Source organism: Anaeromonas gelatinilytica (assembly GCF_016820635.1).
GTDB lineage: Bacteria > Bacillota > Clostridia > Tissierellales > SIT17 > Anaeromonas > Anaeromonas gelatinilytica.
Map to the genome: position 1 here is coordinate 1 of NZ_WSFU01000099.1, position 46,958 is coordinate 46,958.

The 46,958-nt window shown below is 34.9% G+C and carries 49 protein-coding genes and 1 pseudogene; 30 read left to right on the forward strand and 20 right to left on the reverse strand.

Translation table 11 applies throughout. From position 1 onward, the window contains the following. The first annotated feature begins 340 nt into the window (after positions 1-340). From kduD to GOQ29_RS08420, 23 genes are all read left to right on the forward strand, one after another. Positions 341-1,096, forward strand: a complete 756-nt coding sequence (gene kduD / locus GOQ29_RS08310; protein ID WP_203372190.1) for a 2-dehydro-3-deoxy-D-gluconate 5-dehydrogenase KduD — start codon at positions 341-343, stop codon at positions 1,094-1,096. A gap of 24 nt (positions 1,097-1,120) precedes the next feature. After that, complete coding sequence (kduI, locus tag GOQ29_RS08315; protein ID WP_203372191.1) at positions 1,121-1,957, forward strand: 5-dehydro-4-deoxy-D-glucuronate isomerase; 837 nt, start codon at positions 1,121-1,123, stop codon at positions 1,955-1,957. Between the two features lie 33 nt (positions 1,958-1,990). Next, positions 1,991-2,695, forward strand: coding sequence for a GntR family transcriptional regulator (locus tag GOQ29_RS08320; protein ID WP_203372192.1), 705 nt, complete (start codon positions 1,991-1,993; stop codon positions 2,693-2,695). A 148-nt stretch (positions 2,696-2,843) separates the two neighbouring features. Next, positions 2,844-3,845: a 3-dehydro-L-gulonate 2-dehydrogenase gene (gene yiaK, locus GOQ29_RS08325; RefSeq protein ID WP_203372193.1), complete on the forward strand. Its 1,002-nt coding sequence runs from the start codon at positions 2,844-2,846 to the stop codon at positions 3,843-3,845. A 127-nt stretch (positions 3,846-3,972) separates the two neighbouring features. Next, positions 3,973-4,983 (forward strand): LacI family DNA-binding transcriptional regulator, encoded by a 1,011-nt coding sequence (locus GOQ29_RS08330; RefSeq protein WP_203372194.1) that lies wholly within the window; start codon positions 3,973-3,975, stop codon positions 4,981-4,983. A 90-nt stretch (positions 4,984-5,073) separates the two neighbouring features. Then, complete coding sequence (locus GOQ29_RS08335) at positions 5,074-6,519, forward strand: tagaturonate reductase (RefSeq protein ID WP_203372195.1); 1,446 nt, start codon at positions 5,074-5,076, stop codon at positions 6,517-6,519. Positions 6,520-6,597: 78 nt separating this feature from the next. Then, positions 6,598-8,007, forward strand: a complete 1,410-nt coding sequence (gene uxaC, locus GOQ29_RS08340) for a glucuronate isomerase (protein WP_203372196.1) — start codon at positions 6,598-6,600, stop codon at positions 8,005-8,007. A gap of 42 nt (positions 8,008-8,049) precedes the next feature. Then, positions 8,050-9,537 (forward strand): UxaA family hydrolase, encoded by a 1,488-nt coding sequence (locus tag GOQ29_RS08345; protein WP_203372197.1) that lies wholly within the window; start codon positions 8,050-8,052, stop codon positions 9,535-9,537. Positions 9,538-9,675: 138 nt separating this feature from the next. Continuing rightward, positions 9,676-10,365: a GntR family transcriptional regulator gene (locus GOQ29_RS08350; protein WP_203372198.1), complete on the forward strand. Its 690-nt coding sequence runs from the start codon at positions 9,676-9,678 to the stop codon at positions 10,363-10,365. Positions 10,366-10,670: 305 nt separating this feature from the next. Next, positions 10,671-11,729, forward strand: coding sequence for a TRAP transporter substrate-binding protein (locus GOQ29_RS08355; RefSeq protein ID WP_203372199.1), 1,059 nt, complete (start codon positions 10,671-10,673; stop codon positions 11,727-11,729). 76 nt (positions 11,730-11,805) lie between these two features. Further along, the gene (locus tag GOQ29_RS08360) at positions 11,806-12,330 is read left to right on the forward strand and encodes a TRAP transporter small permease (protein WP_203372200.1); all 525 of its coding nucleotides are present in this window, start codon (positions 11,806-11,808) and stop codon (positions 12,328-12,330) included. Beyond that, positions 12,330-13,622, forward strand: coding sequence for a TRAP transporter large permease (locus GOQ29_RS08365; RefSeq protein ID WP_203372201.1), 1,293 nt, complete (start codon positions 12,330-12,332; stop codon positions 13,620-13,622). The genes GOQ29_RS08360 and GOQ29_RS08365 overlap by 1 nt, the downstream gene beginning before the upstream one ends. Before the next feature lie 8 nt (positions 13,623-13,630). Further along, complete coding sequence (locus tag GOQ29_RS08370; protein ID WP_203372202.1) at positions 13,631-14,101, forward strand: YcxB family protein; 471 nt, start codon at positions 13,631-13,633, stop codon at positions 14,099-14,101. A gap of 170 nt (positions 14,102-14,271) precedes the next feature. Next, entirely contained in the window at positions 14,272-15,342 is a 1,071-nt protein-coding gene (uxuA, locus tag GOQ29_RS08375; RefSeq protein WP_203372203.1) for a mannonate dehydratase, read from the forward strand. Positions 15,343-15,399: 57 nt separating this feature from the next. Next, a complete protein-coding gene (locus GOQ29_RS08380) occupies positions 15,400-17,013 on the forward strand; it encodes a mannitol dehydrogenase family protein (RefSeq protein ID WP_203372204.1) in 1,614 nt (537 codons plus the stop codon). Between the two features lie 31 nt (positions 17,014-17,044). Next, positions 17,045-17,383 carry a cupin domain-containing protein gene (locus GOQ29_RS08385; RefSeq protein WP_203372205.1) on the forward strand — a complete coding sequence of 113 codons (339 nt, stop codon included), beginning with the start codon at positions 17,045-17,047 and terminating at the stop codon, positions 17,381-17,383. A 260-nt stretch (positions 17,384-17,643) separates the two neighbouring features. Beyond that, entirely contained in the window at positions 17,644-18,507 is an 864-nt protein-coding gene (locus GOQ29_RS08390; RefSeq protein WP_203372206.1) for an ROK family protein, read from the forward strand. Between the two features lie 233 nt (positions 18,508-18,740). Further along, positions 18,741-20,582 carry a BglG family transcription antiterminator gene (locus GOQ29_RS08395; RefSeq protein WP_203372207.1) on the forward strand — a complete coding sequence of 614 codons (1,842 nt, stop codon included), beginning with the start codon at positions 18,741-18,743 and terminating at the stop codon, positions 20,580-20,582. Between the two features lie 21 nt (positions 20,583-20,603). Then, on the forward strand, positions 20,604-21,077 hold the full coding sequence (locus GOQ29_RS08400) for a PTS sugar transporter subunit IIA (protein WP_203372208.1): 474 nt from the start codon (positions 20,604-20,606) through the stop codon (positions 21,075-21,077). Further along, complete coding sequence (locus GOQ29_RS08405) at positions 21,078-21,395, forward strand: PTS fructose transporter subunit IIB (protein ID WP_203372209.1); 318 nt, start codon at positions 21,078-21,080, stop codon at positions 21,393-21,395. Between the two features lie 11 nt (positions 21,396-21,406). Then, positions 21,407-22,489: a PTS fructose transporter subunit IIC gene (locus tag GOQ29_RS08410; protein ID WP_203372210.1), complete on the forward strand. Its 1,083-nt coding sequence runs from the start codon at positions 21,407-21,409 to the stop codon at positions 22,487-22,489. A gap of 54 nt (positions 22,490-22,543) precedes the next feature. Then, positions 22,544-23,395, forward strand: coding sequence for a class II fructose-bisphosphate aldolase (locus GOQ29_RS08415; RefSeq protein WP_203372211.1), 852 nt, complete (start codon positions 22,544-22,546; stop codon positions 23,393-23,395). Between the two features lie 25 nt (positions 23,396-23,420). Further along, positions 23,421-24,296: a ketose-bisphosphate aldolase gene (locus GOQ29_RS08420; protein WP_203372212.1), complete on the forward strand. Its 876-nt coding sequence runs from the start codon at positions 23,421-23,423 to the stop codon at positions 24,294-24,296. A gap of 96 nt (positions 24,297-24,392) precedes the next feature. Here the strand turns inward: GOQ29_RS08420 and GOQ29_RS08425 are convergent, their stop codons facing one another. From GOQ29_RS08425 to GOQ29_RS08435, 3 genes are read right to left on the reverse strand one after another with little or no spacing between them, the layout of a single operon-like run. Next, the gene (locus tag GOQ29_RS08425; RefSeq protein WP_203372213.1) at positions 24,393-24,977 is read right to left on the reverse strand and encodes a TetR/AcrR family transcriptional regulator; all 585 of its coding nucleotides are present in this window, start codon (positions 24,975-24,977) and stop codon (positions 24,393-24,395) included. 32 nt (positions 24,978-25,009) lie between these two features. After that, a complete protein-coding gene (locus GOQ29_RS08430; RefSeq protein ID WP_203372214.1) occupies positions 25,010-25,486 on the reverse strand; it encodes a flavodoxin domain-containing protein in 477 nt (158 codons plus the stop codon). Between the two features lie 2 nt (positions 25,487-25,488). Then, the gene (locus GOQ29_RS08435) at positions 25,489-26,376 is read right to left on the reverse strand and encodes a hypothetical protein (RefSeq protein WP_203372215.1); all 888 of its coding nucleotides are present in this window, start codon (positions 26,374-26,376) and stop codon (positions 25,489-25,491) included. Between the two features lie 299 nt (positions 26,377-26,675). On the opposite strand from GOQ29_RS08435, the gene GOQ29_RS08440 reads away from it, so the two are divergent. From GOQ29_RS08440 to tnpA, 6 genes and pseudogenes are all read left to right on the forward strand, one after another. Further along, positions 26,676-27,437, forward strand: coding sequence for a DeoR/GlpR family DNA-binding transcription regulator (locus tag GOQ29_RS08440; protein WP_203372216.1), 762 nt, complete (start codon positions 26,676-26,678; stop codon positions 27,435-27,437). A gap of 19 nt (positions 27,438-27,456) precedes the next feature. Further along, on the forward strand, positions 27,457-28,776 hold the full coding sequence (locus GOQ29_RS08445; RefSeq protein ID WP_203372217.1) for a four-carbon acid sugar kinase family protein: 1,320 nt from the start codon (positions 27,457-27,459) through the stop codon (positions 28,774-28,776). 14 nt (positions 28,777-28,790) lie between these two features. After that, positions 28,791-29,789, forward strand: coding sequence for a 4-hydroxythreonine-4-phosphate dehydrogenase PdxA (gene pdxA / locus GOQ29_RS08450; protein ID WP_203372218.1), 999 nt, complete (start codon positions 28,791-28,793; stop codon positions 29,787-29,789). Between the two features lie 135 nt (positions 29,790-29,924). After that, positions 29,925-31,304 (forward strand): GntP family permease, encoded by a 1,380-nt coding sequence (locus tag GOQ29_RS08455; protein ID WP_203372219.1) that lies wholly within the window; start codon positions 29,925-29,927, stop codon positions 31,302-31,304. 101 nt (positions 31,305-31,405) lie between these two features. Beyond that, complete coding sequence (locus GOQ29_RS08460) at positions 31,406-31,903, forward strand: GNAT family N-acetyltransferase (RefSeq protein ID WP_203372220.1); 498 nt, start codon at positions 31,406-31,408, stop codon at positions 31,901-31,903. A gap of 317 nt (positions 31,904-32,220) precedes the next feature. Further along, positions 32,221-32,537 (forward strand): annotated as a pseudogene (gene tnpA / locus GOQ29_RS08465) (IS200/IS605 family transposase); the annotation flags it as partial. Between the two features lie 50 nt (positions 32,538-32,587). Here the strand turns inward: tnpA and GOQ29_RS15210 are convergent. From GOQ29_RS15210 to GOQ29_RS08520, 13 genes are all read right to left on the reverse strand, one after another. Further along, on the reverse strand, positions 32,588-32,944 hold the full coding sequence (locus GOQ29_RS15210) for a DUF4368 domain-containing protein (protein ID WP_484477071.1): 357 nt from the start codon (positions 32,942-32,944) through the stop codon (positions 32,588-32,590). A 45-nt stretch (positions 32,945-32,989) separates the two neighbouring features. Then, on the reverse strand, positions 32,990-34,267 hold the full coding sequence (locus tag GOQ29_RS08470) for a recombinase family protein (RefSeq protein ID WP_484477072.1): 1,278 nt from the start codon (positions 34,265-34,267) through the stop codon (positions 32,990-32,992). A gap of 140 nt (positions 34,268-34,407) precedes the next feature. Further along, positions 34,408-34,671 carry a DUF6870 family protein gene (locus GOQ29_RS08475; protein ID WP_203372221.1) on the reverse strand — a complete coding sequence of 88 codons (264 nt, stop codon included), beginning with the start codon at positions 34,669-34,671 and terminating at the stop codon, positions 34,408-34,410. A gap of 593 nt (positions 34,672-35,264) precedes the next feature. Beyond that, a complete protein-coding gene (locus GOQ29_RS08480) occupies positions 35,265-35,690 on the reverse strand; it encodes an RNA polymerase sigma factor (RefSeq protein WP_203372222.1) in 426 nt (141 codons plus the stop codon). Positions 35,691-36,204: 514 nt separating this feature from the next. Then, entirely contained in the window at positions 36,205-36,750 is a 546-nt protein-coding gene (locus GOQ29_RS08485) for a class I SAM-dependent methyltransferase (RefSeq protein ID WP_203372223.1), read from the reverse strand. 233 nt (positions 36,751-36,983) lie between these two features. Then, a complete protein-coding gene (locus GOQ29_RS08490) occupies positions 36,984-37,616 on the reverse strand; it encodes a TetR/AcrR family transcriptional regulator (RefSeq protein ID WP_203372224.1) in 633 nt (210 codons plus the stop codon). Beyond that, positions 37,616-37,756, reverse strand: coding sequence for a hypothetical protein (locus GOQ29_RS08495; protein WP_203372225.1), 141 nt, complete (start codon positions 37,754-37,756; stop codon positions 37,616-37,618). The genes GOQ29_RS08490 and GOQ29_RS08495 overlap by 1 nt, the downstream gene beginning before the upstream one ends. Before the next feature lie 4 nt (positions 37,757-37,760). Continuing rightward, the gene (locus GOQ29_RS08500; RefSeq protein ID WP_203372226.1) at positions 37,761-38,750 is read right to left on the reverse strand and encodes an ABC transporter permease; all 990 of its coding nucleotides are present in this window, start codon (positions 38,748-38,750) and stop codon (positions 37,761-37,763) included. Positions 38,751-38,753: 3 nt separating this feature from the next. Beyond that, entirely contained in the window at positions 38,754-39,725 is a 972-nt protein-coding gene (locus GOQ29_RS08505; protein ID WP_203372227.1) for an ABC transporter permease, read from the reverse strand. Beyond that, complete coding sequence (locus GOQ29_RS08510; RefSeq protein WP_203372228.1) at positions 39,722-40,570, reverse strand: ABC transporter ATP-binding protein; 849 nt, start codon at positions 40,568-40,570, stop codon at positions 39,722-39,724. Before GOQ29_RS08510 ends, GOQ29_RS08505 begins: the two co-directional genes overlap by 4 nt. 364 nt (positions 40,571-40,934) lie before the next feature. After that, positions 40,935-41,480 carry a hypothetical protein gene (locus GOQ29_RS15215; protein WP_484477073.1) on the reverse strand — a complete coding sequence of 182 codons (546 nt, stop codon included), beginning with the start codon at positions 41,478-41,480 and terminating at the stop codon, positions 40,935-40,937. 20 nt (positions 41,481-41,500) lie between these two features. Further along, positions 41,501-42,337 (reverse strand): relaxase/mobilization nuclease domain-containing protein, encoded by an 837-nt coding sequence (locus tag GOQ29_RS15220; RefSeq protein ID WP_484477074.1) that lies wholly within the window; start codon positions 42,335-42,337, stop codon positions 41,501-41,503. An 80-nt stretch (positions 42,338-42,417) separates the two neighbouring features. Beyond that, positions 42,418-42,717 carry a CD1845 family protein gene (locus tag GOQ29_RS08520; protein ID WP_203372229.1) on the reverse strand — a complete coding sequence of 100 codons (300 nt, stop codon included), beginning with the start codon at positions 42,715-42,717 and terminating at the stop codon, positions 42,418-42,420. 175 nt (positions 42,718-42,892) lie between these two features. On the opposite strand from GOQ29_RS08520, the gene GOQ29_RS08525 reads away from it, so the two are divergent. Next, positions 42,893-45,010 (forward strand): AAA family ATPase, encoded by a 2,118-nt coding sequence (locus GOQ29_RS08525; RefSeq protein WP_203372230.1) that lies wholly within the window; start codon positions 42,893-42,895, stop codon positions 45,008-45,010. A 78-nt stretch (positions 45,011-45,088) separates the two neighbouring features. On the opposite strand, the gene GOQ29_RS08530 is transcribed toward GOQ29_RS08525, so the two are convergent. From GOQ29_RS08530 to GOQ29_RS15160, 4 genes are all read right to left on the reverse strand, one after another. Beyond that, positions 45,089-45,436, reverse strand: coding sequence for a plasmid mobilization protein (locus GOQ29_RS08530; RefSeq protein WP_203372231.1), 348 nt, complete (start codon positions 45,434-45,436; stop codon positions 45,089-45,091). Next, positions 45,433-45,615 (reverse strand): DUF4316 domain-containing protein, encoded by a 183-nt coding sequence (locus GOQ29_RS08535; protein WP_203372232.1) that lies wholly within the window; start codon positions 45,613-45,615, stop codon positions 45,433-45,435. The genes GOQ29_RS08530 and GOQ29_RS08535 overlap by 4 nt, the downstream gene beginning before the upstream one ends. A 50-nt stretch (positions 45,616-45,665) precedes the next feature. Continuing rightward, positions 45,666-46,286 carry a defense against restriction DarA-related protein gene (locus GOQ29_RS08540; RefSeq protein ID WP_350445998.1) on the reverse strand — a complete coding sequence of 207 codons (621 nt, stop codon included), beginning with the start codon at positions 46,284-46,286 and terminating at the stop codon, positions 45,666-45,668. 272 nt (positions 46,287-46,558) lie between these two features. Then, positions 46,559-46,958, reverse strand: a 400-nt coding sequence (locus GOQ29_RS15160) for a cysteine-rich VLP protein (protein ID WP_425475069.1), incomplete at its 5' end; no start/stop codon positions are given.

A 46,958-nucleotide genomic window follows, 5' to 3' on the forward strand; every position in this document is an offset into this window, starting at 1 on the left:
TTAGTTTTTCTATATTCATTCATATATACATTGTATTAGTTATACTGATAAACCGCAATAACTATTTAAAAAATATCCCTTTCATCTCACATCTGAAGAAGTGGGCTTTCTTGCTCATAAGTTCTGTAAAATTCGGAAAATAGATAATATCAAATAAAGGAAATAATGGAGAATCAGCTAAGTATTATATAAGCGGAAATGGTTTTGTAGTTTGGAGAAGAATTATAAAAGTTATATAGAATTGACAGAATTATAAAACTAATATATACTCATTGTATACCACGTATACAATATATATAATTATTAAAATTCAAAAAATAATATGAAAAGAGGGAGAAGCATGAATGATTTTTCACTAGAAGGAAAGGTAGCGATAGTTACTGGTTGTAGAACAGGTCTTGGCCAAGGAGTAGCATTGGCTTTTGCCGAAGCTGGAGCGGATATAGTAGGTGTAGGCTCTACTATTCTAGATGAAACTAAAAACCTTGTAGAAAAGATGGGAAGAAAATTCGTAGGGGTTCAAGCAGATTTAAAGAAAATGGACTCCATTCCAAAGGTTATTGATGCTGCCATTACTAATTTTGGAAAGATAGATATTTTAGTTAACAACGCAGGAATTATTAGACGAGAAGATGCTATTGACTTTTCAGAGAAAGATTGGGACGATGTTATGGACATCAATATCAAAATAGTGTTTTTTCTTAGTCAAGCTGTGGCAAGAGAGTTTATTGACAAAAAAACTGGAGGTAAGATTATAAATATTGCATCTATGCTTTCTTTTCAAGGAGGTATAAGAGTTCCTTCTTATACTGCTAGTAAATCAGGTGTTAAAGGAATTACTATGTCTATGGCAAATGAGTGGGCTAAATATAATATTAATGTAAATGCAATAGCTCCAGGCTATATGGCTACTGATAATACAACTCCTCTTAGAGCAGATAAAGAGAGAAGCACAGAAATATTAGCTAGGATACCTGCAAATAGATGGGGAACACCTGAAGATTTAGGAGGAACAGCAGTATTTTTAGCGTCTAAAGCTTCGGATTATGTTAATGGATTTACTATTGCAGTTGATGGTGGTTGGCTTGCAAGATAGTAATTAAAATAAGGAGGGTATTAAATGAATTTAGAAACGAGATATGCAAATCATCCAGGAGATTCAAAATATTATACAACGGAAGAATTAAGACAACATTATTTAATTGAGGAATTATTTATAGAAGATGAAGTAAATTTAGTATATTCTCACATTGACAGAATTATTGCTGGAGGGATTATGCCAGTCGAAAAGGAAGTGACACTAAGTGCTGGTAAAGAGTTAGGTGTCAGCTATTTCTTTCAAAGAAGAGAAGCCGGTATAATAAATATCGGGGGTAAAGGAAAAGTAATCTTAGATGGCAAAGAGCTTATTTTAAATAATGGTGATGGATTATATATTGGAAAAGGGTCAAAGGATGTTGTATTTGAATCAATAGACACTGATAATCCACCAAAGTTTTATTTTAATAGTAGTCCAGCCCATAAATCTTATTCTAGTAGGATAATTACCCTAGAGCAAGCGAGAAAATTAGAATTAGGTGAAAAAGAGAATCTTAATGTAAGAACAATAAATCAATATATTCATCCAGAGGTATGTGAGAGTTGCCAGCTAGTCATGGGAATGACCATTCTAGCACCAGGAAGTGTGTGGAATACAATGCCTTGTCATACCCATGAACGTCGCATGGAAGTTTATATGTATTTTAATATGGATGAGGATTCAAGGGTATTCCATCTGATGGGTCAGCCGGAAGAAACAAGACATGTTGTTATGGCTAATGAACAAGCAATTATTTCTCCTAGCTGGTCAATCCATAGTGGGGTAGGAACAAGTAACTATACTTTTATTTGGGGTATGTGTGGCGAAAATATAGAGTTTGATGATATGGACCATGTGGCAATTAAAGATTTAAAATAGTAAAATATAGTTTTACTATAAGGAGATTGAAATATGACAGATTATAATACTTATAAAGTGAATACAATTGCGGAAGATGTATATAGGAGTTTAAAGAAAGATATACTTAATTTAATAATAAAACCAGGACAAATTATAACAGAACAATATATATGTGAAAAATATAATATATCTAGAACCCCTAGCAGAGATGTACTTAAGAGACTTAAAAATGCTGGACTAGTATTTACCATTCCATATAAAGCTAATTATGTAACTCTGCTTAATATGGATAATATACGTCAGTTTATCTATATGAGAATAGCAATAGAAACAAAAATTATTAAAGATGTAATTGAGAATCTTGATGAGGAATTAATTTTAGAGCTTGATAATAATCTGAAATTGCAAGAGAATCTACTAAAATCAGATTTTACTGCAGAGGAATTTTATAAAATAGATGCTGAATTTCATAAAATATTGTTTGAGGCTAATAAGAAACTAATTATTTGGGAACAAATTCAGAAGTTACAAGTACATTATACAAGATTTAGGATGTTGGATATTGTTGCAATTAAAAACTTTCAAGCCATTTATGAGGACCATAAAAAATTAGTTGAAATTATTAAAAATAGAAAGATCGATGAAGTAGATGTTCTGGTTAGAGAGCATTTAAATAGTGGAATTAAAAGACTTGGAGATAAAATCTATACTGAGTTTTCACATTACTTTATAACTGAGAAGGAATCTGATGAATAAGCATTAAAATTCTAGTTACTCTTGAAGAGTAACTAGAATTTTTCAATATTTAAAGAAATTGTTTCATCTATTGAAATAATGATATATATGAAATATGATAAAGATAGTAGTGAATATTCTGAAAGCTACAAAAATAGGAGGGATATTAGTGCGTGTATCTTATGACAAACTTAAAAGTGAAGTAAAAAGAGTTCTTATAAGTAGAGGCTTTGAAGCGGAAGGTGCCGAGATAGGAGCCTCTATAATAGCAGATAATAGCCGGGATGGAGTGTATTCCCACGGCTTGAATAGGTTTCCTGTTATTGTAAAATTCATGGATGAAGGTAGAATTAAACTCAATAGATATCCAGTGAAGTTGAATAGTGCTGGAGCCCTTGAACAATGGGATGGCAAGCTAGGTTTTGGTCCGACAAATGCATCTATTGCCATGGATAGAGCTGTTGAATTGGCAGGAAAATATGGGATAGGATGTGTGGCTCTTAAAAATACTAATCACTGGCTTCGTGGAGGCACTTATGGATTGAAGGCTGCTAATGTAGGGTGTATAGGGATTTGCATGACAAATACATTTCCTAATATGCCACCATGGGGTGGTATCGAAAAACGTATAGGAAATAATCCTTTTATAATAGCTATTCCACAAAAAAATGGAGAACATGTGTTGTTGGATATGGCCCAGTCACAATTTTCTTTTGGAAAACTGCAAACATATTCTCTTGATAATAAAAAATTACCTATTATGGGAGGATATGATAAAAATGGAAATATTACTAATGACCCTGATGAAATATTAGATGACGGTGAAGCTATTCCTACAGGATATTGGAAGGGTTCTGGACTTTCCATAGCTATTGATATGGTAGTTGCAGCATTATCAGTTGGCAAATCCACATATGATATGAGGATGAATAAAGATGATGTAGGAATTTCACAGGTGTTTATTGCAATAAATCCTACAGTCTATGCCGGTGAGGATTATGCTGATGAGTATATAGAAAATATGTCTCAGTATATTAAAACTTCAGCAAGGAAAAAAGGTGTTGCTGATATTCTTTACCCAGGAGAAAGAGCTGCCAGAGAAAGAGGAGAAAATATGAAAGAAGGTATTCCTGTAAATGAGAAAATGTGGGAAACACTAGTGAAGTTATAATTAAGGTAGTTGGATAAAAAGTGTCTACTTAATAAATTACTTTTCAATAGATAATAGGAAAACAATTAGTTAATTAAGTTATTGTTAACGTATGCATAGTGTGATATGATAATATCGAGGTGGTAAGATGAGCGTTACAATAAAAGACATTGCAAAGATCGCAGGGTTTTCTCATACTACAGTTTCAAGAGCATTAAATGATAGCCACTTAATTAGCAAAGAGACAAAGGAAAAAATAAAAACTATTGCTGAAACATTAAATTATACACCTAATTATAATGCTAAGAGTTTAGTCTTAAATAGGTCTTATAACATCGGACTATTTTTTTCAACAATTAATGAAGGTACATCATCTAGCTTTTTTTATGAAGTAGTTAAAGGAGTAAATAGTGTTGTTTGTGGAGAATTTAATCTTATTGTAAGTGGAATCGATGAATATTCTAATCCAAATACAATAAACAAAAAACATTTTGATGGTATTATCATAATGAGCCAAAGCACAAAGGATGACTATTTTATTTATAATATACTAGAAAAAAAGATTCCTATTGTGGTGCTAAATAGAGAAGTACAAGATGTTCAGTTAGTTAATATTCTTTCTGATGATCGAAAAGGTGTTGAAAATGCAGTAGAATATCTTATAAATGAAGGACATAGAAATATTGCCATTATTGAAGGTAAAAAAGGTTTTAAATCTACCCAAGAAAGAAAAAAAGGGTTTATAAAGGCCTTAATAAATAATAATATTTCAATTTATAAAGATTATATAGTCAAAGGAAAATATGATTTAGAAAGTGGATATCAAGGAATGAAACAACTTTTAAATCTTTCGAATATTCCAACGGCAGTATTTTGTTCAAATGATGATATGGCTGTAGGCGCTATAAAGGCTATCGTAGAAGAGGGATTAAATGTGCCAGAAGACATTTCAATTATTGGTTTTGATGATAACGTTTTTGCATCTTACTTATCGCCAGCTCTTACTACCATTAAAAAATCTTTTGAAGAAATTAGCATAAGAGGAGCTAAAAAGCTTCTAAAGCTTATTGAGGATGAAACTTTGGAAAGAGAAAGGATTTATGTTTCTACAGAACTACAAATAAGAGAATCAGTAAAAAGAGTAGGAGGCATAAGTTAATAATGTCGAGGTATATCCTAACTATTAAGATACTAGATAATTTTTTATTCAAAATGCACACGTGAACAAACGAGAAGGAGGTTAAAGGGAATGAAAAAAATTAATGAATGTTTTGAAAAAAAATCCTATCCGGAAAAAGTATTACAATTTGGTGAAGGTAATTTTATACGGGCCTTTGTTGACTGGATGATAGCTGATATGAATAAAACGGATAATTTTAATGGGAGTGTAGTAGTTATACAACCAAGAAAAAATAATAGAGTAAAAATATTGAATGAACAAGATGGATTATTTACCTTATATTTAAATGGAATTAAAAAAGGAGAAGTTATTAGTGAATATTCAGTTGTAGATTCTATAAGTAGAGGAATAAATACCTATAGTAATTATGATGAGTTTTTAAAGATAGCAGAAAATCCAGAATTAAGATTTATTACTTCTAATACAACAGAAGCAGGAATAGTTTATGAAGAAAAAGATAGACTTGAAGATAGACCCCAAAGTAGTTTTCCAGGGAAGTTAACAGCTTTCTTATATCATAGATACCAAACTTTTAATGGGAACGTGGATAAAGGATTTATTTTCTTACCTTGTGAGCTCATAGATACGAATGGTGCAAAGCTTAAAGAAATTATTCTGAAATTAGCAAAGCTCTGGGATTTAGAAGAAAAATTTATAGAATGGATTAATGAAGCAAATACATTCTGTAATACTCTAGTTGATAGGATAGTACCTGGATATCCAAAAGATAAGATAGAAGAGATTACTAAGAAGCTAGGATATAAAGATAAATTAGTAGTAGAAGGAGAACAATTTCACCTTTGGGTAATTCAAGGACCTGAATGGATAAAGGAGGAGTTCCCAGCTGATAAAGCGGGATTAAATGTATTATTTACAGATGATATTACACCTTATAGAACAAGAAAGGTAAGGATATTAAATGGTGTCCATACTTCTATGGTAGCGATTTCCTATTTATATGGAAAGAATACTGTGAGGGAAGCTGTAGAAGATCCAGTAGTTGGTAAGTTTATTCAAGATATAGTTTTTGAGGAAATTATTCCTACGCTAGAACTACCAGAAAAAGAATTAGAGGATTTTGCACAAGATGTTCTAGATAGATTTAAAAATCCATTTATAAAACATTACCTTATGAGTATATCTCTAAACTCTATGTCTAAATTTAAAACAAGAGTTTTACCATCTATTTTACAATATCAAAAGATAAACAATAGATTACCTAAAAGGTTGGTATTTTCTCTTTCTGCATTAATCACATTTTATAAAGGTAAGAGAGATAATGTGAAGATTGATTTACAAGATAGTTCAGATATTCTATCACTATATCAAAATCTATGGGATAACTATGATGGTACCAGAGAAGGACTAGAAAAGGTTGTTGAAAGAGTATTAGGATATGAGAAAAATTGGGAAATGAATTTAAATGATATAGACGGACTTCATAGGCAGACGACAGATTATTTAGAAATGATATTAGAGAAAGGCATGAAAGAAGCAGTACAAAGCTTTCAATAATAATATTGAACTAAATTCAAATTAAGAATTTATTATTAATAATAAAGAGTAAATCAAAGATTAATGAGGAGGATAATAATGAAGAAATTTATGGATGACAATTTTTTATTAGAGAATGAAACGGCTATTAAGCTTTATCACGATTTTGCAAAGGAAATGCCAATTATTGATTATCACTGCCATTTAAATCCTAGGGAGATCGCAGAAGATAAGCGTTATAGAAATATCACTGAAATTTGGCTTGGTGGAGATCATTATAAGTGGAAAGCTATGAGAAGTAATGGTATCGATGAAAAGTATATTACTGGTGATGCTGATGATAAAGATAAATTCTTAAAATGGGCAGAGGCAGTTCCCTATACAATTGGAAATCCGCTATATCATTGGACTCATTTAGAATTACAAAGATATTTTGGTATAGATAAATTATTAAATTCAGAATCAGCGGAGGAAATTTGGGATGAATGTAATGAGTTACTTCAAAAGGAAGAATTTACAGCTCGAAAATTAATTGAGAAATCAAATGTAAAGGTAATTTGTACTACAGATGATCCAATAGATACATTAGGATATCATAAGATAATTGCAGAAGATTCTAATTTTGATGTAAAAGTATTGCCAACTCTTCGACCTGATAAGGCAATAAATATTGATAAAGAGGAATTTACTACTTGGGTTAAGAGGTTAGAAGAAGTAGTTGGAAGAGAAGTACAATCCATTGATGTTTTATTGGAGGCATTAAAAGAACGTATTTTATATTTTGACTCATTAGGCTGTAAAGTGTCTGACCATGCTTTGGATCCAGTTGTATTCGAAAATGCAGATAAGGAAGAAATCAACGATATTTTTACAAAGGCCTTAAATCAAGATGAATTAACAGAGTCAGATATATGTAAATACAAAACATATATATTATTATTCTTAGGAAGAGAATATGCTAAATTAGGATGGGCAATGCAGCTTCACATTGGCACCATACGAAATGTAAATACTAGAATGATGAGAACACTAGGTCCAGATACAGGCTTTGATACTATAGGAGATTATGTTTTTGCGAAGGATTTAGCTAAGTTCCTAGATGCATTAGATACAACAAATGAGTTGCCAAAAACAATTTTATATTGTCTAAATCCAAGGGATAATGAAGTCTTAGCTACTATGATTGGATCTTTCCAAGGAGGCGGAATACCAGGAAAAATACAGTTTGGATCTGGCTGGTGGTTTAATGATCAAAAAGATGGAATGATTCGCCAAATGATCGCTTTATCTAATATGGGATTATTAAGTAGATTTGTAGGTATGCTAACAGATTCTAGAAGTTTTTTATCCTACACAAGACATGAATACTTTAGAAGAATTCTATGTAACTTGTTGGGAGGATGGGTAGAAAATGGCGAAGTTCCAAACGATATAGATTTATTAGGAAAAATGGTTCAGGATATTTGCTACAATAATGCTAATCGTTATTTTGACTTAAATGTACAATAAAATATAAAGGAATTTAAATTTATACTATAGAAAGGAGCAGATATGAAAAAAGTTATTAAGATTCACAATAAAGACAATGTGATGGTTGCACTTACAGATTTAAAAGCTGGAGAGATATTAGAAAGTGATGGAGTGAAAGTACAAATTAGAAGCGATATTCCTAAGGGTCATAAGGTAGCCATTAAGAAAATTAGTAAAGAAGAAGATGTGATTAAATATGGTTTACCTATAGGATATTCACTTCAGAATGTAGAACCAGGAGAACATATTCATGTAAACAACACAAAGACAAAGTTAAGCGGGACGGATGAATATTCTTTTGATCAAAAACTAGTGGATAGAGATATACCCAAAGATGATCGTGTATTCATGGGTTATAGAAGAGAAAATGGTAATGTGGGTATAAGAAATGAACTATGGATTGTTCCTACAGTTGGTTGTGTGAATGGTATTGGACAAATGATTGTAGATACCTTTAAGTCTGAAGTATATATACGATTAATTGATAATATTGAAGTTTATAAGCATAATTATGGATGCTCTCAATTAGGAGAAGATCATGAAAATACAAGGAAAATTTTGGCTGATTTAGTGAAGCACCCTAATTGCGGTGGAGCACTAGTGTTAGGTCTTGGTTGTGAAAACAATCAGGTAGAAGAATTCAAGGAGCTTCTTGGAGATATAGATGAAAATAGAGTGAAGTTTTTAATAACCCAAGAGGTGGAAGATGAGATAGAAGAAGGAGTTCATCTTTTAAGAGAAATATTTGAGGTCATGAAAGAGGATACTCGAGAAGAAGTGCCTTTATCAGAGTTAAAGGTTGGGTTAAAATGTGGAGGTTCTGATGGACTTTCTGGTATTACAGCTAATCCGTTACTAGGGAATTTCTCTGATTATTTAATTGCTCAAGGGGGCACAAGTGTATTAACCGAGGTTCCTGAGATGTTTGGGGCAGAAACCATACTAATGGAAAGAGCAAAGAATGAAGAAGTCTTTGGGAAGATAGTACATTTAATAAATGACTTTAAAGAGTATTTTTTAGCTAATAATCAACCTATATATGAAAACCCATCCCCTGGAAATAAAAAGGGCGGAATTACTACATTGGAGGATAAATCTCTAGGATGCACACAGAAAGCAGGACATTCTAAAGTGGTAGATGTACTAAAATATGGGGAGATATTAACGGAAAAAGGACTTAATCTTCTGAGTGCTCCTGGAAATGATTTAGTGGCTTCAACTGCTTTAGCTGCATCAGGATGCCATATGGTATTATTTACAACAGGAAGAGGGACTCCTTTTGGAACCTTCGTTCCAACTATAAAAATATCTTCTAACTCAGAAATTTATAATAAAAAGAAAAATTGGATAGATTTTAATGCGGGAAGCCTAGCGGAGGATAAATCAATGGAAGAAGTATTGGAAGAATTTATCCCATATATTATTGGAGTTGCTAGTGGTGAACTTGCTAACAATGAAAAAAATGAAATTAGAGAAATTTCGATTTTTAAAAAAGGAGTAACATTATAGAATTAGAATAAAAATTTCTAACAAATTAGATTAATATTCTCCAGAGGGATTGACATCGAAAAATTAGTATGGTAGTATGGTAACATGGTAATATGTGATGTGCAATAGATATAATTATTCTTCTGGGGAAGTGAATAAATGAATTTAGAAATAGAAAAGCAAAAGTATGGAATCACAGTGGGTGATTACGTATATGAGGTTATTAAAAAAAATATTATTAACCTAAACATGGTTCCAGGGAGTCGTGTGAGTGAAAAAGAAATTTCTGATATTTTAAATGTGAGTAGAACGCCAGTTAGAGAGGCATTTATTAAATTGTCTAAAGAAGGCTTACTCTATGTTCGTCCTCAAAGAGGAACCTATATTGACTATATAGACTTAGGAGTTGTTGAAGATGCTAGGTTTATTAGAGAGAGTATAGAAAAGTCTGTACTTAAGTTAGCTATAGAAAAGTTTCCAGAGGAGTTATTAGATGTACTCCAAGAGAACATAAATGCACAAAAAGATCTAATAGATCAAAAGGCATACTATGATTTCCTTATGATGGATGAAGAGTTTCATAAAACTATATTTAAGGGATGCAATAAGGAAAGAGCTTGGTCCTTTATAGAACAAATTAATTCAGAGTATAAGCGGGTTCGTATGCTTACCTTTTTTGCAGATATTAATTGGAAAGATGTCCTTAACCAGCATGTTCAGATTCTAGAGAGTATTAAGAATAAAGATGAGCAAATGGGGCAGGAAGTAATTAGTAATCATATTAATAAGCTGATATTTGAGCAGGTAGAATTGAAGAAAAAGTATCCTGAGTATTTTAAAGAAGATTAAAAAATAAAAATTGTTGTTAAATATGGCATAAAAAGATAAATTGACTAGTAATATACTAGTATCGTATCTTATAGATAAAGATTTGAAATATAAGCTATCAAGCTTTTTAGTTATCTAAATCATTATATTGATGGCTCAATTAAGCCTAGCAAGTACTTTATGAAATAAAAAATAGTTGTACATCACGAAGTAAAGTGCTTTTTTTTCAGCTCTTTAGGAAAACATTTTCTAAGCATAGTAATAGAAAAGATTTTGGGAAATTTCTACAATGTAAGTATAAAGTTTTAAAAATAGGAGGGGACAAAATGAAAAAAAGTTTTAAACTGTTATCATTAAGTCTTGTGTTAGTGTTTATTATGGCGGCATTAGCAGGTTGTGGAATGAAATCACCAGAGCAATCATCAGAAAATGGAGAAAATGATCAAGAAAATTCGTCAGGAACAGAAGCAGAGGTTACACTTGTATATGCAGAGGTTAATCCACTAGATACTATTGCTGGACAGACAGCTACTACATTTAAAGAAAAAGTTGAAGAACTTTCAGATGGAAAGATTGAGATTGATGTTCAGGCAAGTGGTGTTTTAGGTTCAGAAAACGATGTACTTGATACAATGCTTGGTGGAGGTGATACAATTGATATGTCTCGTATATCAGCATTCGCCCTTACAAGTTATGGTGGAGAGAAGTCAAAACTACTTTCTATTCCTTTTACATTTGAAAGTCGTGAGCACTTCTGGAATTTTGCTACATCTGATTTAGCACCTGAATTCCTTTTAGAGCCGCATGAAAATGATGCTGGAATTAGAGGTTTGTTCTATGGGGAAGAAGGTTTCCGTCATTTCTTCACAGTTGATGAAATTGAAGGTATGGAAGACTTAGAAGGTATGAAGTTAAGAGTGTCTAATGACCCTGTTATGAATGGTATGGTAGAAGGACTTGGTGCTTCACCTACAGTTGTATCTTTTGGTGAACTTTACTCTGCATTGCAAACAGGTGTAGTAAATGGTGCTGAACAGCCTATTGCTAATTACAAATCAAATGCATTCCAAGAAGTTGCACCAAACTTAATTCTTGACGGTCATACACTAGGTGCAATCCAAGTAGTTATTACGGATGAAGCTTGGGATGGACTTACAGAAGAACAGCAGAATATACTTACGGAAGCTGGAGAATATGCATCAGAATTTAATAGACAAATTTCTGAAGAATCTGAAAACAAAGTATTAGATGAGTTAAAAGAAGAAGGTATCAATGTTATAGAAGTTGAGGATAAAACACCTTGGAAAGAAGCAGTTAAAGATGTTATCGAGTCTTCTGTAGGCGATGATACTGAGCTTTATGAAAAAATTCTTAACATGAAATAGATTCTAAATAGTATGATTTTAAAGGACGCAGAGGAGAACTAAAAACCTCTGTGTCTACTTTTAAAGGAGGTAAAATATGCCTAGGGTTTTTAATATAATTGATAAGGTTAAACCTGTATATGATGTGGTCTATAAAATTGTACTTTTTTTATGTAAAATACTTTTAATAATAGATATTCTTATTACCGTTATGGCAGTAGCTGGTCGATATATTCCTTTTGTTCCGGATCCAGCCTGGAGTGAGGAAGTTGTCTTAACTTGTATGGCATATATTGCAGTGCTCTCTTCAGCTCTAGCAATTAGAAGAAATGCACATATTCGTATGACAGCATTTGACAGGTATTTACCTAAAAAAGTGGTAAGTGTTCTAGATATTGTTTCAGGTGTTGCTGTTTTATTACTGGCTGTCGTTATGATGGTAGTAGGTTGGAATTATGCAGTAACAATTGGTTCAAGAGGAGCTTATGTGAGCATGCCAAATGTTTCTAGGTTTTGGATGTATTTCCCTATTCCAGTGGCAGGTGTAGCTATGTTCATTTTCCAAATAGAGGATATATATAATCATATTAAAGAAATTTTTGTGCGAGGGGAGGATGTATAATGAGTCCTGAAAGTATGGCAATATTGATTTTGATTGGTAGTTTTTTCTTAATGGTATTTTTAAGATTTCCTATAGCTTATGCAGTAGCACTTTCGGCATTATTTTCTCTTTGGTATCAAGGACTTCCACTTACAACCATTTCTCAGCAGATGGTAAAGGGAATTAGTTCTTTTAGTCTGATGGCGGTACCTTTCTTTATCACAATGGGAGTTCTTATGGGCTCTGGTGGTATTTCAGAAAAACTGATTTCACTAGCCAAGGCTTATGTTGGCTGGATGCGTGGAGGTATGGCGATGGTTAATATCGTTGCATCATACTTTTTTGGAGGTATTTCTGGTTCTGCAGCTGCGGATACTGCATCTCTTGGTAGTATTTTAATTCCTATGATGGTAGATCAAGGATATGATGATGATTTTTCCACAGCAGTTACTATTACTTCATCTTGTGAGGGACTTTTAGTTCCACCAAGTCATAATATGGTAATTTATGCTACTACTGCAGGTGGTCTTTCAGTAGGAAGTCTTTTCCTTGCAGGTTATGTACCAGGAGCAATACTAGCAGTATCTTTGATGATAGGATCTTATATTATTTCTGTTAGAAAAAATTATCCAAAGGGGGATAAATTTAGTTGGATGAATCTATTAAAACAATTTAGTGTTTCCTTTTGGGCTCTTGCATCCGTTTTAATAGTTGTTATAGGTGTAGTGGGTGGTGTTTTTACTGCTACAGAATCAGCAGCTATTGCAGTTATTTACAGTTTACTCGTTAGTGTATTTGTTTATAAAGGTCTTGATTGGAAGGGTGTTTGGAGAGTGCTTGACGATTGTGTGAATACACTTTCTATAGTACTGATTTTGATAGCAACTTCTAGTATTTTTGGATATTTATTGACACGATTACATGTTCCGACCCTAGCGGCAAATGGAATTATTGGTATTACGGATAATCCAATTATTTTAGCATTACTTCTAAATCTTATTTTATTGATTCTTGGTATGATTATGGATATGGCTCCAATTATATTGATTGCTACTCCAATTTTGTTACCAATTGCAACTTCAATTGGCATCCATCCTATTCAGTTTGGGATTATGGTTATCTTGAATTGTGGAATAGGTCTTTTAACACCACCTGTTGGTGCCGTACTATTTATTGGTTCTGCAGTTGGGAAGACACCGATGGAGCGAGTTGTAAAAGCCACATTGCCGTTTTATATATGTATGGTTATTGCCCTTTTACTAGTTACTTTCTTCCCTCAAGTTAGTTTATGGCTTCCAACGTTATTTGGGTAAAGAGAGATATGAAATATAAATTCACTTATCAAACAACAGCTCTTGACCTTTGGAAACTATCTATGTACTATACTTATGGTTCAATAGTAGGTGTATGTAATATTATATTTACTGTTGCTATGATAATTTTAACAGGAAACTTTTGGGGAGATGTAAATATCTTTTTGAAAATACTTTTGATAATGGGAAGTTGTTTATTTACTGTTATTCAACCAATAATCGTATATATGAGAGCAAAAAAACAGATAGCAAAGGTTTCACAGGATATGGAAATAGGTTTTGATGATAATGGAATTCATGTAAAGAGTAAAAATCAAAGTTCAGATTTGAAGTGGAAGAGCATAAAGGGAGCATATAAAAAACCAAGTATGATTGTTATATATTCAACAGCTAAACGTGGTTTCATACTAACAAATAAAGTGTTAGGAAAACAAAAAGAAGAATTTTATGACTATGTAATTTCAAAAATTAAAAAATAAATATAAGTATTCACTATATAAAGATAAAGCCGTATTTATCAAATTGGTATCTGCGACTTTGTTTTTAGATATTTTAATAAAAATAACATGAATAATAATTATCCGAACACGTATACATCCGTGTAACTATACTAGTATAGCTATGCAGATGTCGAGAGGAGAATATAAGAATGAAAATGACATTAAGATGGTTTGGAAGTAAACATGATACAGTGACTTTAGAGCAAATAAGACAGATTCCCGGGTGTGTAGGTGTTATTACAACTCTTTATGATACTAAACCCGGAGAAGTATGGAGTAGAGAAGCAATTAGGTCTATGAAGCAAGAAATAGAATCAGCAGGTCTTGAATTAAGTGGTATTGAGAGTGTAAATATTCATGATGATATTAAAGTTGGTCTTCCTACAAGGGAGCTATACATTGCAAATTATATCGAAACTCTCGAAAATCTTGGTAAAGAAGGAATCGATTTAGTATGTTATAATTTTATGCCTGTGTTTGACTGGACAAGATCTGACCTTGCAAAAGAAAGAGCTGATGGCTCTACAGTCCTTTCTTATAATCAAGAAATTATTGATAAAATAGATCCAAGCAAGATGTTTGAAGAAATTGAATCTAATTCTGATGGTTTTGAACTACCAGGATGGGAGCCAGAACGATTAGCAAGAATTAAAGAATTATTTGATATGTATGAAAATGTAGATGAAGAAAAATTATTTAATAATCTTGTATATTTCTTAAAAGCGATTATGCCAACCTGTCAAAAATATGGAATTAAGATGGCGATTCATATGGATGACCCTGCATGGTCAGTATTCAATTTACCAAGAATAATAAACAATAAGGAAAATATTAAAAGATTATTAGATGCAGTTCCTGTAATGAATAATGGTCTTACATTATGTACAGGTTCTTTAGGCTCAAACCCTCACAATGATATTCCAGATATGATAAGAAGCTTTAAGGGAAGAATCCACTTTGGACATGTAAGAAACCTTATCCATCATGCACCGGGTAAGTTTGACGAGGCAGCTCATCTATCCTCTGATGGATCTTTAAATATGTTTGAAATTATGAAAGCATTTTATGATATTGGTATGACCGGTCCTATTAGACCGGACCATGGTAGGATGATATGGGGAGAAAAGTCAATGCCTGGCTATGGTCTATATGATAGAGCCTTAGGTGCAACCTACCTGCTTGGATTATGGGAAGCAATAGATAAGTTATCTAAAAAATAATCTAAAGTATTTTAATCCAGTGGGTAAGTATAATATTAGAGAAAGGAGTGGATTAATATGAAGTTAAATTTAAATGGTTTAAAGGATGTCGAGGCTTGGGAAAATGCAGAATTTAAGCTTCCTAAATTTAATATTGAGCAGGTTAAAGCAAATACGAAGGCAAATCCTACCTGGATTCATTTTGGTGCAGGCAATATTTTTAGAGCATTTATAGCAAATGCACAGCAAAGTGTTTTAAATGAAGGGAAAAGTGATAGGGGAATTATTGTTGCAGAGGGTTTTGACTATGAAATCATCGATGAAATGTATAGACCTTATGATAATTTGGGAGTTCTTGTAACTTTAAAGGCAGATGGCCATATTGAAAAGGCAGTTATCGCTAGTATTGTAGAATCATTAATTGTAGATTCAAAGAATGAAGAAAACTGGAAGCAATTAAAAGAAATTTTTATAAGTCCAAGTCTCCAAATGGTAAGTTTTACGATTACGGAAAAGGGATATAGCTTACAGGATGCTAAGGGTGAATATCGATCTGATGTAGTAGAGGATTTTAATAATGGGCCTCAAACTCCAGTAAGCTATATTGGCAAATTAGCTGCACTTGTCTATGAACGATATATAAATGGGAAACGAGCCCTTGCCTTGGTTAGTATGGATAATTGTTCTCATAATGGGACTAGACTTTATCAGGCTGTTAGTATTTTTGCTAAAAAGTGGGTAGAAAAAGAACTTGTAGATGAAGGCTTTGATACTTATATCAATGATCCTAAGTATGTTTCCTTCCCATGGACGATGATTGATAAAATTACCCCAAGACCAGATCCAAGTGTAAGAGAAATGCTTAAAAAGGATGGTTTTGAAGATGTAGAGGGTGTAATTACATCAAAAAATACCTATGTAGCTCCTTTTGTGAATGCAGAGGAATCGGAATATCTTATTATTGAAGATCTATTTCCTAACGGTAGACCAAATCTTGAAGAGGCTGGTATTATTTTTACAGATAGAGAAACGGTTGATAAAGTTGAAAAAATGAAGGTTTGCACTTGTCTAAATCCCCTTCACACAGCTCTTGCTATATATGGTTGTTTATTAGGATATACTTTGATTTCAAAGGAAATGGAAGATCATGAATTAAAAAAACTTGTAGAAAAAATAGGATATGTAGAGGGGCTACCTGTAGTTGTAAACCCAAAAATTATTGATCCTAAGAAATTCATTGACGAAGTGCTTACGGTAAGAATTCCAAATCCATTTATGCCTGATACACCACAGAGAATTGCAACCGATACTTCTCAAAAATTAGGAATACGTTTTGGGGAAACAATAAAGGCTTATATAAGCAGAGAAGATTTAAATATAATGGATCTAAAGTTTATTCCGCTTGTTTTAGCGGGCTGGTGTAGATATTTAACAGGTATTGATGATTATGGTAATAAAATGAAACTCAGTTCAGATCCTCTTTTGAAAGAAGTGACACCTTATGTTTCATCAATTTCTCTTGGAGATAAGGGACCTTTTCATGAACAACTTAAACCGATATTATCCAATGTTAAAATTTTTGGTATAAACCTTTATGAAGTGGGCTTAGGAGAAGTTGTAGAAAATTATTTTGAAGAATTAATAGCATCAAAAGGCGCAGTTAGAGAAACACTAAAAAAGTATGTTTATTAAATAGATCATCTTTTAGAAAGGGGTAATAATCATGAATAAGCCTTTTGCTTTTGCAGAAGATCGTAATTTTGAAACAGTGTCAGAAGGGGTAAAAAGAAAAATATTAGCATACGGAGATCAGCTTATGGCTGTTGAAGTGCACTTTGAGAAAGATGCTGTGGGAGCTCTACATAGTCATCCTCATACGCAACTTTCCTATGTTTTGGAGGGTGAGTTTGAGTTTGAAATTAACGGAGTTAAAAAAGTCGTAAAGAAGGGTGATACTTTATATAAGATGCCCAACTTGGTACACGGTTGTAAATGCACTAAAAAGGGGACACTTTTGGATATATTTACTCCATATAGGGAAGATTTTATAAATAAAAAATAGTTAAAGTTGTATTTGATTAATGTTATTGGTATAATTTTTGTATGTTAGTTTATTTATTGGCATATTTAAATTATACACGAAAAACCGAACTCAATTTGAGTTCGGTTTTTACATTTCTAAGGATTATTTCAATTTAGAATCTATTTTCTATTTTGAGACAGCCTCTTTTATTAAATTCTAATTATTGCATTATTCTTAATATTATTCTATACTTATTTATTAAGAATACAACAAATATTTAAATAATTGATTAGGGAGTGATGGAAGTGTTAGGAGCTATTGAAGCAGGGGGCACTAAATTTGTCTGTGCAGTAAGTGATGATGATTTAAATATAATTGAAAAAGTTTCTTTTTCTACAACTGATCCAGAGGATACTCTACAAAGAATATTTGATTTCTTTGATGGATATGAAGATCTAAAATCTATAGGAATAGGTTCCTTTGGACCCATTGATGTTAATAAGAATTCAATAAAGTATGGATATATTACTTCTACTCCAAAACAAAAGTGGATTGACTTTGATTTTCTTGGAATGATGAAGAAGCACTATAATATACCTATTGGATGGACTACTGATGTAAATGCAGCTTGTTTAGGAGAATATGAATTAGGAAGTGCTAAAGAAAATAATAGTTGTATTTATTTAACTATAGGGACTGGGATAGGTGGAGGAGCTATAGTTAATGGAAAGTTTATAGAAGGGTTTGGTCATCCTGAAATGGGACATATATTGATTAAGCCTGACCCGAAAGATAATTTTGAAGGAGTATGTCCTTACCATGGTAATTGTCTTGAAGGGTTAGCAGCAGGGCCATCTATTGAAAAAAGATATGGAACAAAAGCTCAAAACCTCTCTTCAGATCATAAGATATGGGGAATAGTAGCATATTATTTAGCTCAAGCCTTAGTAAATTATACTTTAGTATTAAGACCAGAAAAGATAATATTGGGGGGAGGAGTAATGAATCAACCTCATATGCTTGACTTGGTAAAAGAAGAATTTGAGAGGTTATTATCTAATTATGTGGAAATTCCTAATATAGGTGCTTACATAGTTACACCTTCCTTAGAGAATGATGCAGGAGTCACTGGAGGATTAATACTAGCTCAACAAAGTTTATAGTATAAAGATAGAAAGGAATGAAGTTGAAACTAGCTTCATTCCTTTCTGCATTTATATAAAATGTATCCAATATTTACCTTGAAAATAAATTAGAGATAGGGTAGAAGTAGAGAATCATCTAAAAATTTATAATATTATGTACATTACTTCTGTATTGTTATAGAAGTAGCTTGTAATATTCAAAGGGAAAACGCTTTGGTATAATGAATTTAAGAAAAGGGGAAGTGGTCATTATGGATAAACTCAATCAAAGACAAATTAAGCTACTTAAATTATTGATTAGTGATAATTCATATAAAGCAATTAAGACATTTGCTAATAAATTAGAAGTTTCTAATAAAACTATTTTCTCAGATTTAAAAGTTATTGAATCTTCAACTGAAAAAATAGGAGTTACTATAGAAAGAAAAACAGGTAGTGGAATTAAGCTCCTATATGATGATTCTCAATTACTAGAATTGGTAGAAGTAGTTAATGATCAGAATAATCATAACAATGGGATTTCTGTTGAGCAAAGAAGGGCTGATATTGCAAGAAGTTTATTATTACACTCGAAGGAATATACGACTATTCAAAAACTTTCTGATAAATATTATGTTAGTAGAACTTCCATCCTTAATGATTTAGAGTACATAGAAGAAAAGCTATCAGAATTTAATATTAAGATTATTAGGACCAGGGATGGTACTCGAATTTCAGGGAGAGAGGTAGATATAAGACAAGCCCTCGTTTATGTTCTTCAAGAAAATATAAACTATAACTCCTATTATCTTGTAGAGTATCAGATATTAAGAGATAGTGAAAAGAATATTGAAGGAATAAGCGAAGGAGTGGAAATTACATTTTTCAAGAATCTATTAAACGACTTGGAAAAAGATATAAAAAGGATTATATATGAGCCATATTATACAAACCTATTAACTCACTTATTAATAATGACAAAGAGAATTAAGGAAGGTAACAATTTAGAAGATATAAGAGGTAGTAAATATAATATTACAAAGATAAATAGCAAGATATATAAAAGTGCATTGATAATAGTGAATAAGATAGAAGATCACTACAGCATAAATATATCAGATAATGAAATATTTTATATTTATCAGTATCTTACCTCTATTGGATTAAGTAATAATACCGAACAATCAGAAAAACATAATGATGAATTTGATATTACATCAACTATGTTTACTCGCCAATTAATATCAGTAGTTTCTACTATAAGTGGAATAAATTTTAATAATAAATTATTTAAATCGTTAGTATTACATATTAAACCAATGATTAATAGACTTAATTCTAGAATAAAAATTAAAAACCCTCTTCTAGAGGAAATAAGGAAAGAATTTAGTGAACTTTTCTTTATCACAAGAATTGCCTGTAACATTGTGTGTGAGATGCTAGAGATAAAAAATATTAACTTAGATGAAATAGCATATATAATGACCTATTTCCAAAATGAAATAGAAAAAGGAAAGTCTAATTTAAATAAAAAGGTATTAGTAATTTGTCATAGTGGATATGGTTCTTCCCAAGTATTAGCCACACGACTTAGAAGATCCTTTAGCAATATTGATGTGGTAGATATTATATCTTCTAATAAATTAGATTCTGTTAATTTAGACAATATTGATTTAATTGTTTCTACAATTAAATTGAATTTAGACAAGCCTTATATGCTAGTTTCAGCATTTTTAAGTGAGGTTGATATCAAAAATATTCAAAATTTACTCAATGATCAATCAAAAGTAAAAGGGAATAAACCAAAGGATAAATTTAAAGAAGCTTCTTTAGATAAAGTTGAAGAATATAAAGATGAGAAAAAATTAATTAGTAAAATTAAAAAAGATAGATCTATTGATATAAACAAAGATGAAATTATATGCTTAGATGATATCACTTGTATATATTTATCTAAAATCAGTAGAAATAGTACTTTCTTGTATAGTGGAATTAAGAATAAAAATAAAAACTTATACTTAATTGAATATAAAGGTTATGACTATTTGATATTAAAATTAAGAGATATTATTAGCACATATAATAAAAATTATTATAAAGAATTAGTAGATTAACTAATAAGGGGGTATTCATTAATGGATTTAAGTAAAGTGATAAAAGAAGAAAGAATAAATTTAAATCTAAATGCAAAATCAAAAGATGAAGTAATTAATGAATTAACAGATCTATTGGTGGAAACAGGATCAGTGGCCAATAAGGAAGGGTTTCTAAAGGATGTATATGCTAGAGAAGAGATTGGAGAAACAGGAATGGGAGGATATATAGCTATACCCCATGGTAAGTCAGCTCATGTTGCTAAAACAGCTATAGCTATAGGAAGAACATATGAGGAAATAGAATGGGGAAGCTTAGATGGTAAAGGAGTAAAGCTTATTATTCTATTCGCAGTACCAGAGGAAGATAAAACTTCTGTACATGTTAAGTTACTAGCTCAGGTGGCATCTATATTAGGAGATGAAGAAAAGTGTCAAGAACTATTAACAGTAAAATCTACAGAAGATATATTAGAGATAATGTCAAATAATAAAAAGGGAAAGGAGGTATGTTAAATGAAAATTGTTGGAATAGCTGCTTGTACATCAGGAATAGCTCATACATATATTGCTAAGGAAAAATTAACTAAGGCAGCAGAAAGTATGGGTCATAAAGTAAAGATAGAAACCCAAGGAACTGTAGGAGCAGAAAATAAGTTAACAGATGAGGATATTAAGAATGCAGATGTAGCAATAATAGCCGCAGATATTAAAATTTCTGGAAAAGAAAGATTTAAAAATAAAAAAGTTCTTGAAGTACCTACTAACATAGTAATCAAATCACCAAAAGCTCTTATAAAAAAGGTAGAAGAACTTTTAAATGAAAAAGAATAGGAGATGATAATATGTTAAAGAAGTTACAACTTAAGAAACATGCATTAACAGCTATTTCTTACATGTTGCCTCTAGTTGTTGCAGCAGGTTTATTAATAGCGATAGGAAACTTAAGTGGTGGAGCTGTCATCGAAGATTATTCACAATCATATTCAATACCTGATGCCCTTGTTTCTTTAGGTGTTTTAGGAATGGGACTACTGGCTCCAGTAATTGCAGCAGGTATATCTTACTCAATAGCTGATCGTCCAGGAATCGCACCCGGTTTATTTATGGGACTAATTGCTAATTCTATTGGTGCTGGATTCTTAGGAGGTATGCTAGGTGGTTATTTAGTTGGATACTTTGTAAATTGGCTTAAGAAAAATCTTAAGGTGCCAAATTGGGCAGAAGGTCTTATGCCTATGATGATATTACCATTAGTATCAACTATAGTTATTGCATTACTTATGTATTTTGTAGTAGGTGTTCCTATTGTTGCAGCTACAAATGCATTAACTGAGTTCTTAACTAACATGAGAGGTACATCAAACTTTATCTTTGGATCTGTTATGGGAGCAATGGCAGCTTTTGATTTTGGAGGCCCAGTAAATAAAACAGCATCTCTATTTGCTGATGGATTGTTATTAGAAGGGGTATATGAACCAGAAGCTGTTAAGATATTAGCATCAATGGTACCACCCTTTGGAGTTACATTATCTTGGGTGTTTTCAAGATTCTTTAAAAAGAAAATTTACTCAAGTAGAGAAGTGGAAAATATCAAGGTAGCATTCCCAATGGGAATAACTATGATTACAGAGGGTGTAATTCCTATTGCAGCTGTAGATCCACTTAGAGTGATAGCATCTTGTACAATTGGTGCAGCAGTTGGTGGAGGATTATCAATGATGTGGGAAATAGGCTCTCCAGTGCCATCAGGTGGTATGTTTATAGTACCTGCTATGACAGATCCTCTTAAATTCTGTTTAGCTTTATTCATAGGATCATTAATTACAGGAATACTCTTATTTGCACTTAAAAAAGAGCCTGTAAAACAAGAAGAATTCTTAGAAAAAGAAGAAGAAATAGATTTATCAGATCTTAAATTATCTTAAGATTACATTATAACTAAGGAATATATACAGAGTTATTTAAGGAGGAGTGCTAGTATGTATGTCTCAATGAAGCAAATACTTGATAGGGCTAATAGAGAAAATTATGCTGTTATGGCAATAAACTGTTTTAATTTAGAGACATCTAGAACAGTAATTAATGCAGCGGAAGAATATAAAGCCCCAATTATTATTAATATAGTTCAAGATCATTTAGAAACCCATGCTCCAAGCAATTTAATTGCACCTATAGTAAAAGATTTAGCTGAAAAAGTTTCTGTGCCAGTAGCATTAAATTTTGATCATGGAAAAGATAAGAAATTATTATATAAAGCTATAGAGGATGGATTTACTTCTATAATGTATGATGGATCTGATTTTAATTTAGAACAAAATATAATGGAAACTAAAGAAATGGTGGAATATGCTCACAAAAGAGGAATATCTGTGGAGGCTGAACTAGGAAGTTTAGGTGCAACAGAAGGAGAAGGATATACATCCAATGATATGAAAACAAATCCTGAGGAGGCTGAGAACTTCGTTAAGAGAACAGGAATAGATGCTTTAGCTATATCCTATGGAAGTTCCCATGGTAATTATCCAAAAGGTATGGTTCCAGAGTTTGACTTTGAAAGGTTAAAGGAAATAAAGAAAAAGATTGATATACCTTTAGTTCTTCATGGTGGTTCTGGGTCTGGAGAAGAAAATATTAGAAAATCAGTTGAGTATGGAATCAATAAGATTAATGTAGGGTGTGATTTTATGAATGCCAATAGAGCTAGTATTCATAAAATTTTAAAACAAAACCCTGATATAAACTTTTTTGATATGATGCATCAAGTTGAGAAGGATAATGAAGAAATAATTAAATATTATATTGAACTATCTGGTTCAAAGTATAAAGCATAAATACAACAATAAAGGAAGTGGTCATATGTTAATGAACATGAAAGAATTATTAAGTGTAGCTCAAGAAAATAAGTTTGCTGTTCCGGCATTTAACATAGGAAGTGGACAACTATTAAAGGCTGTTATTCAAAGTGCTAATGAAAAGAAATCTCCTGTAATATTAGCTATTCATCCTGATGAATTATCTTTCTTGGAGGATAGTTTTGTAGCATCCTGTATTGAAGAAGCAAATAAAACTAAAGTACCTATGGTGATCCATTTAGACCATGGTGGTAATATGGATCAAGTATTAAGAGCTATAAGAACTGGATTTACTTCTGTGATGATAGATGCATCTCATTTATCCTTTGAAGAAAATATAGAAAAGTGTAAAGAGGTAGTATCAATTGCTCATCCACTAAATATTTCGGTAGAAGGAGAATTAGGTACTATTGGAAATACTGGAACATCTGGTGAAGGTGGAGATGATCAAATAATATATACTGATCCTACTAAGGCAAGAGAATTTGTTGAGAATTCTGGTATTGATTCTTTAGCAGTAGCTATTGGAACAAAGCACGGAATTTATCCATCTGATATGAAGCCTGAATTAAAGTTAGATTTATTAAAAGAAATAAAAGAAGAAGTAGATGCACCATTAGTACTACATGGTGGTTCAAGTAATCCCGATAAGGAGGTTGCTGAATCAGTAACTTTAGGTATTACTAAGATAAATATCTCTAGTGATATTAAATCTGCTTTCTATAAAAAGGCTAGAGAAATTTTTGATAATAATGAAAATCTTTATGAACCAAATGCAATATATCCTGAGTGCATAAAAGCAGCTAGAGAAGTTATTGAATATAAGATGAATTTATTTAATTCAGTAGGAAAAGCAGAGTTATATTATAAAGATTTATAAAATAAAAGGGGTGAAGGCAGAAGCTTCACCCCTTTTATTTTGTAGAAATTTACAGACTAATGGGACATGAGGACACCAGAACCGTCCCCTGTTCCATTATGATAAAATATAGTTTAATTCATCATTAATATCTTTGATAAATTCTTTATGATTTTGATTAATTCCTCGCTTAATATAGAATAATAATTTTCCGTGGATATAATTACTTACAAGTTCTTTTATAAAATCAATATTTTTATTTGATATTTTTGATTTTTTAGCGTAATTATTAAATTCTTCAGATAAAAGAATAGCAACCCTTGGATTTAAGACATTATTAACTATTTCTTCCGGTAATTCTACTGAAATATCTTCTATGAATATTACTTGAAATGATTGAGGGTATTTTAAGAAGTATTCTATATAGCTATTTATTAAACTTTTAATTTTATCTATATCATTATTAGGATGTTTTTGAGTTTGAACATATTCATAACAATCTTCTAGAAAATCATTTATACAATAAAGTATTAATGTATCTAAATCTTTGAAATAATTATATATTGTAGCGTAGGAATATCCTGCTATATCTGCAACTTTTCTGACAGTAACATTTTTTATTCCTTCTTCTAGTATGATTTTTTTTGCTGCTTTTATAAAATAATTCATTATTCTTTGTCGCTGAATTTCTTTTTTGTTCATATTAATCTCCTTTGTGAATTTTAACAATAGTATTAAATATTGTTTATTTTTTTTGCTAATAAATCAATATTTTCATATTTGATTTTATCTTCACTTTTATTGACTTTTGCAACTTTCTTTATAATCATTTTTTTCATAAATCCAAGTTTATCAAAATCATAGCTATACCCCATATTTATTTTAGCAAGGGAATGTTCTAATATATCTTTAGGAAAGAAATTTTTAAAGTATTCATCTATATTATCTTGTTGACCACAACATAGGAATAGAGCTAAATTTTTCTTTAGTAATTCACTTTTATTACTTTGTAAAAATTGTACAATTGTTTTTTGAATATTTCCCATATGAACAGAACCACCAATTATAACTGTGTCATAATTAGCTATTTCAATTTTATTATTCTTCTTTAAATTAGAAACATTTACGTTTCCATTGATTTTATTTTTTAATAAATTAGCGCATTTTTCTGTGGTACCATGATCTGAGCAGTATAAAATTAATGTTTTCATATTTACATCCTTTCTATTATATTCTTGGGAGGTTTCACATTTATTAAGAATCTCCATGTTATGATTAGAGCAAATAATGTTAATCCAAGGAATATGACTATTTCACCCATATTAACTTCAATTCCTACTAATACTTGAACTATTGCCATTACAGCAACAGCAGTATATAGTGTTAATCCTTTTATCAATAATATCGAGGTAAGTAAATATCCCCAAGGTCGTTTTTTCAGCAATAATACTCCACTTAAAATGGATAATGGAACTATAAGTCCTAAATCAAAAACTTGTATAGTTAATGTAGAATAAGATTCTAAACCATAAGGGATACCACCACTAATTAATGGTGGAATAATTCTTCCTAGCCACATTAGTCCAAGCATTAAACCTACTAGAAAAAGAAATATTACTGTAGATTTAATGGGCATTTTCTTAGAAAAATATAATGGTATTTTAGCTATGTTAAATTCCATGAGAGAAAGAATAAATGTAAATAGACTGATCGAAAATAATGCTACATATACAAGAAAGAGTTCATTATATGCTGATAAGAATGCATAAGTACCATATGCATACAGGAAATATCCAATTGTACCAGTAAGAAGTAGTTTAGCTCTTATGCTACCTTTTCTAAAAAATATAATTGAAAATATTAGTAATGGAATTCCTATAAATAATGTTACTCCATCTTGGGCAATTGCTTGCATAGCTACTGAAATAGTGTCGTATTTATATAGTCCATGACCATAAAGCATAACTTTCTCTCCTCGGATAGTTGTAAATGCAAATTCATTTCCTTTACCTAGAGATAATAATCCCATTAATGAAGCTACAGTTCCAAGTATTACAATTATAATGGAAAGGATAGTGATTACTTTAATATTACCTTTCATAAATAACATCTCCACTCATTGTATTAACGATGTTTTTTATATTAACATTGTTAATATAATGATATATAATTGATACAATTATGTCAAGTTTTAAATTATTAATAAATACAGGTGTTAATGTTTGCAGAAAATAGGTTTTCTTGAGTTACATGGCTACACTTTTTATTCGCCTTTTTTATAATAAATTGTATAAAAATATTGAAAAAAGGTTTTCAATAGTATATAATTAACATAAATTAACTCAATAAAACACAAACAAACATCAACATTTACATAAATCAACAAAAAGGAGTAATGTTATGCTTAAAGCAGAAAGACATGCATATATTATGAAATATATGAAACGAGAGGGTAGAATAGTTATAGAAGATTTAGCGAAAGAGATAGATGTTTCTCCTATGACTATAAGAAGGGATTTAGATTACTTAGAAAAAAATAACAAGGTTATAAGAACTCATGGAGGAGCAATTCCAGTACAAAGTTTACATGAAGAAATTCCATATAATAATAAAAAGGAAAAGCAGATAGATGAAAAAAATAGAATAGCTAAGGAAGCAAGGGGGTTAATAAAAGAAGGTCAAACTATTATATTAGATGCTGGAACCACTACTATGGAAATTGCAAAACAAATAGTAGATTTAAAGGATATTATAGTGGTTACAACGGATTTAATGACAGCTGTATATCTTTCAAGGTATAAAGATATACAAGTATATTGTACAGGAGGAATAATACAAAGTGAAATAGGTGCTTGTATTGGATGTAAAGCTGAAGATTTCTTATCAGGAATTTATGCAGATATTGCTTTTATTGGTGCAAGTTTTATTGATTTAGATAGGGGAATTACATCTCCTACAATGGAAAAGGCTATGATAAAAAAGAAGATGTTAGAAGCAGGTGAAAAGACTATATTAGTGGCGGATAGTACAAAGTTTGGTAAAAAGGGATTTACAAAGGTATGTTTATTAGAAGATTTAGATTTAGTGATAACAGATAAGGATATTGATGAAGAACTATTAGAAAAAATAAAAGAGAAAGATATAAATATTAATATAGTTTAGATGAAAGGGAGTTTTAATAATGCCAGATGTAGTTATAATAGCAGATGATTTAACTGGAGCTAATGCAACCAGTGTATTAATAGCTAGACAAGGATATAAATCAGCTACTTTCCTAAATTTAGATAATTATTTAGAAGAAAAACATAAAGATTTTGATGTAGTATCCATAACTACAGATAGTAGATCGATAGAAGAACAGATAGCCTATAAGAGAGTAAAAAAGGTAGTGAATTTTTTTGAAAATAAGGATGTAAAATTGATATCTAAAAGGATAGATAGTACAGTAAGGGGCAATATAGGTGCAGAAATAGATGCGGTGTTAGATACCTTATCCTGGAATGAAATTGCCATTATGGTTCCAGCATTTCCATCTTCTGAAAGGGTTACTATTGGGGGATTTTTAATGGTAGATTCTATACCATTGGAGCAGACAGATGTAGCGAAGGATCCAAAAACTCCAGTATCTATCTCATTCATTCCAAAATTATTGAGGAAACAATCAAAATATAATGTGGGAACTATAGGATTAGATAAGGTATTAGAAGGAGCAGAAGCTGTAAAGGAAAGGATAATTGAAAATAAAGAAAAAGGAAATAGAATAATTATAATAGATGCTACTACTAATAAGGATATTGAAACTATAGCTAGGGCAAGTAAAAGTAGTAATTTAAATATAGTTGCTGTAGATCCAGGGCCTTTTACATCAGAGCTTACTAAGGAGTTATTAGGAAAAACCAAAAAAACTCTAGGAAAGAAAGTGATGATTACAATTGGTAGTGTAACTAATCTTACTAGAAGGCAGATTGAGCATTTTAGATTGAAATATAATCCCCTTTTAGTATCTGTGGATAGTGAAAAGTTAATATATGAAGATACAAGGAAAGCAGAAATAAATAAGGCAGTAAACTATCTAGTTAATAATTTAGAAGATTATGAAGTGATAGGAGTTATAACTACTAATGATGAAGGCGAAGTATTAAATTTAAAGGAAATTGCAAAGGATTTAGGAGTTACAGAGGATGATGTGGCTCAGAGAATTTCAACTGCATTAGCAATAATCACCAGGACGGTGATGGATAATAGTAATAATAAAATTGGAGGATTATATACCAGTGGTGGAGATGTAACTGTGGATATATGTCATGTTCTCAAAACTGTAGGTATTGAAGTCAAGGATGAGATATTACCATTGGCTGTTTATGGTAGAGTTATTGAAGGTAAATATCCAGACATGCCTATAGTGACAAAGGGAGGATTAGTAGGAGAGGATGATGCATTAATAAAATGTGTTGATTACTTACAAACTAAAATATCTAATGACTATAATGATAAAATGTAAAGGAGTGTTTGATTATGAATAGACCATATATAGGAATACCTATGGGTGATCCAGCAGGTATAGGACCAGAGATTGTAGTGAAATCAATAGTAGATGAGACTGTAAATGAAATATCTAGACCCGTAATTGTAGGAGAGAAGAATACATTAAAGCAAGCAATGAAATTTTGTAATATTGATTTAGAAATAAATATTATTGAAAATGTAGAGGAAGGTAACTATAAGATTGGAGTATTAAATCTAATAGATCTTAAAAATGTAGATATAGATGAGTTAAAAGTAGGTACAGTTCAAGGAATAGCTGGTAGAGCAGCTTTTGAATATATTGAAAAAGTAGTAGAATTAGCTCTTGATAAAAAGGTGGCAGCTATTGCTACAACTCCTATAAATAAGGAGTCTTTAAAGCAAGGAGGAGTAAATTATATTGGTCATACTGAAATACTAGAAGATTTAACTAATAGTCATGATCCATTGACAATGTTTCAAGTGTATGATTTAAGGGTATTTTTCTTATCTCGTCATGTACCATTGAAAGAGGCTTGTGACATGGTTACAGAGGAAAGATTATATGACTATATTAAACGTTGTGTAGATAGTTTAAATATATTAGGTGTGGAAAATCCTAAATTGGCTGTAGCCGGATTAAATCCCCATAGCGGAGAGCATGGACTATTTGGAGATACAGAAGTGAAGGAAATGGGACCAGCTATTAAAAGGGCACAACAGGAAGGAATGGATGTGTTAGGACCTGTTCCTGCAGATTCAGTATTTCATTTTGGATTAAAGAAAAGTTATGATGCAGTATTATCTTTATATCATGATCAAGGTCATATAGCTACTAAAATGGTTGATTTTGAAAGAACAATATCTATTACAAATAATTTACCATTTTTGAGAACATCAGTAGATCATGGAACAGCTTTAGACATTGCTGGGACTGGCAAAGCAAGTTCTGTAAGTATGGTGGAAGCCATACGTTTAGCTGCAGAATATGCACCAAAATTTAATAGATAATTTTAATTTGTCAATAAGTCATAAATCTATTGATATCAATAGATTTATGACTTGAAAATTAATAGAATAAACTCGTTATTACATTCACAATATTATATATATTCAAAATATTACATTTAAAAAAGGAGGAATAATATGGATATGACAGTTTCAGGAAATCAAATGATTTTGGGACTAGTTATAGGTATAGCATTATTAATATTTTTAATAATGAAAACCAAAATTCACACATTTTTAGCATTAATAATAACAGCAGCAACAACAGGTCTTATAGGTGGTATGCCACCAGATAGTATTATAACATCAATATCCAATGGTTTTGGAGGAACCTTAGGAAGTATTGGTATAATAATTGGTTTTGGAGTTATGATGGGAGAAATTTTTCAAATTAGTGGTGCAGCAGAAAGAATGGCTAGGACTTTTATTAAAAGATTAGGAAAAGGCCGTGAAGAGTTAGCTTTAGCTATAACAGGGTTTATTGTAGCAATACCTATTTATTGTGATTCAGGATTCGTTATTTTATCACCTTTAGTGAAAGCGATATCCCGAAAGACAAAAAGATCAGCAATTTCTTTAGGCATAGCATTGGCATTAGGTCTTGTAATAACTCATTCTCTTGTTCCACCTACACCTGGACCAGTGGGAGTAGCTGGTATATTTGATGTAAGTGTTGGATCTTTCTTATTGTGGGGAATTATTTTTGCAATTCCTATGACAATAGCAGGAATGATATATGGAAAATGGATTGGTAAAAGAATATATAGAATGCCAACTGAGGATGGATTAAGTTGGATAACAATTGATCCTAAAAAGGAATTATTAGGAGAAAACTTCAATATGGAGGAAAATAAAGAATTACCATCAACATTAGCTTCTTTTGCACCTATATTGGTTCCTATAGTATTAATATTAATAGATACTATAGGAACAGCTGTAGGTTATGAAGGAAGTATGGCTTCTATAATTACATTTTTAGGTTCTCCAGTTATAGCGGTTGGAATTGGACTTATAGTAGCTATATTTGCATTAACTGGAAATTATAGCAGACAGGAAACATTAGAAAAAATGGAAGTAGGAATTAAATCAGCGGGTATTATTATATTAGTAACTGGTGGTGGCGGAGCTTTAGGAATGGTATTAAGAGATAGTGGTGCAGGAGATTATATTGCAGAGCTTATAGCCCAATCTAATTTACCAGCAATATTATTGCCTTTTGTTATAGCTACATTGGTAAGACTTATACAGGGAAGTGGTACTGTAGCTATGATTACAGCAGCATCAATTACGGCACCAATAATAGCAACATTAAATGTAAATCCTGTATTTGCAGCAATTGGAGCTTCAATGGGGTCTTTAATGTTTTCATATTTTAATGATAGTTATTTCTGGGTAGTAAATCGTATGTTAGGTATAAAAGAAGCAAAAGAGCAAATTAAAGTCTGGTCTGTAACTACAACGATTGCATGGTTTGTAGGCTTAGTTGAATTAATAATAGTAAATGCCATATTCGGATAGATAGAATAATTAATTGTATAAAAAAGATGGTTAATATAAAGATCATCTTTTTTTATGTTATTATATTAGTTAATAAATAATATAACGAAAGGATGATATATATGAATGAATTAAATTATATTTGGGATATATATAATTCATCTTTTCCAGAAGATGAAAAGAGAAGTATAGAGTTGCAAAAGAAAATATTAAAAGATTCTCGATATAGTTTTCGACCATTGAAGGATAAGGATGAGATAGTCGGATTTATTGCTATATGGGATTTAGATGATTTTATTTTTATAGATCATTATGCTATAGATAAAAAATATAGAGGTAAAGGTTATGGAAAAAGATTTTTAAAAGAATTACTGAATGAGTTTAATAAAATGATTGTACTAGAAGTAGAAAAACCAGAAAATGATATAGCTAAAAGAAGAATAAAGTTTTACGAGGAATTGAATTTTTATTTAAATAATTTTTCATATAAACAACCAGCTTATGAAAAAAATAAGAAATCTGTGACTTTGCTAGTTATGACTTATCCTAAGTCTGTAGACAAGGATACATTTAATAAAATAAAAAATAAACTTTATAATGATGTATATGAGTTTTTATAGATATAGTATGTTTAAATTTTAAGTAGGTATTCTAAAGAATATCTATCTTTTTATTTTGAAAGAATTTTATATAATCATAATAAAGTTTGAGTATATAGTAAATATATCATTAATTAAATATAAAAATTATAAAATTACGCCTCTATAGGTTTAATTTAAATCAGATGGAGACTCTACTCCACATGATTTTACTGTATTAAGAAAATTACATGCTAAGCGGGTGGTTCCAAAAAGCTTTAGCTATGAGTAAAAAATCTCCTTTGTTATATAATAAAGTCAGGTCTGACCAACCGACTAAATAACAAAGGAGGAGTCCAATGAAGGACATAAATAGTTTATCACATACGAAGTGGAATTGTAAGTATCATATAGTATTTTCACCAAAGTATAGAAGACAAATTATATATAGAAAAATAAAAAAAGATATAGGGAAAATACTAAGACAATTATGTGAGTATAAGGGAGTAGAAATAATAGAAGCAGAAGCATGTAGGTAGTATCAATACCTCCTAAAATAAGTATGTCATCATTCATGGTTTATTTAAAAGGAAAAAGTAGTTTAATGATATTTGATAGGTATGCAAATTTAAAATATAAATATGGGAATAGACGTTTTTGGTGTAAAGGATATTATGAGTGTTATATATTAGGAAAACCAACAAGCTCTGTTCGTGTGTAGGTGTCTTATCCTACCTGTAAATGCGAGTTGACTTCGATATATTGGATAATGCGGCGTAGCTCGTTGGCAAACTTAAACCGTATGCTGATGTCGCCGCCCTCGTATACCTTGATATGGTCAACCAGCTCAATCAGGATTTCCCTTGTCAGCTTGTCGATGTTCTCGTATTTTCGGAAAGTTGCTAAAAAAGGATTTTCGGTATCAATGTCATTTTCCAGTTCGTCCCGCTCTTTTTTCAGATTGGCAATCACTGTGCCAATGGCTTCATTCTGCTGTTCGTAATCTTCGTTCATGTGGCGGTAATCATTATGTGTGATATGACCGTCTTTCCAGTCCTGATAAAGTGCTTGCTTATATCGCATGATTTTGGCAAGCTCTTTTTCTTTTGCGGCAATCAGTTCATTCAGTCAAGCCGACTGACTTTTTTTGAGCGGAGCCAAGTTGATTTTTGATACAATAGCGGAATAGCTGACCGCAAGGTGTACCTGTTGCCTGATTGCATAAAGGACAGCCGCTTCAAGCCTTGTGCTTTTAATAGAGTGCATGGTACAGGCTTTTTTAGAAAGGCTCTTGTATGTTCCGCATTGGTAGTAAACATAAAATTCCTTGCTTGCTATCCGCGACATTGCCCTGCCACAATCTGCACAACGGAGAAAGCCGCTGAACAGATAAAGCTGTTTCTGTTTTGGAGAAGTGCGGGTATCACGCTTTAGCAGTTGCTTGACCTTTTCAAAGGCTTCTCGGTCAATAATCGGTTCATGGGTGTTCTGAACAACAATCCAGTCTTTTTCGGGTACGGCTTCGATTTTGTGTATCTTGTAGCTTTTCACACGATTTCGCCCCTGTGCCATATCCCCAACATAGACGGGGTTTTTCAGCATATTGCTGATAGTAATGGTACCCCACATAGGCTGTGTCTGTCCGTTGGGGCATTTGTACTTTAATCCCTGACTTTGCTTGTAAACAGAAGGACACATAACACCGTGGTTGTTTAGATGATTTACAATAGCCCTGACGGTCATACCGCTTAGACACATGGAAAAAATCTGCTTTACTACTTCTGCGGCTTCGTGGTCTACCAACAAAGCGTGTTTATCATTGGGGTCTTTGATGTAGCCATAGGGGGCATAGGAGCCGATAAATTCCCCATTGCGTTTCTTGTAGTCAAATACCTGACGGATTTTCTTTGAGGTCTGGTAGCAATACTGGTCGTTCATTACGTTGGTTATAGGAACAAGGATACTGGATACACTGTCAGGATTCAAATAACTGTCTACACCCTCTGCCAAGCTGATAAAGCGTACATTCATCTGAACAAACAAATTTTCAATCAGACTTCCTGCGTCCGTATAGTTACGAGAAAGGCGGGAAAGGTCTTTGACAATCACGCAGTTTACCTTTTTCGCGTAAATGTCAGCCAGTAGTCTTTGAAAGTCAGCCCGGTTGGTGTCTGTACCTGTGCAACCGTCATCAACATAGGTTTCTGCGCTTTCAAATTCATCAAGATGCTGTCTGTAATAATCATCAAGTAGTTTTTTTTGATTGGTAACACTGTTGCTGTCGTCCTTGCCACGGTTTAAGTCCTCTTTGGATAACCGGATATATTTTGCAAGATTCCAGCGTGTAGGATTATACGATAATTGAGAAACGGTCCTATTTGTTTCACTGTTTTTGGTTCGTGCCATGCTTCCTCCTTCCTATCACATTACACCTATATTATACCATTTCAGCATAATGTGAACAATGTTGTCGAGGGCTTAAAAATGCCGTTAGATAGCGGATAGTACCGATTTCGGGCCAACTTGACCCGAAGTGGCATGACCGATTACAGGCCGCTTTTCTGCCGTATAAGAAAGTTTGTAATTACATCCTGCAAGGGTGGGCCGTCCTCCAGGAACTCTACCTTTACCGCAGTATCTCCATGACGGAAGCAGTAAGGGTTTTTTACCTGCTTCAAAATATGTGCCGCACGTTCCCTTTGAGGCAGGCTGTTATCAAAGTCGATTTCGCTAACATCTGTCAACTGTGATTTATCCACTGTGGCAATATCCACATCTTGCATTGTGTTGATCTGTTCCAGATTCACCATCACTTTGTACCTCCTTCTCAAATGAAAAATGTACTTTCAGTTTCCCGTTTGTCTTATGAGGAAACACAAACAGCCACCACTCTTGTCAGCAAAAGTGATGGCTGTTAATCTTTCCTCACACTTCGGGCCAACATGGCCCGAAGTTCAAATCTCCATTTATCATCACTAGGGAGGATACCGCGCCGTTATAGGTCGGCTTGTCATAAGACAGAAAGAAGCGACGCGGCACTCCCTATATATAAAAGACGATAACCTGGACGGGCGGCGGCAACCGCCCTCATGGGAATTTCACCCCGCTCCATGCTGATGGCGCGACGGTCAATGCTGTGAAGCGTTCAAACCGTAAGTATCATTGTACCAATCAAAAGATTATCGCCGGGCAGATTGCCGAATCTATCTTGTCACAGTTGGTAGGAATCGCTCACGCTCCGTTTGGACTTTCCCCCTTTCAACGGGCGGTCTTGGCGTACCCTGCGGCTTGGCTCCCTTATGATTGAACGTATCCGGGTTATCGGTATTCAGTTGTCAAAGAACAGCAGACGGAGAAAAAAGCTCCTTCTAATAGCCATGTGATTTAAAAGGCAATTTCGGAATCAAAAGTCAGATTTTTTTAAAATTTTTTCCATACTTTTTAGCGCCTTCTCAATAGCAACTCTGACCGCTTTTTCATTTACACCCTCTGCCCTTGCAATATCAGATTTGCTTATGCCGAGTATGTAATGGGCATAAATCCGTTTCCCCTGCTTGTCCGGCATGGAAGCAATTGCGGAGTGCAGTTGTTCGGCAGTAATTTTGCGCTCGTAAATCTCACAAGGGGAAAGGGATACGAAAAGAATATCCTTTTCAATCCCGTCGTCAGCATCCAGCGAATAGTGGGCCTTGTTATAGAAGCGGCGGCGAATGTAGTTTTTCTCCAAACGTTCCGCTTCCAGCAAAGCGTCCTTGATTTCATCGGGTATCTCAACCAAAAAGTCTGAATTATAAAACGGGTAATAATCCCGCAGATTGATTTTAGCCATAGGGCGTTCCTCCATTTCGATTTTTTAGGGATTAGCGAATCAAAATGGAGAGGGCGGGGAACGACAGCAGAGCCGGACTTCGGGCCAAGTTGGCCCGAAGTGACAGGACTTATCCCATGCGCTGTTAATGAAAAAATAGTACAAAAAAACACCTTTGCGCAAATTAGCACGAAAGGTGTCGAATGAAAAATGGCCGCACTGATCGGCCATCATTTTTATGCTTATTTTGAATTTATAAAGTATTGGAGCGTCAGCTAAGCCAAACCGTTACAGCAAGGCAACGGCTCCTCCCTAAAATGAAATAGCGACTTCGGATACATAAGAGTCTCCTATCCCAAAGCCGCCCAGCTAAAAAAGGGCGCAATTATCACGTCCCCCGCATTTCCCTTTTTTAAAGGAAAGCGGCGGCTTTGAATTTAATTTCAAAACCGCCGCCATGCAGGCAATTTATGCCCCAGCAAATATCTTTACTCTGCCGCTACAACAACGGTTTCACATCTAGCGAATATTTTGATTAGGTTACTTGTGCAGCAACTATATTCATGATTGATTTTACTTCTCCAAATTTATTCCCGTTGACCATTGTTAAGTAACGATTACTCATTGCTTCAGAATCTACGCTTTCAATCACAGAATATCCAAAACTGTGCAAATAGTTATTGCACTCTTGAACATTTAGGCCAAACTTTATGTTTTCATCTTTTAAACCGATATCTATTAGAGTATTCTCATTGTCTCTATGCTGATAATCAAAACTGAGAATACTTCCAGTTGAGGAATGCTGTCTTAATAAACTAAGCATGGAATCTACCGATTTCGGTGATAAATAGAAGGTTACCCCTTCCCATATATATAAGGTTTGTAACGTACTTTGATATCCTGCATCGTAGAGCCTTTGGAACCAATCATCTTGCTCAAAATCTGCGGTTACATATAGGACATTTGAATGGATTTCCAATGCATTATCTTTAAGAATTTGGCATTTCAACTTCTGCGTAGCCGATGTGTCTACTTCATAAATTTTAGAATTCTTAATCTGATTGGCATACCGGCAATGCATCAATTCAATACAAAAGCTTGTCCAAGGGGGGCGCGGTAAACTCGGAACAGGAGAATACTTATGCAAAAAGCAGAGGTTATGCTTTTTAAGCTCATAGCCTCTGCTGGAAGGATTGCGCTTTCTAGAAAACTTATCACTGCATTAGACTATTTAGGCTTTTACGTCAGTTTCTAACAAATCAGAAAAAACGGGACTGGGTATCCGCTTTTTCACTACCGTTTTGCGGATATCACTTACTTTACCGCCGTTCCATTACGCAATACCGTTATCAGTTCGTCTATCTTGCCCAAAACTTCATAGTCCTGCATATCGGGCATAATGACTCTATCAATCCGTTCAAGTAAGATTGCAAAGACCTCAGCCATCATCTGCACAGAAATATCACTTCGGATTTGTCCTTTTAGCTGTGCATTCTCGACCATGCGGAGCAAAACATTTTCGGTGACACCGCCAAAAACGCCAACTACGGTTTCCCGAAAGCTCAATTCCTCAGTCAGAAATCGACGAGAGAGAGCGTTGTATCTTGGCTCTTTCCGCGCAAAGCGGATTCCCAACATAGCTTTCTTCCTTATGGACGCAAAAAAATCATCTTCTGTATTCGTGTCGTCGTATTGCGCAAACAGCTCCAGTTTTTCCACACTAAGCCGTTGGAGCAAAGACAGATATAAATCCAGTTTGTCATAAAAGCGGTAGTAAAAGCTTCCCTTGTTCATTCCCGCCGCCTTAATAATATCATTTAGAGAAGCTTCCCCAAAGGAGTGTGTGGAAAAAACGTCCAACGCAGCTTCGCAAAGTGCCGTATTGCCGTTAAGAGGATTTTCAACGCCCTCATGCTGCCATTTCATTTTTCCGTTCGTGTCTGACATTAGTCTTCATCCTCCATAATTTTTTCGCGCCTTTCTTTTTTCTCCTTTTGCTTTTTCATCCATGCGCCGCCAACTTTAACCTTTAAAAAGATAAAACCTGCAAGAGCAACAATAATTAGAACCCACCAATACCATGCCATAAAATCACCTCCAAGTTTTCATTTTTATTTTTTTCGTAAATATAATCATTACAGGGATGAACCATACAAATCCTGTCGCAAGAATCATAAGGAGCTGGAATGTTGGTTCTCTGTTAGAAATCACCATGTCAATTGCGGCATATTGCCAGTACATGGGCAATGCGTAGTATAGAAAAAGCCACTTTTCCGGGATAAAAACAGCGGATATCCCGACAGCCAGAAACAGAGGCATAACAATTTTCAGGACGCCAACCGCGGCAATTTGATTACTCGCGAAAGCAATAATCAGAAAGATGATCATACTGCTGACAAAAACGCTGCACAGAGCCAGCAGAAGGAATTGCAGCAGTGCGTCCACTCGACCCATAATCAATGCGCAGGCAGACACCCCAATCATACCAAACAGCAGTGAGGGGATTATTTTTGAGACAACATAACTGCCAAGCGTCATAGGGCTGACCGAAACCGCGCGGATAACACCGCTTTCCCGTTCATTTACGCCGCTTAGGCCCAATGAGGAGCCACCGATAAACAGGGCAAGCAGAAAGATGCAGGCCATTGAAATAGTATAAGCCAAAGAATTTTGACCTTCAACCGTTTCAGTCGTATATTGGATAGGCTCGGTATCAAGAGCGGCGTTCACAAGCTTTTGCCTCAATTCGGCAAACCCTTGCGCTTCATTTCCTTCGACTATCAGCCTGATATTGCCGCCTTCCAGAGTAACACCGGCAATGCTGTCCGCTCCGCTTACTCTTTCTTTCAGACTTTCAAGATTATCGACATATTCAATATCAGCTACAGCTTCCAGTTTAGTAACCAAATCCCGGGGCAGACTTTTTTCTACTGTCAGGGAGATATTCGAATCCTGAACACTGCCAAATACAAACATAAAGATCAGAGCAAGTACCGCCGGGGAAATCGTTAAATAGATTGTAATTCCGTCCCGAAAAATCAGTTTAAATTCTCGCGTAATCGTCATGATAATACTTTTCATTCGTTATCGCCTCCCTTTTGACAAAAGATATCTTCCGACCACAAATCGGCTGATTAGATATGCGCCAATGGACCAACCGATCACAGTGAACACTGTGGGAAGCAAACTTCGTCCCATTCCAAATAGAATGTTTTCATAAGCAAATATCAGGGAATAGGAGGGTATCATTCTGAGCCATAACGGTGAAAAAGACGGCTCCGAATAAGCCACAACTGGAAGCATGTTGACAGATAGCAGGAGGGCCATAGAAAAGAACCAACTGCTCATATCCCTGAAAAAGGTTGTAAATGCAAGTCCAATCAGGGAGAATATCGAAGCACCAAAAAAACTGAGTAAAACAAAATGAAAGATGGAAAAATCAAAACCGATGCAAAAGAATGCCATCAGTAAGGCATATAGTACTGCGATGATTGAAAAAAGCACCGTCTTTGAAATGAGATACTTGTCAGCCCCCATCGGCGCTATCCGCATTGCCCGAATCGTTCCTTCTTCCTTTTCCGACAGCATCAAGGCCCCGCCCAGAATAAACCCGATAATGAGCGCCTCAAAGCAAATAAAGACTGGCGTCATGCGCTTGTTAAAAGGGATTGCTGTGTTGTTTTCGTTTATGCTTTCTACTTCTACATAAGTATCGGAAGGATCATGAAGCACGGTCATCATTGCACGAACAGTCTTTTCGGATAGGCCTGGATTCAAAACCGTAATACTACCGTCATCGTTTCCGAGCAGGCCGATTGTTCCGTTCTCTTTGACTGCCTGCCGTAATTCCTCTTCACTGCTTACAGCAGTGGTCTGATCGGCGTAATAGTCTGTATAATACGAAAAGATGTGGTAGCCTTCTTCTGAAATATTTTCAGGAAGTGCAAAATTAATGAGTACGATAATGAGTACCAGGGTTGCGGTAATCACCCAAAAAAGGGCGTTTGTTAAAAGGCGCTTGAAATCCTGAATGCCCAGTGCGAGAATGCCGCTCATGACTTTAGCTCCTTCCCGGTAACACGCAGAAATATTTCCTCAAGCGTGGCCTCCTGAGAATGGATTTTGACAGGATTTACGCTCAGTAGAAATTCGGCAAGGGCTTTGCGGTCATCCATGTCAAAAGACTTGGAGCGTTCGTTTCCGACCTCGTCATATACGACGGTTACAAGTCGTTTTCCATATTGGCGTTTCAGCACCTCGGGCGAATCCATTGCCGCAACCTTACCGTTATACAAAAAGGCCACAGTATCACAGAGCGAATCGGCAAGCTCCATATTATGCGTTGTCAAAAATACCGCCGCCCCGCTGTCCCGTTGTTCCCTGATCAGTTCCCGGACATTTGCCGCCGTGGATGGGTCAAGCCCGCTTGTGGGTTCGTCAAGGAACAAATATTTTGGCTTGTTAATCAGCGCTCTTGCAAGTGTGAGCCGTTGCCGCATCCCCTTGGAATACTCCGAAGCTTTTTTATGCGCCGATTCTCTCAGGCCTACTCTGTCCAGCAGTTTCATTGGGTCGTGTGTGGGAACGGAAAAAAGCGCCGCAAAATATTTAAGGTTTTCATATCCCGTCAGTTTTGCGTAAACGTTAGGTTGTTCAAACGACACACCAATTTGATTAAAAAACTTAGTGTTTAAAGCTTTAACAGATTTACCATCATAGAGAACTTCGCCTCGCTGTAATGGAATAAGCCCTGTCATAATGTTCTGCACTGTGGATTTTCCTGCACCAGAAGGTCCCAGAAATCCAAAGATTTTTCCACTTTCAACGGAAAAGGAAATGTCAGTCACAGCATAATGTCCTTTTCCTCCATAGTCGTGGTATACGCTATTAATAGTAATCATTATAAAACCTCCTTCTTGACCGACTGGTCTAATGATAGCATAGCACAATTAGACCGACTGGTCAAGAGAAAGTTAGAATCTTTGATATTCGTGCTATAAGGGACTTTTATTCGGATTTTCACACTTATGTATCACTTCTTACTGTGCCTAAAAAGTATGCACACACCCATGTGAATGCCACAGTAATACGGCAAAAGCAAAACGGCAAGCAGGGCAAGTGTATTGACACTTGCACATTATTGAGATTTTCTCTTGCGGGAAAACTCAAAAATTGCTTGTTGGGGAGTGCCTTCCCCAAACCCTGCGACTTCGGGCCAAGTTGGCCCGAAGTCGGTGCGTTGCACCTCATGTTGCGTCATGTTCGCTATCGCTCCATTTCCTTATTTTTCTGCGCTTCCGTCAGGCCGAGCAGATGGTCAATATTGCTTTTCACTGTAACAATTTCATGCATGGCCTTTTTGGTTTCCCGATACTCCCGATAAGCCTTTTTCTTGTCTGCCGACAACCGCTGAAACTCTGCTTTCAGCGTATCCATTTTAGGGAGCTTTGCCGCGGACAGCAAACGTCGGAAAGTATCCTGCGCCGCCCGGTAGGCGGCAATATCCGCTTCATGCACCGCAAGATATTTTTTGCTGTACTTCGCCGCCTTGTATCCCTCAAACACAGGCCGGGCTTTCGCATAATCTACCACAGCCGCCTTTAGCTCTGCGTTGATGCGCATAGCGGATTCGGCGGCTTTTATGCTGTCTGAAAGCGTATGGAAACGGTTGGTAAGCTCTGCGGTCTTTTGCTCCAAATCTGCATATTCCAGCAAACCATTTTCCTGCAAATACTGTAAAGCTGCCGCCATCTGCTTGAGGTTGAATACCTTTGCCCAGCGTTCATAAGCCGGGCCTTTTCCGGCTTTCATACGGGCTTGAATATCCACAATCAGATTGACCTTGCGCCGTTCCTGCGGAGCGGCTTTTCCCTCAATCGCCGCTTGTATATCCTCCTGCCCGTAGCCCCCTTGCCAAGCGTAGAAGCACGGAGCCGGGTAAAGCGTTCCTGGCCCTCTACCCGAAAGCTGATCGTGCCGCCGCGCCCCTGCTTGATTTCATAACCAGCCGCCGTCATTGCCTGTAAAAAAGTGTCCATATCCGGCGGCTTCATTGCAAGGCAAATATCAATCTGCGCCTTTAATTTCTCTTGAAAGGTGGGCGTCTTGTGACCGCCGAGCCATTCCCCGTAATGCTTGAATTTTCCCTTGCTGTGGCGTTTCGGATTGGTGATGACAGACAGTCCGTTTTCAAGGCATATCCGGTCGGAGAGCCGCCGCACCGCACGGGCCGAACCGATAAAATCCCGGAATTTCCGGGCGCAGTCCAACGAGGTTGAATTGTAGTAAATATGGCAATGAGGGTGGGGACGGTCAGCATGGGAAACCACGAAAAAGGCATATCGCCCTTTCGTCCAGCGCAGGGCAAGGTCATAGCTGATTTTAAGGGCGGTTTCCGGGTCTGTTTCACCAGGCAGGAACGCCTGTCGGATTTGATAATACAGCACATCATTCTCCCGTTTTTGCTCCCGCCCGGTAATAGCCTTATATTTTGCTTTAGAGAGTAAAAATTCTGCGTCAGCCGTGGCAGGGTCACATTCATAGGCAAGAATTAAATTGCCGCCCCGGGTCTTATCTGGATTTTTCCCGTAGTCAAAACCGTCCTTTAAAGTTTCCATAATGGTCATGCCACTTCCTGTATGACGAGTCATAAGGCGGGTGGTTGCCATGTGCGTTTCCTCCTTTCCTCGAAAAAACAACTTCGGGCCAAGTTGACCCGAAGTTGCTCGGCAGTTCTGTTATGCTGCTGTTAGCTTACAATGAAAAAGCGAAGTGAACTATTCAGGCTGTGCAGTCCGTCAATCAGGTATTCCGCAATGGCGGGAATCCCAAGGGGAGAAATTAAAAATGACAGAAACAGGAACACGCCGAAGCCCAGCTTTTCACCGCTTATCAGCAGGGCAATACTGATAAGAACGCCTATCCCGGAAACCACCTGTAAAAGAGCGGCGGCATAGCAGAATACAAATTCAATCATGGGTGTTACTATCGTCAGCAGAACCACAAACGGTGCGGCGATAATCTTAAATATTAGCTTGATAAACTTCATAAAAATTCTCCTTTTATTGAGTGGCTTTCTTGTTGTATCCTACCTATATTTTACCATTTGAGGCAGGGTGCAACAATGTTGTCGAGGCCGCACCGATATAGTTTTATACTCATCTTATATTGTATTATTTTGGTACATGTTGTATATTATTATTAAAGAATTGGAGGTGTACAGCATGCATAATGTCGAAATTAAGAATTGTAATAATATTACTATGGGACATTTTAAAATATGTCCAGAGAAGCTAAATATCAAATATGGAATTAACGGAACTGGAAAAACAACAATTTCAAAAGCAATTGATTATTTTAGTGACAATGATAAACTGCAAACGCTAAAATCCTTTTATAGTGAAGATTCAGCCTCTATTACAATAGCCCCAGCTTTCAATAACGTCTTGATTTTTGATGAAACTTTTGTAAATCAAGTGGTTTTTAAAGAAAGTGAAGTTATAGGAAAACCCTTTGAAGTGTTCATTAAAACACCAACCTATGATTTGAGAAAAGCAAAATTAGATGAACATCTAGCAACGTTGAGAAAACTAATGGAAGAAGATAACGAAGTTGTCGAACTAAGGGACAAGTTATCAAAGTTACTCGGAAAGTTTACCACAACTGCCAGCGGAAAACTTAGCAAAAAAGGTGCATTAGGTAGTCTTTTATCTAAAAACAATCTTTATAATATACCAACTCAATTAGAAAGTTATCGACCATTTATTTCGGATTCAGATAACAACATAAATTGGATTGCATGGAAAACGCAAGGTGACAAATTTGATACTATTGATAAGTGTCCCTTTTGTGCAGAATCATTACCTCAAACTCACGAGGAACAGAAAAAGGTCTTTTCTCAAACATTCAAAAAAAGCGATAGCCAAAATTTGAAAGAAGTTATGGATTTATTGGAAAGTTTAGAGGTTTATCTTGACCCTATTCAGTTTAGTACGCTTATTTCCTACATAAAACAAGATACTCCAGAAGATACAATACAACTGGTTATTAACAAGTTATACACTGAATTTGATCTTCTTTTAAAAAAGTTCGATGCAATGATTAATTTCGGTAAAAAACAAATCGCAATTGCTGATATATCTACTCTTGATGCCCAAATAAATAATATGGAGATACCCGCTGAACTTTTAGTGTATTTTGGTGGGGACTTAATTACTGGCATAGTTGGTCGAATAAATGCAAATGTCGAAAGCCTAAAGGCAGAAGTCGGAAAAATCAAAGAAGAAATGGGTTCTTTAAAGGGTGTTATGCAGGCCACAATAAAGGAGTCTCAAGATGATATTAATAGGTTTTTGAAAACAGCAGGTATTAACTATGAGCTTGAAATACAAGCAGAGGACGAATCCAACAGTAAAACAATATTAAAACAGTGCTTTAGCAACGAAAAAACAGATGTTTCAAATATCAGAAACCATTTAAGCTGGGGAGAAAAAAATGCATTCTCGTTAATATTGTTTATGTACTATGCAAAATCGCAAAATCCAGATCTAATAATTTTAGATGACCCTATCTCGTCATTTGATAGCAATAAAAAATTTGCAATATTGCATAGATTGTTTAAAAAAGATATAGGTAAAAAGGATGTTTCTTTTGCTGGTAAGACAGTTCTATTGTTAACCCATGATTTTGAACCAATTATTGACTTTGTGATTATAGGGAAACTATCGGGTGATTCTGTTACATCTTCTTTTATTTGGAATGATGGCGGAACAGTTGAAGAGGAAGAAATTGACCCTGCTTCTGACGTAAAGCTAGTTCTTACAGAGAATAAAGAGATTGCTTCAAACCCGGATATTAATATTATAAGCCGAATTGCCGCTCTTAGAAAATGCTGTGAACTAAATGGCTGTGTTGGGGCGTGGGGGTATGCTTATGAAATATTGTCATGCCTAATTCATGGTAATGAAATAAAAAGAAAAATTGCAAATGAACAGTTTGAGGATATGCCACACCAGGAAATTGAATCAGGAATCCAGTTAATAAAAGAATACATTTCTGATTTTGTTTACGAAACATTGAAAGAGCATACATATACCCAACAAGGTATTAAGGAACTTTATCAGCAAGAGCACAATTCCTATTTTAAACTTCAATTGTTTCGAGCCATGTGTGAAATTTGCAATAAGATTAGAATGTGTCCGCAAGACAATGCATGGTACAAATTTATTGATGAAACCTACCATATTGAAAATGATTACTTGCATTACCTAGATGTTCGGAAATTTAATATTGTGCCAACATATATAGCAAGTAAAGTTGACGAAATGATGGCTCCACTATAATCATAATTTTCTTTAATAAAAAGTTTTCTTGTCAAAAAGCGGGGAGCGGCGGCATTGTGCCAACGCTCCCCGCTTTCCTTATAGCTGCACTACCGCCATAAGCTGTTTAAGTACCTCTGAAACCCGGTTCCATAACTCGGTATAATCTTTTTGCAGGGCAGCAATTTCGGACGGATAAACGCCGTAGGTATTGGCGTGAATCGCAACCTGATTCAGATTGTTGGCACATCTGCGTTGCAGGGAAACCAACTCCCGAACAGGAGCAAGGTCAACATTCAACACATAACCATTGAGTGCCATTTTGCGAATATACGCACTTAAATTCTGCGTTCCAGCCTGTGCCATACGTTCCCCAATGGCGGCGTATTCTTCATCACTCACCCAAACATAAAGAGGAACGCCCCGCCTGCGTTTGGAGCGGCTCACCGTTCCTCCCGTTCCCGGCTCCTGCGCTTTGCCGGCGGCTCCTTTACCCGGTCTTTCGGCCTTTCCTCCGGCATAGCCTGCGGAACAGGCAGAGGCGTGTTATTCGGAATCCCATCAATCATGTTGTAATTCTGCTCGGTCGAAAGCTCTGCATTTTTCAAATAGTTATCCTTTTCCATTCTAAAAAACCTCCTTTTTTATGACTTCGGGCCAAGTTGGCCCGAAGTGATTATCGGTCTTTTTCTGTGCCTTTTTCGGGAGCAGGACGGGTGACGTTGTCTTGTGCCGCCTGTTTTGCTCCCTCTACCAGCCGGGCGGCAATGGATTTACTTTCTCCCGGTTCCCACATGGGGGCTTTTCTGTCGGGATTGCCGGGAGTCGCCCGAAGCTCATAGTCGGTCATCTGCTTTTCTGTCAGAGGTGCGTCATATACAAGATAGCCCCATGCCAGAAAACGGCCCTGTTCCACACTTTCCCGCTTATCAAAGTTCACAAGATACAGTGGGCCGTTCTCCGTTTTGGGGAACGTACCAATGTCCACCGGCCTTTGTGTGGAATAATACTTGTAAGCTGTTTTTTCGGATACGCCGTAGTCATACTGATATTCGGAAACACGATTCTCATAATCCCTTGTGGCGGCGGCTTTATCGGTGGTATAGTATCCCCAATAATAATCGCGCCTGCCGCTTGCGTCCTCGGTAAACTGCCATGTGGCAAAGTGCTGTACCGCCTGCGGATTTTCCCCAAGAGCAAAACCCCGGTCATTCTCAAAGGCAATGGCCCGTTTGATTTCATGTCCTTTTACGTTATCGCTTATTTTTTCCTCCGTTTTCATACATGAAAATGTCACGCTGTTACACCCAAAAAGCGGGGACATGAAGCATAGATACCTTTTCCTTGAAACCGGGGCCGGAAAACCCCGGAAATCAAGGCTTTTTCAAGCAAACTTCGTGACACCTTACCCCTTGTTTTTGCGCCTGTGCCGCTGTTGGCGGCGGCGGTCTGCTTCGCGTTTTCCTTTCCGGCGGCAGGCTTCGGAGCAATAGGTCTGACTGGTGACAGGAAGATAGGCCGCACCACAGACCGGACAGGTCTTACGGGAAAGCACCGCAGGGTTTCCGGCTAAATCAGCTTCCAGCACTGGGTCAAGCGTAAGCACGCCTTTTTAAAATACTTGCAGTATGCGCCCGTCCAGTATTTATCCAGCATATAACAGCCGCCGTAATCAAGGGGCAGACAGCCATATTCCGGGTCATAGTTGGCGCACATACCTGTTACCAGCCTGCGGATTGCGGTGCGTTCCCGGCGGGTCAGTTCCCGGGGTTCGGCACTCATAGGTCTGACTTCGGGCCAAGTTGGCCCGAAGTTGCGCAAAGGCTTGTCCCAAAGACCAGCAAATAAAAAGACACCTATCCGAGAAAAGACTCGAACGGTGTCGCATGAAAAATGGGCGCAGTAGCCTTCTAGTGTTGCATTAAAGAAATAATTACAGTTTGACATGGAAAAAATTATATAATGAAAA

Coding starts and splice junctions, on each gene's coding strand:
- GOQ29_RS08360 (WP_203372200.1), top strand. CDS start 11,806: ATGCCTAGGGTTTTTAATATAATTGATAAGGTTAAACCTGTATATGAT.
- GOQ29_RS08505 (WP_203372227.1), bottom strand. CDS start 39,725: ATGAGCGGCATTCTCGCACTGGGCATTCAGGATTTCAAGCGCCTTTTA.
- GOQ29_RS08535 (WP_203372232.1), bottom strand. CDS start 45,615: ATGGAAAAGGATAACTATTTGAAAAATGCAGAGCTTTCGACCGAGCAG.
- GOQ29_RS08445 (WP_203372217.1), top strand. CDS start 27,457: ATGCCAGATGTAGTTATAATAGCAGATGATTTAACTGGAGCTAATGCA.
- GOQ29_RS08440 (WP_203372216.1), top strand. CDS start 26,676: ATGCTTAAAGCAGAAAGACATGCATATATTATGAAATATATGAAACGA.
- kduD (WP_203372190.1), top strand. CDS start 341: ATGAATGATTTTTCACTAGAAGGAAAGGTAGCGATAGTTACTGGTTGT.
- GOQ29_RS08525 (WP_203372230.1), top strand. CDS start 42,893: ATGCATAATGTCGAAATTAAGAATTGTAATAATATTACTATGGGACAT.
- GOQ29_RS08485 (WP_203372223.1), bottom strand. CDS start 36,750: ATGCATTGCCGGTATGCCAATCAGATTAAGAATTCTAAAATTTATGAA.
- GOQ29_RS08420 (WP_203372212.1), top strand. CDS start 23,421: ATGTTAATGAACATGAAAGAATTATTAAGTGTAGCTCAAGAAAATAAG.
- GOQ29_RS08355 (WP_203372199.1), top strand. CDS start 10,671: ATGAAAAAAAGTTTTAAACTGTTATCATTAAGTCTTGTGTTAGTGTTT.
- GOQ29_RS15220 (WP_484477074.1), bottom strand. CDS start 42,337: ATGGCAACCACCCGCCTTATGACTCGTCATACAGGAAGTGGCATGACC.
- GOQ29_RS08490 (WP_203372224.1), bottom strand. CDS start 37,616: ATGTCAGACACGAACGGAAAAATGAAATGGCAGCATGAGGGCGTTGAA.
- GOQ29_RS08510 (WP_203372228.1), bottom strand. CDS start 40,570: ATGATTACTATTAATAGCGTATACCACGACTATGGAGGAAAAGGACAT.
- GOQ29_RS08400 (WP_203372208.1), top strand. CDS start 20,604: ATGGATTTAAGTAAAGTGATAAAAGAAGAAAGAATAAATTTAAATCTA.
- GOQ29_RS08385 (WP_203372205.1), top strand. CDS start 17,045: ATGAATAAGCCTTTTGCTTTTGCAGAAGATCGTAATTTTGAAACAGTG.
- GOQ29_RS08350 (WP_203372198.1), top strand. CDS start 9,676: ATGAATTTAGAAATAGAAAAGCAAAAGTATGGAATCACAGTGGGTGAT.
- uxaC (WP_203372196.1), top strand. CDS start 6,598: ATGAAGAAATTTATGGATGACAATTTTTTATTAGAGAATGAAACGGCT.
- GOQ29_RS08415 (WP_203372211.1), top strand. CDS start 22,544: ATGTATGTCTCAATGAAGCAAATACTTGATAGGGCTAATAGAGAAAAT.
- GOQ29_RS08455 (WP_203372219.1), top strand. CDS start 29,925: ATGGATATGACAGTTTCAGGAAATCAAATGATTTTGGGACTAGTTATA.
- GOQ29_RS08370 (WP_203372202.1), top strand. CDS start 13,631: ATGAAATATAAATTCACTTATCAAACAACAGCTCTTGACCTTTGGAAA.
- GOQ29_RS08345 (WP_203372197.1), top strand. CDS start 8,050: ATGAAAAAAGTTATTAAGATTCACAATAAAGACAATGTGATGGTTGCA.
- GOQ29_RS08460 (WP_203372220.1), top strand. CDS start 31,406: ATGAATGAATTAAATTATATTTGGGATATATATAATTCATCTTTTCCA.
- GOQ29_RS08435 (WP_203372215.1), bottom strand. CDS start 26,376: ATGAAAGGTAATATTAAAGTAATCACTATCCTTTCCATTATAATTGTA.
- GOQ29_RS08495 (WP_203372225.1), bottom strand. CDS start 37,756: ATGGCATGGTATTGGTGGGTTCTAATTATTGTTGCTCTTGCAGGTTTT.
- GOQ29_RS08500 (WP_203372226.1), bottom strand. CDS start 38,750: ATGAAAAGTATTATCATGACGATTACGCGAGAATTTAAACTGATTTTT.
- GOQ29_RS08365 (WP_203372201.1), top strand. CDS start 12,330: ATGAGTCCTGAAAGTATGGCAATATTGATTTTGATTGGTAGTTTTTTC.
- GOQ29_RS08335 (WP_203372195.1), top strand. CDS start 5,074: ATGAAAAAAATTAATGAATGTTTTGAAAAAAAATCCTATCCGGAAAAA.
- GOQ29_RS08330 (WP_203372194.1), top strand. CDS start 3,973: ATGAGCGTTACAATAAAAGACATTGCAAAGATCGCAGGGTTTTCTCAT.
- GOQ29_RS08395 (WP_203372207.1), top strand. CDS start 18,741: ATGGATAAACTCAATCAAAGACAAATTAAGCTACTTAAATTATTGATT.
- GOQ29_RS15210 (WP_484477071.1), bottom strand. CDS start 32,944: ATGCGATATAAGCAAGCACTTTATCAGGACTGGAAAGACGGTCATATC.
- kduI (WP_203372191.1), top strand. CDS start 1,121: ATGAATTTAGAAACGAGATATGCAAATCATCCAGGAGATTCAAAATAT.
- GOQ29_RS08380 (WP_203372204.1), top strand. CDS start 15,400: ATGAAGTTAAATTTAAATGGTTTAAAGGATGTCGAGGCTTGGGAAAAT.
- GOQ29_RS08425 (WP_203372213.1), bottom strand. CDS start 24,977: ATGAACAAAAAAGAAATTCAGCGACAAAGAATAATGAATTATTTTATA.
- GOQ29_RS08320 (WP_203372192.1), top strand. CDS start 1,991: ATGACAGATTATAATACTTATAAAGTGAATACAATTGCGGAAGATGTA.
- GOQ29_RS08470 (WP_484477072.1), bottom strand. CDS start 34,267: ATGGCACGAACCAAAAACAGTGAAACAAATAGGACCGTTTCTCAATTA.
- pdxA (WP_203372218.1), top strand. CDS start 28,791: ATGAATAGACCATATATAGGAATACCTATGGGTGATCCAGCAGGTATA.
- GOQ29_RS08410 (WP_203372210.1), top strand. CDS start 21,407: ATGTTAAAGAAGTTACAACTTAAGAAACATGCATTAACAGCTATTTCT.
- GOQ29_RS08480 (WP_203372222.1), bottom strand. CDS start 35,690: ATGGCTAAAATCAATCTGCGGGATTATTACCCGTTTTATAATTCAGAC.
- GOQ29_RS15215 (WP_484477073.1), bottom strand. CDS start 41,480: ATGAAAGCCGGAAAAGGCCCGGCTTATGAACGCTGGGCAAAGGTATTC.
- GOQ29_RS08405 (WP_203372209.1), top strand. CDS start 21,078: ATGAAAATTGTTGGAATAGCTGCTTGTACATCAGGAATAGCTCATACA.
- GOQ29_RS08475 (WP_203372221.1), bottom strand. CDS start 34,671: ATGGTGAATCTGGAACAGATCAACACAATGCAAGATGTGGATATTGCC.
- uxuA (WP_203372203.1), top strand. CDS start 14,272: ATGAAAATGACATTAAGATGGTTTGGAAGTAAACATGATACAGTGACT.
- GOQ29_RS08520 (WP_203372229.1), bottom strand. CDS start 42,717: ATGAAGTTTATCAAGCTAATATTTAAGATTATCGCCGCACCGTTTGTG.
- GOQ29_RS08430 (WP_203372214.1), bottom strand. CDS start 25,486: ATGAAAACATTAATTTTATACTGCTCAGATCATGGTACCACAGAAAAA.
- GOQ29_RS08390 (WP_203372206.1), top strand. CDS start 17,644: ATGGAAGTGTTAGGAGCTATTGAAGCAGGGGGCACTAAATTTGTCTGT.